This window comes from Mucilaginibacter sp. 21P, assembly GCF_019331605.1.
Taxonomy (GTDB): Bacteria; Bacteroidota; Bacteroidia; order Sphingobacteriales; family Sphingobacteriaceae; genus Mucilaginibacter; species Mucilaginibacter achroorhodeus.
Genome location: NZ_CP063061.1, coordinates 4,150,518 through 4,208,188 on the forward strand (window position 1 = coordinate 4,150,518; position 57,671 = coordinate 4,208,188).

At 43.8% G+C, this 57,671-nt stretch carries 54 protein-coding genes (2 of these 54 cut by a window edge); 17 read left to right on the forward strand and 37 right to left on the reverse strand.

Annotated elements, in window-relative coordinates; all coding sequences use genetic code 11:
- Window positions 1–383, forward strand: the end of a protein-coding gene (locus INP83_RS18515; protein ID WP_219125430.1) for a polyphosphate kinase 2 family protein. Its footprint begins 502 nt before the window's first position; only the last 383 of its 885 coding nucleotides appear in the window; its start codon lies off the left edge, out of view; its stop codon occupies window positions 381–383.
- 147 nt (window positions 384–530) lie between these two features.
- Here INP83_RS18515 and INP83_RS18520 read toward each other — a convergent pair whose 3' ends face one another.
- From INP83_RS18520 to INP83_RS18540, 5 genes are all read right to left on the reverse strand, one after another.
- On the reverse strand, window positions 531–1,253 hold the full coding sequence (locus INP83_RS18520; protein WP_219125431.1) for an SDR family oxidoreductase: 723 nt from the start codon (window positions 1,251–1,253) through the stop codon (window positions 531–533).
- Between the two features lie 51 nt (window positions 1,254–1,304).
- Window positions 1,305–2,201, reverse strand: coding sequence for a helix-turn-helix domain-containing protein (locus INP83_RS18525; RefSeq protein ID WP_219125432.1), 897 nt, complete (start codon window positions 2,199–2,201; stop codon window positions 1,305–1,307).
- A 49-nt stretch (window positions 2,202–2,250) separates the two neighbouring features.
- Window positions 2,251–2,451 (reverse strand): hypothetical protein, encoded by a 201-nt coding sequence (locus tag INP83_RS18530; RefSeq protein ID WP_146270576.1) that lies wholly within the window; start codon window positions 2,449–2,451, stop codon window positions 2,251–2,253.
- Entirely contained in the window at window positions 2,448–4,631 is a 2,184-nt protein-coding gene (glgB, locus tag INP83_RS18535) for a 1,4-alpha-glucan branching protein GlgB (RefSeq protein ID WP_219125433.1), read from the reverse strand. The genes INP83_RS18530 and glgB overlap by 4 nt, the downstream gene beginning before the upstream one ends.
- A gap of 455 nt (window positions 4,632–5,086) precedes the next feature.
- Window positions 5,087–7,567, reverse strand: a complete 2,481-nt coding sequence (locus INP83_RS18540; protein WP_146270580.1) for a glycoside hydrolase family 31 protein — start codon at window positions 7,565–7,567, stop codon at window positions 5,087–5,089.
- Window positions 7,568–7,774: 207 nt separating this feature from the next.
- Here INP83_RS18540 and INP83_RS18545 point away from each other — a divergent pair, with 207 nt between their 5' ends.
- Entirely contained in the window at window positions 7,775–8,494 is a 720-nt protein-coding gene (locus INP83_RS18545; RefSeq protein WP_219125434.1) for a TylF/MycF family methyltransferase, read from the forward strand.
- Here INP83_RS18545 and INP83_RS18550 read toward each other — a convergent pair.
- Together INP83_RS18550 and INP83_RS18555 are read right to left on the reverse strand one after the other, a co-directional pair.
- Entirely contained in the window at window positions 8,491–10,206 is a 1,716-nt protein-coding gene (locus tag INP83_RS18550; RefSeq protein WP_219125435.1) for an alpha-amylase family glycosyl hydrolase, read from the reverse strand. The genes INP83_RS18545 and INP83_RS18550 overlap by 4 nt on opposite strands.
- A 206-nt stretch (window positions 10,207–10,412) precedes the next feature.
- Window positions 10,413–12,722 (reverse strand): glycoside hydrolase family 65 protein, encoded by a 2,310-nt coding sequence (locus INP83_RS18555; RefSeq protein WP_219125436.1) that lies wholly within the window; start codon window positions 12,720–12,722, stop codon window positions 10,413–10,415.
- A 227-nt stretch (window positions 12,723–12,949) separates the two neighbouring features.
- Here INP83_RS18555 and INP83_RS18560 point away from each other — a divergent pair, with 227 nt between their 5' ends.
- Together INP83_RS18560 and INP83_RS18565 are read left to right on the forward strand one after the other, a co-directional pair.
- Window positions 12,950–14,260, forward strand: a complete 1,311-nt coding sequence (locus INP83_RS18560) for an NAD(P)/FAD-dependent oxidoreductase (RefSeq protein WP_219125437.1) — start codon at window positions 12,950–12,952, stop codon at window positions 14,258–14,260.
- A gap of 167 nt (window positions 14,261–14,427) precedes the next feature.
- Window positions 14,428–14,808, forward strand: coding sequence for a hypothetical protein (locus INP83_RS18565; protein WP_219125438.1), 381 nt, complete (start codon window positions 14,428–14,430; stop codon window positions 14,806–14,808).
- Between the two features lie 4 nt (window positions 14,809–14,812).
- Here the strand turns inward: INP83_RS18565 and INP83_RS18570 are convergent, their stop codons facing one another.
- The 4 genes from INP83_RS18570 to INP83_RS18585 all read right to left on the reverse strand — a co-directional run bounded on the left by INP83_RS18570 (window position 14,813) and on the right by INP83_RS18585 (window position 19,441).
- The gene (locus INP83_RS18570; RefSeq protein ID WP_219125439.1) at window positions 14,813–15,739 is read right to left on the reverse strand and encodes an aspartate carbamoyltransferase catalytic subunit; all 927 of its coding nucleotides are present in this window, start codon (window positions 15,737–15,739) and stop codon (window positions 14,813–14,815) included.
- 143 nt (window positions 15,740–15,882) lie between these two features.
- Window positions 15,883–16,434: a bifunctional pyr operon transcriptional regulator/uracil phosphoribosyltransferase PyrR gene (gene pyrR / locus INP83_RS18575; RefSeq protein ID WP_219127740.1), complete on the reverse strand. Its 552-nt coding sequence runs from the start codon at window positions 16,432–16,434 to the stop codon at window positions 15,883–15,885.
- 146 nt (window positions 16,435–16,580) lie between these two features.
- A complete protein-coding gene (gene rpsA / locus INP83_RS18580) occupies window positions 16,581–18,584 on the reverse strand; it encodes a 30S ribosomal protein S1 (protein ID WP_219125440.1) in 2,004 nt (667 codons plus the stop codon).
- Window positions 18,585–18,760: 176 nt separating this feature from the next.
- Window positions 18,761–19,441 carry a hypothetical protein gene (locus tag INP83_RS18585; RefSeq protein WP_219125441.1) on the reverse strand — a complete coding sequence of 227 codons (681 nt, stop codon included), beginning with the start codon at window positions 19,439–19,441 and terminating at the stop codon, window positions 18,761–18,763.
- A gap of 230 nt (window positions 19,442–19,671) precedes the next feature.
- Between INP83_RS18585 and tyrS the strand changes: the two genes are divergently transcribed.
- From tyrS to INP83_RS18600, 3 genes are read left to right on the forward strand one after another with little or no spacing between them, the layout of a single operon-like run.
- Complete coding sequence (gene tyrS, locus INP83_RS18590; protein WP_219125442.1) at window positions 19,672–20,955, forward strand: tyrosine--tRNA ligase; 1,284 nt, start codon at window positions 19,672–19,674, stop codon at window positions 20,953–20,955.
- 37 nt (window positions 20,956–20,992) lie between these two features.
- A complete protein-coding gene (locus INP83_RS18595) occupies window positions 20,993–21,484 on the forward strand; it encodes an antitoxin Xre-like helix-turn-helix domain-containing protein (RefSeq protein WP_219125443.1) in 492 nt (163 codons plus the stop codon).
- The gene (locus tag INP83_RS18600) at window positions 21,484–21,936 is read left to right on the forward strand and encodes an RES family NAD+ phosphorylase (protein ID WP_219125444.1); all 453 of its coding nucleotides are present in this window, start codon (window positions 21,484–21,486) and stop codon (window positions 21,934–21,936) included. The genes INP83_RS18595 and INP83_RS18600 overlap by 1 nt, the downstream gene beginning before the upstream one ends.
- A gap of 74 nt (window positions 21,937–22,010) precedes the next feature.
- Here INP83_RS18600 and INP83_RS21310 read toward each other — a convergent pair whose 3' ends face one another.
- Window positions 22,011–22,682, reverse strand: coding sequence for a PH domain-containing protein (locus tag INP83_RS21310; RefSeq protein ID WP_219125445.1), 672 nt, complete (start codon window positions 22,680–22,682; stop codon window positions 22,011–22,013).
- 121 nt (window positions 22,683–22,803) lie between these two features.
- Window positions 22,804–23,790: an acyl transferase gene (locus INP83_RS18610; protein WP_219125446.1), complete on the reverse strand. Its 987-nt coding sequence runs from the start codon at window positions 23,788–23,790 to the stop codon at window positions 22,804–22,806.
- 183 nt (window positions 23,791–23,973) lie between these two features.
- On the opposite strand from INP83_RS18610, the gene INP83_RS18615 reads away from it, so the two are divergent.
- Window positions 23,974–24,651 carry a lipid-binding SYLF domain-containing protein gene (locus INP83_RS18615; RefSeq protein WP_219125447.1) on the forward strand — a complete coding sequence of 226 codons (678 nt, stop codon included), beginning with the start codon at window positions 23,974–23,976 and terminating at the stop codon, window positions 24,649–24,651.
- Window positions 24,652–24,790: 139 nt separating this feature from the next.
- Here INP83_RS18615 and INP83_RS18620 read toward each other — a convergent pair whose 3' ends face one another.
- From INP83_RS18620 to glmM, 7 genes are all read right to left on the reverse strand, one after another.
- Entirely contained in the window at window positions 24,791–25,099 is a 309-nt protein-coding gene (locus INP83_RS18620) for a toxin-antitoxin system YwqK family antitoxin (protein ID WP_219125448.1), read from the reverse strand.
- A gap of 44 nt (window positions 25,100–25,143) precedes the next feature.
- Window positions 25,144–25,479 (reverse strand): hypothetical protein, encoded by a 336-nt coding sequence (locus INP83_RS18625; protein WP_219125449.1) that lies wholly within the window; start codon window positions 25,477–25,479, stop codon window positions 25,144–25,146.
- Window positions 25,480–25,484: 5 nt separating this feature from the next.
- Complete coding sequence (locus INP83_RS18630) at window positions 25,485–27,917, reverse strand: penicillin acylase family protein (protein ID WP_219125450.1); 2,433 nt, start codon at window positions 27,915–27,917, stop codon at window positions 25,485–25,487.
- Between the two features lie 47 nt (window positions 27,918–27,964).
- Window positions 27,965–28,423, reverse strand: a complete 459-nt coding sequence (locus tag INP83_RS18635) for a thermonuclease family protein (RefSeq protein WP_219125451.1) — start codon at window positions 28,421–28,423, stop codon at window positions 27,965–27,967.
- 274 nt (window positions 28,424–28,697) lie between these two features.
- Complete coding sequence (locus INP83_RS18640; RefSeq protein WP_219125452.1) at window positions 28,698–29,192, reverse strand: hypothetical protein; 495 nt, start codon at window positions 29,190–29,192, stop codon at window positions 28,698–28,700.
- Between the two features lie 312 nt (window positions 29,193–29,504).
- A complete protein-coding gene (locus INP83_RS18645) occupies window positions 29,505–30,641 on the reverse strand; it encodes a cysteine desulfurase family protein (protein ID WP_219125453.1) in 1,137 nt (378 codons plus the stop codon).
- A gap of 77 nt (window positions 30,642–30,718) precedes the next feature.
- A complete protein-coding gene (gene glmM, locus INP83_RS18650) occupies window positions 30,719–32,110 on the reverse strand; it encodes a phosphoglucosamine mutase (RefSeq protein ID WP_219125454.1) in 1,392 nt (463 codons plus the stop codon).
- A 113-nt stretch (window positions 32,111–32,223) separates the two neighbouring features.
- Here glmM and INP83_RS18655 point away from each other — a divergent pair, with 113 nt between their 5' ends.
- Window positions 32,224–32,790 carry a phosphatase PAP2 family protein gene (locus INP83_RS18655; RefSeq protein ID WP_219125455.1) on the forward strand — a complete coding sequence of 189 codons (567 nt, stop codon included), beginning with the start codon at window positions 32,224–32,226 and terminating at the stop codon, window positions 32,788–32,790.
- A 292-nt stretch (window positions 32,791–33,082) separates the two neighbouring features.
- Here INP83_RS18655 and INP83_RS18660 read toward each other — a convergent pair whose 3' ends face one another.
- The 9 genes from INP83_RS18660 to INP83_RS18700 form a co-directional block, all read right to left on the reverse strand.
- Window positions 33,083–33,532 carry a MarR family winged helix-turn-helix transcriptional regulator gene (locus tag INP83_RS18660; RefSeq protein ID WP_146270624.1) on the reverse strand — a complete coding sequence of 150 codons (450 nt, stop codon included), beginning with the start codon at window positions 33,530–33,532 and terminating at the stop codon, window positions 33,083–33,085.
- Window positions 33,533–33,562: 30 nt separating this feature from the next.
- Complete coding sequence (locus INP83_RS18665) at window positions 33,563–33,724, reverse strand: DUF5522 domain-containing protein (RefSeq protein ID WP_219125456.1); 162 nt, start codon at window positions 33,722–33,724, stop codon at window positions 33,563–33,565.
- Window positions 33,724–34,662, reverse strand: a complete 939-nt coding sequence (locus tag INP83_RS18670; RefSeq protein ID WP_219125457.1) for an MBL fold metallo-hydrolase — start codon at window positions 34,660–34,662, stop codon at window positions 33,724–33,726. Before INP83_RS18670 ends, INP83_RS18665 begins: the two co-directional genes overlap by 1 nt.
- A complete protein-coding gene (gene coaE / locus INP83_RS18675) occupies window positions 34,659–35,258 on the reverse strand; it encodes a dephospho-CoA kinase (protein ID WP_219125458.1) in 600 nt (199 codons plus the stop codon). Before coaE ends, INP83_RS18670 begins: the two co-directional genes overlap by 4 nt.
- On the reverse strand, window positions 35,258–36,205 hold the full coding sequence (locus INP83_RS18680; RefSeq protein WP_219125459.1) for a YbbR-like domain-containing protein: 948 nt from the start codon (window positions 36,203–36,205) through the stop codon (window positions 35,258–35,260). The genes coaE and INP83_RS18680 overlap by 1 nt, the downstream gene beginning before the upstream one ends.
- A gap of 167 nt (window positions 36,206–36,372) precedes the next feature.
- The gene (gene yajC, locus INP83_RS18685; RefSeq protein ID WP_219125460.1) at window positions 36,373–36,693 is read right to left on the reverse strand and encodes a preprotein translocase subunit YajC; all 321 of its coding nucleotides are present in this window, start codon (window positions 36,691–36,693) and stop codon (window positions 36,373–36,375) included.
- Between the two features lie 96 nt (window positions 36,694–36,789).
- Window positions 36,790–37,239, reverse strand: coding sequence for a DUF1573 domain-containing protein (locus INP83_RS18690; RefSeq protein ID WP_219125461.1), 450 nt, complete (start codon window positions 37,237–37,239; stop codon window positions 36,790–36,792).
- A gap of 18 nt (window positions 37,240–37,257) precedes the next feature.
- Window positions 37,258–38,205 carry a transcription antitermination factor NusB gene (gene nusB / locus INP83_RS18695; protein WP_146270636.1) on the reverse strand — a complete coding sequence of 316 codons (948 nt, stop codon included), beginning with the start codon at window positions 38,203–38,205 and terminating at the stop codon, window positions 37,258–37,260.
- 56 nt (window positions 38,206–38,261) lie between these two features.
- The gene (locus INP83_RS18700; RefSeq protein ID WP_146270637.1) at window positions 38,262–39,347 is read right to left on the reverse strand and encodes a Glu/Leu/Phe/Val dehydrogenase; all 1,086 of its coding nucleotides are present in this window, start codon (window positions 39,345–39,347) and stop codon (window positions 38,262–38,264) included.
- 349 nt (window positions 39,348–39,696) lie between these two features.
- Here INP83_RS18700 and INP83_RS18705 point away from each other — a divergent pair, with 349 nt between their 5' ends.
- The 3 genes from INP83_RS18705 to INP83_RS18715 all read left to right on the forward strand — a co-directional run bounded on the left by INP83_RS18705 (window position 39,697) and on the right by INP83_RS18715 (window position 42,566).
- Window positions 39,697–40,152 (forward strand): OmpA family protein, encoded by a 456-nt coding sequence (locus INP83_RS18705; RefSeq protein ID WP_219125462.1) that lies wholly within the window; start codon window positions 39,697–39,699, stop codon window positions 40,150–40,152.
- A 184-nt stretch (window positions 40,153–40,336) separates the two neighbouring features.
- Complete coding sequence (locus INP83_RS18710; RefSeq protein ID WP_219125463.1) at window positions 40,337–42,124, forward strand: ABC transporter ATP-binding protein; 1,788 nt, start codon at window positions 40,337–40,339, stop codon at window positions 42,122–42,124.
- A gap of 121 nt (window positions 42,125–42,245) precedes the next feature.
- On the forward strand, window positions 42,246–42,566 hold the full coding sequence (locus INP83_RS18715) for a DUF3276 family protein (protein WP_146270643.1): 321 nt from the start codon (window positions 42,246–42,248) through the stop codon (window positions 42,564–42,566).
- 82 nt (window positions 42,567–42,648) lie between these two features.
- On the opposite strand, the gene INP83_RS18720 is transcribed toward INP83_RS18715, so the two are convergent.
- A complete protein-coding gene (locus INP83_RS18720) occupies window positions 42,649–43,137 on the reverse strand; it encodes a DUF5362 family protein (RefSeq protein WP_219125464.1) in 489 nt (162 codons plus the stop codon).
- A 149-nt stretch (window positions 43,138–43,286) separates the two neighbouring features.
- Window positions 43,287–44,657: a magnesium transporter gene (gene mgtE, locus INP83_RS18725; protein ID WP_219125465.1), complete on the reverse strand. Its 1,371-nt coding sequence runs from the start codon at window positions 44,655–44,657 to the stop codon at window positions 43,287–43,289.
- A gap of 194 nt (window positions 44,658–44,851) precedes the next feature.
- Between mgtE and ychF the strand changes: the two genes are divergently transcribed.
- Window positions 44,852–45,955: a redox-regulated ATPase YchF gene (ychF, locus tag INP83_RS18730; protein WP_219125466.1), complete on the forward strand. Its 1,104-nt coding sequence runs from the start codon at window positions 44,852–44,854 to the stop codon at window positions 45,953–45,955.
- A gap of 76 nt (window positions 45,956–46,031) precedes the next feature.
- On the opposite strand, the gene INP83_RS18735 is transcribed toward ychF, so the two are convergent.
- Window positions 46,032–46,886 (reverse strand): oxidoreductase, encoded by an 855-nt coding sequence (locus INP83_RS18735; RefSeq protein WP_219125467.1) that lies wholly within the window; start codon window positions 46,884–46,886, stop codon window positions 46,032–46,034.
- Between the two features lie 165 nt (window positions 46,887–47,051).
- Between INP83_RS18735 and msrA the strand changes: the two genes are divergently transcribed.
- Both msrA and msrB read left to right on the forward strand, forming a co-directional pair.
- Window positions 47,052–47,678 carry a peptide-methionine (S)-S-oxide reductase MsrA gene (gene msrA / locus INP83_RS18740; protein WP_146270653.1) on the forward strand — a complete coding sequence of 209 codons (627 nt, stop codon included), beginning with the start codon at window positions 47,052–47,054 and terminating at the stop codon, window positions 47,676–47,678.
- The gene (gene msrB, locus INP83_RS18745; RefSeq protein ID WP_219125468.1) at window positions 47,678–48,199 is read left to right on the forward strand and encodes a peptide-methionine (R)-S-oxide reductase MsrB; all 522 of its coding nucleotides are present in this window, start codon (window positions 47,678–47,680) and stop codon (window positions 48,197–48,199) included. The genes msrA and msrB overlap by 1 nt, the downstream gene beginning before the upstream one ends.
- A gap of 457 nt (window positions 48,200–48,656) precedes the next feature.
- On the opposite strand, the gene INP83_RS18750 is transcribed toward msrB, so the two are convergent.
- The 3 genes from INP83_RS18750 to INP83_RS18760 all read right to left on the reverse strand — a co-directional run bounded on the left by INP83_RS18750 (window position 48,657) and on the right by INP83_RS18760 (window position 55,127).
- Window positions 48,657–51,908, reverse strand: a complete 3,252-nt coding sequence (locus INP83_RS18750) for a TonB-dependent receptor (RefSeq protein WP_219125469.1) — start codon at window positions 51,906–51,908, stop codon at window positions 48,657–48,659.
- A gap of 215 nt (window positions 51,909–52,123) precedes the next feature.
- Window positions 52,124–54,517 carry a M1 family metallopeptidase gene (locus INP83_RS18755; protein ID WP_219125470.1) on the reverse strand — a complete coding sequence of 798 codons (2,394 nt, stop codon included), beginning with the start codon at window positions 54,515–54,517 and terminating at the stop codon, window positions 52,124–52,126.
- 31 nt (window positions 54,518–54,548) lie between these two features.
- Complete coding sequence (locus INP83_RS18760) at window positions 54,549–55,127, reverse strand: HupE/UreJ family protein (protein ID WP_219125471.1); 579 nt, start codon at window positions 55,125–55,127, stop codon at window positions 54,549–54,551.
- A gap of 46 nt (window positions 55,128–55,173) precedes the next feature.
- Here INP83_RS18760 and INP83_RS18765 point away from each other — a divergent pair, with 46 nt between their 5' ends.
- Window positions 55,174–55,716: a DUF6702 family protein gene (locus tag INP83_RS18765; RefSeq protein WP_219125472.1), complete on the forward strand. Its 543-nt coding sequence runs from the start codon at window positions 55,174–55,176 to the stop codon at window positions 55,714–55,716.
- 88 nt (window positions 55,717–55,804) lie between these two features.
- Entirely contained in the window at window positions 55,805–56,074 is a 270-nt protein-coding gene (locus INP83_RS18770; protein WP_219125473.1) for a hypothetical protein, read from the forward strand.
- Window positions 56,075–56,318: 244 nt separating this feature from the next.
- Here INP83_RS18770 and INP83_RS18775 read toward each other — a convergent pair whose 3' ends face one another.
- Both INP83_RS18775 and INP83_RS18780 read right to left on the reverse strand, forming a co-directional pair.
- Window positions 56,319–56,801: an Lrp/AsnC family transcriptional regulator gene (locus INP83_RS18775; RefSeq protein WP_117392836.1), complete on the reverse strand. Its 483-nt coding sequence runs from the start codon at window positions 56,799–56,801 to the stop codon at window positions 56,319–56,321.
- Between the two features lie 367 nt (window positions 56,802–57,168).
- Window positions 57,169–57,671, reverse strand: partial view of an RNA polymerase sigma factor RpoD/SigA gene (locus INP83_RS18780; RefSeq protein ID WP_146270665.1) — the 3' portion only. The gene runs 355 nt beyond the window's last position; the window shows 503 of its 858 coding nt (coding positions 356–858); its start codon lies off the right edge, out of view; the stop codon is at window positions 57,169–57,171.

The following is a 57,671-nucleotide window of genomic DNA, read 5'->3' on the forward strand; positions in this document are numbered from 1 at the left end:
ACTTTGAAAGCCATTTAGCCGAAAACGGAACAGTAATCATCAAATTCTTTTTGTACCTGTCTAAAGACGAGCAGAAAGAGCGCTTTTTAAAACGCATAGAGGATTCGGAGAAGAACTGGAAATTTAGCGCTGCAGATATCAAAGAGCGCGAACGCTGGAAAGATTACATGCACGCTTATGAAACAGCAATTAAAGAAACCAGCACAAAAGAATGTCCATGGTACGTGTTGCCAGCAGATAAAAAATGGTTTACCAGGATAGCTATTTCTACCATTGTACTGCATACGCTAAAAGAGATGAAACCAGAGTACCCTGAACTACCTAAAGATGAAAAGAATGGATTAGAAGAAACGCGGAGATTGCTGGAGGAAGAGAAGAATTAGCAGCTAATATATTTCGCCATCCTGAGCGATAGCGAAGGATCTATAATTGAACCATGCATGCGGGTTAGCAAAATTAACAATAGATGCTTCACTACGTTCAGCATGACAAACTTTTGTGTGGGTATTGCTACCGCCACCACTATAGTTTTACCAAGGCGTAACTCCGTAATCGCTGAAGTAACCGCCGGTTGGGCCGTCCTTATCGATCATGGCATATTTAACAATTGGAGCGGCGCCATCCTCAACGGTTTTGTAGCCCTGGTTGTTGTTAAAGTCGGTTTTAGTATAGCCGGGGTTGACTGCATTTATCCTGAAATTTTTAAGCTCATAAGCCAAAGCAATAGTGTACCCGTTAAGTGCGCTTTTTGAAGGACCATAGGCAGCAGTTTTTACCTCATAATGTCTCCATGATGGGTCGGAATGCAAGCCAAGCGATCCCAGGTCTGACGTAACATTAACTATCCGCGGGTTTGGCGAATTCTGCATCAGCGGCACAAAGGTTTTTGTTACGCGTGCCACCCCGAAAACGTTCACTTCATATACCTTGCGGTAAGTTTCGATAGGTGTATCCAACACCGGCTGCGGAATGCTGCCCGGGATACCTGCATTATTGATCAGTACGTCCAGGTGATCTATTTTTGCAGATAAAGTTTCGTAAGCACGCTGTACGGACTCATCGTCGATAACATCTATCAACAATAGCTCAACATTAGTTAAACCCTCGCTATGCAATTGCTCAACGGCTTCGTTACCGCGTGCTTCGTCGCGGCAGCCCAGGTAGATGTAGTAGCCGGCAACAGCCAGCTGGCGGGCGGTTTCCAGGCCAATGCCTTTATTGGCACCGGTTATTAAAACAGTTTGTTTTTCCATAACGCAAAGCTAATGCAGCATAGGCTTACGGCCGCTGCACATTGCAAGGCATTAATTGTACATTTCACGGATTTGCTGCCTAAAAGCCATTGGGGTAGTATTAGTAAGGCGTTTAAAGAAACGGTTAAAATAAGCAGCATCTTCAAAACCTAACTGGTCGGCAATCTCCTTAACAGACAACGCGGTGTGCAGCAGACTACGCTTTGCCTCAACCAATAAACGATGGTGTATATGGCTAATGGCCGTTTTGCCGCTGTGTTGTTTAACACTATCGTTTAAATGGCCCGGCGTAATATTCAATAAGTCGGCATAAGAAGCCACATCATGAGTAGTGGCGTAGTGCTCCCCTATCAGTTCCTGAAATTTCCTGAATAAACTTAAGCAATAATTCTGCGTGACCCTATGCTCGCCAAACTGTTCGTTGTAGAGCCTGCTTAGATAGATTAGTGCTACCCTTAGCCACGATGCAAGCATCTGGTTTTGCCAAACGCCACCTGCATTATATTCAGCGGTTAATTTGCTTAGCACATCCTTTAAATAAGCGTAATCATCGTCGCTTAAGACCAGCTCATGCATACTTAAAGGATTGGTGATAATTGGCAGGTTGCGCAAAGTCCGGTTTTCCTCCAGCATCAAAAACGCTTCGGTAAAGCTAACCACATAGCCTTTCATTGGTTTGCTCTCTTCTTTAAGATGCACTTGCTGAGGAACAGTAAAATAGAAATGCCGGGGTTTAATTGTGTAGGGCAAAAAATCTATCCAATGCCTGCTATCTCCCTGCTCAACCAGTGCCATAAAAAAGTAATCCTTACGGTGTGGTTTCAAAAAAGCAGCATCGATAACGATATCAACGCCATTGGCTGCGTAAACCGTTATATCTGTACGGTTGCCGGCCAAGTTAGCTAAAGGGTATGCAATTATCTTTTCAGGTGCTGTTAATACCGACATTGTACAAAGGTAACTTGATCATTTCCATCGCTCTGTCAAAAACGCATTATCACATTAATTCGCCGTCCTTTTTTACATGGTAGGTTTTATAAGCCATGTAATATAACAAAAGCGTTGGGATGATATAGAACAACGCACCGCCGTAACTCACTTCCGGAAACGTTGATATGATGCTGTACGCCAGCAATGCTAAGGCTACCGTACCACCTATCAGATACAGGTAAAAGAATTTGCCGCGCCCATCACTCATGCCTTATCTCCTTTCGCTTTAGCCGAAGATGCGTCGTTACGTTTAAATACAACAGCTGCTAAAGGCGGTATAGTGATAGTGATGGAATCAGGGCGACCGCTCCATTCTTCTTTTTCAGACGCGAGTGGTTCAAAATTGCCTACGCCACCACCCCAGTACTCTTTCTTATCAGAGTTAAACACCTCCTGCCAGTTACCTGCAGCAGGTACCCCTATCCTGTAATTATGATGAACCGCCGGTGTCATATTCAAAACCACTAACAGGTCATTTGCGCGATCAATACCTTTGCGGATGAACACCAGTATAGACTGCTCATAGTTACCTGCATCTATCCACTCGAAGCCTGTCCAGTCGAACGCTTTCTCATACAGCGCTGGCTCTGATCTGTAAAGCTGGTTAAGTGCCTTAACGGTTTCTTTTATTCCGAAGTGACTATCATACTCCAGCAAATGCCAGTCTAATGAATACTGGAAGTTCCATTCTTCGCTTTGTGCAAACTCGCCGCCCATAAACAGCAGTTTGGTACCGGGATGTGTAAACATAAAGCTGTATAGCACACGCAGGTTAGCAAAGCGCTGCCAGTCGTCGCCGGGCATTTTGCCTATCATGGATCCTTTGCCGTAAACTACCTCATCATGCGAGAACGGCAGCATAAAGTTTTCAGTGAAAGCATAGACCAAACTGAAGGTCAGCTGATCCTGGTGGTATTTACGGTAGATAGGGTCGCGGGCAAAATACTTAAGGGTATCGTGCATCCAGCCCATCATCCATTTCATACCAAAGCCCAGGCCACCGGTGAATACCGGCCTGCTTACCCCGCTGAAGGATGTAGATTCTTCGGCAATGGTTTGCACATCGGGGAAGTTGCTGTAAACGGTTGAGTTAAACTCTTTGAGGAAATCAATGGCTTCAAGATTTTCATTACCACCGAAAATATTTGGTTCCCACTCGCCGTGGTTGCGGGAGTAATCCAAATATAGCATGGATGCCACAGCATCAACACGCAGGCCATCGATATGGTACCTGTCTAACCAAAACAATGCGTTACTGATGAGGAAAGCCTTAACCTCGTTGCGACCATAATTGAATATATAGGATTTCCAATCCGGGTGGAAACCTTTACGCACATCTTCATGCTCGTATACATGTGTACCGTCAAACCGGTATAAACCATGTGCATCGCCGGGAAAATGCGAAGGTACCCAATCGAAAATTACCCCGATGCCCGCTTTGTGCAGTTCTTCAACCAGATACATCAGATCCTGCGGCGTTCCATAACGCGATGAAGCGGCAAAGAAACCCGTGATCTGGTAACCCCAGCTTGGATAATAAGGGTGCTCCATCAAAGGCATAAACTCTACATGTGTAAAGCCCATTTCGGTAATGTAGGGTACCAGTTTTTCTGCTACCTGGCGATAATTTAAAAATTCGTCAGGACTCTCCGAACTGCGCGCCCATGAACCCAAATGCATTTCGTAAACAGAATATGGTTTATCCAGCGCATTATGCTTGTAACGGTTTGCCATCCAGTCCTGGTCTTTCCACTCGTAAAAAGTATCAGCAACAATGGAAGCCGTATGCGGAGGAATCTCCCAACGCAAAGCGAAAGGATCACTTTTCTCCAGCGTTTCACCGCTTGATGATTTAATGAAGTATTTATAAGTTTCGCCGACGCCTACATGAGGGATAAAACCTTCCCAAATGCCTGATGCATCCCAACGAGGGTTAAGCGAATGCGAACCACTGTTCCAGCCGTTAAAATTACCTATAACCGATACATATTGCGCATTCGGTGCCCAAACGGCGAAATACGTACCTATCACACCATGATGCTCTACCACGTGCGAACCAAACTTTTCGTAAAGTTTGTAATGCTTACCGCCCTTAAACAGGTCTATATCAAAATCGGTAAAGCGGCTATATGGCTCAACAGGTTTTAATCCCGTTGTACTTTGCACCACCTCAAGCTTTTTAGCTTTTGCCTTTGAAGGCTTTTGATCTGCAGATACTGTTTCGGCTGTTTTAGCTATTGTTGCACGCTTAGCAGCCGGCTTTTTAACCGCCGCATCTTCGCTTGCAGAAGGCGTTGCTTCAATAGCTTTTGATGCTGCCTTTTTCGTAGTTTTAACTGATTTGCTTTCGGCTGGTTGGTCGGTTGGTTTGGAAGTTTGTTTTGCCATAGTGAGTGCGGGGGCTTAAGCCCAACGGTAAATCGGTTACAGTAAATGTAACTAAATATATCACTATAGAACAGACTTTAGAAGGAGATGTTTCTTTAAAAAGAAAAACGCCTGAGAAAGCCTCTCCCCAACCCCTCTCCAGGGAAGGTGGCTTATTAAAGCTTTTGTCATTCTGAGCGACAGCGAAGAATCTAAACGCTGGCAATGAACGCAGGCAGATGCTTCGTTCCTCAGCATGACAAAAACTTATAAGTTGTAATTGCGAGCGATAGCGCGGCGATCTCTTAACAGGTATTTCAAACGCGATGAGATTGCCACGTCGCTACGCTTCTCGCAATTGACATGATTTTATAAACAAACAGCCCCAACAATGTTAGGGCTGTTTGTTTTCTTACCCTCTTTCCGCAAGCGGAAAGAGGGTCGCGCATCCCGATAGCTATCGGGACAGGGTGAGTCTACCCAAATATCTCTATAAACTTAAAGTTCTTAGTAAATTTAAACTCGTAGGTTTTATCGGCATTTACGCTGATGCTGCCTATCTCTTTACCATCAGCTATAATTTTTGATGGCACGAAAGGCAAGCCGTTTATTTTAAAGTGATATCCTTCGTAACGCGGGGTGTACAAACCTTCCATGCTTTGTTTGATGGTTAGCTTGTTGGCATCGCCGTTCACAACAAATTTTTTCTCCAGGTAAATATCCTGCTCGTATGCGAAGGTTTCTCCGTAGTCCTCGAAAAGGAAGGAATTGACCTCGTAGTTAGTGTAGAAGATGTTAAGTTTCACCTCCTCAATTTCTTTTTCGCCCGTATATTGCATCACCGGATATTCAGGAATAACAGAGCCTGCCTTTACGAAAACCGGCATCACGTCTAAAGGTGTTGGTACAGTTATTTCGCTACCTCCCTCAACTGCATCCAGGCTCCAGAAATCGTACCAGGTACCTTTTGGCAAATACACGTTACGGCTCTTTTGTCCCGGCTCCAGAACAGGGCATATCAATATTTTATCCCCGTAAGTAAATTCATCCTGGCGGAAATGGTTAGACAGTACTTCCTGCTCGTGCATCAGCACCGGTCTCAGAATAGGAAAACCATAGCGATGGTGCTCCCAAAATGTTGAGTACAGGTAAGGGATAAGCCTGTAACGTAACTCTATAAATTTACGGTTAATAGATGTGAACGGCTCACCGAAACTCCAGGGCTCACGCTCTTTAGTATCACCGGCAGAGTGCGCGCGCATAAACGGAGAGAAAGTTCCCATCTGGATCCAGCGGGTAAACAGTTCGCCATCAGGTTCACCGCTAAAGCCACCTATGTCGGTACCGCAGAAAGAGATACCTGATACTGATAAGCGCTGTAACTGAATATTCCCTAACTTCAGGTGCTCCCATGATGCCACGTTATCACCCGTCCAAACAGACGAGTAGCGTTGCACGCCCGAATAACCGGCACGCGTGATGGTGAATGGACGTTTATTTTTCATTTGCTTGCGCAAACCTTCATAAGTTGCGCGCACCATCTGCATACCATAAACGTTGTGTGCCTTACGGTGCGATCCGCGGTAACCATCGTACTGGTGGCGCACATCATCCGGGAAGGTACCCGAACCAAATACAGCCGGCTCGTTCATATCATTCCAAACACCTGCAACACCTGTTTCCACCAAACCTTCGAACAGGTCACCCCACCAGGCGCGTACCTCGGGGTGGGTAAAATCAGGGAACTGGCAACGGCCCGGCCAAACGTGGCCTTCCATAAAGTAGTCATCGCAACGGCGACAAAAATATTTTTTCTCCTTACCTTCCTTAAATACCCAGTAATTATCATCCACGCGGATACCCGGGTCAATGATCACCACCGTTTTAAAGCCGCTTTCGGCCAGATCAGCGATCATCTTTTTAGGATTGGGGAAATATTTAGGGCTCCAGGTAAAGCAACGGTAGCCATCCATATAATCGATATCCAGGTAGATACCATCGCACGGGATGCGGTTCTTGCGGAAACCATTTGCTATTACACGTACCTTATTTTCGGGATAGTAGCTCCACCGGCATTGGTGATAACCCAACGCCCATAGCGGCGGCATAGGGTGAGTACCGGTAAGCAGGTGGTAATTTTTCACTACATCCATCATGTGCGGGCCGTGGATATAGTAATACTGCATCTCGCCACCATCGGCCCAGAAACTGGTTTTGGTGCGGTCTTCAGATCCAAAATCAAAGTGTGCTTTGAAAGTATTATCAAAGAAAATACCGTGGGCGATGCCTTCATTTAAACTAATGTAGAACGGGATGGCACGGTAAAGCGGATCCTGGTTAAACCCGAATGAGTAGGCATCGGTATTCCAGTTCTTCAAACGCTTGCCACGCAGGTTAAACTCAGTGGCCTTATCACCTAATCCAAAAAAGCTTTCCTGCTCCTGCGTGGTTTTGGTACAATACACGTAGTAACCACCAAACTGGGTATTCTCTTCCCAGTGCATAGGTACGGCATCAGCATCGGTAATATGATCATCCTTATCAGAGAACGAGATAAAGAAATCTGCCTTACGGATATGACAGTTTACCTCGGAAGTTGAAACACGGTATTCCAGTTCATTTTCAAGCAAAGTAAAATCTACATGCTTTTGCGGCAGTTTTTCAACCGCATAAGAAAACTCTTCTAAGAAAACGCTGTGAGGCGCTAAACGCACACGGATGATCTCGTTGGTGACCACCACGATCTCCACTTTGGCATCGCCATCACTAAAGAATATTCTGTTACCCACTTTCTCGGCATGGTTGGGTGTGCCAAGATATTTTTTCACAATGGGTTTTATGCTTTCTGCCGGGTTGTTAAGATGGTGAAACTCTTCCTCATCAACCGCAATTTCTTCCACCTGCAGCAACTTCGCTGTTATCAATTCGGGATTTGGGTCAGGTACATTTTCTGCCATATTCTTTCAAAAAAATCAATATGCCCTGTTTTTAATTATCATTACAGCGCATGATATTACTATCAATTTAATTATTGGTAACAGCTAATATCTGTTTAATTATTGACTTTATATGCCATTATTACGCCAAAAATATGCTTTTAAAACAGGGCTGCATTTTTAAGAATATAATAATACCTTAGGGAGGTAACGTTTAAATATTTTGAAGTGAATAATTATTTTATCACCAAGCCACCTTATGCCTCGGCACCGGGTAAGTTAGCGCCTTTAATTAAGTTTATTAATAAAGGCTTAAGGTATTTAGATACGGGCTACCAGATACAAGAGCTGGACAACCAAGTTGACATGAACACCGTTGAGCAGCGCATCAATTATTACCACCTGTTAACAAATGTAATAAACACCGGGGTTGAGGGTGATGTTGTGGAGCTGGGCACGTTTACAGGCCAATGTGCTGCGTTATTTGGTAAAGTTATAGCAGATAGCGGTTCTAAGGTGCAATTGCATGTTTACGATAGTTTTGCCGTATCTTTTAAATTTAAAGGTGATATAGAAAATAAGCTGAAAGAAAATTTCACCAGCGCGGGGCTTCCTTTGCCGTTAATACATAAGGGGAATTTTTTCGACACCTTGCCCATTGAATTACCCGAAAAGCTTTGTTTTGTTCACATTGATTGTGGTTTTGGCGGCAATGCCGAAGAACATAAAAAAGTAATGCTGCACTGCCTTAATAGCGTTTATCCGCGCATGTCGCCGGGCGCTTTGTGTGTACTGATGGATTACAACGACCCCGCCGAAAACGGGATCATGCCCAACATTGCACCTGGCGTAAAAATGGCCTGCGACGAGTTTTTAAAAAACAAGCCGGAGACCATCACCGCCTTGTACGGCAATAGCTACCTGCATGCATACTTCCGTAAAGTTTAATCGGCTTTTACTGCAAGTAACAGACCGTCCATCGCATTTATTTCAATTTGCAAACCGTTGCTGATATTATCGGTGTTAGACGTTTTTCCTGTTAACAGATCTGTAAATGTTTGGGCACCTTGCAAAGCAAGCTTTGATAAAAGATCATCAGATATCTGCACATTTAAGCTGCGTTCTTCGCGATTGAAGTTGACGATCACCAGTACTTTTTCATCAGCCGTGTAACGTGCATATATGTAAAGCTTTGTATCAAACCCCGGCTGCTGCTCATTGGCCATCATCAGCTCGTAAAATTCGCCGTTGCTTAAGGCATCACTCTTAGCGGTCACATTAAGTAGCTTGCCGTAAAACTCGCGCAGTTGTTTCTGCTGCGGAGATAACAAACCACCGTTAAACGCGCCGTTGTTTGTCCACTTTTGTAGTTCCGGCATACACCAATAATCAAATATGGTGGTGCGGCCGTCATCGCCGCTGAAGCCTTGCGCACCAACGGCCGGTTCGCCAACTTCCTGCCCGGCGTATATCATAACCGGACCAGTGTTCAATGTAGCGCTTACGATCATCCCGGGAACGGCCAGCATAGCATCGCCTGCGAAAAACCCGCTGGCAATGCGCTGTTCATCATGGTTCTCCATAAAGCGCAGCATGTGCTCATCAATGCCGGCGGTATGGTGGTTCCACACAGCGTTTATTTCCCAGGTACTGGCACCATCATCATTACAGGTAAGCCTGCGGATAGCATCGTATAAGCCAACCTTATCGTACAAGTAATCAAAGCCGCCGTTATGAATATAATTACCGTATTGGTTTTTATCGTAAGCTTCGCCGATTAAGATGAGGCTGGGATAAGCCTGTTTCATTTGCGGAGTTAGCCATGCCCAAAACTCAACGGGTACCATCTCTATCATATCGCAGCGAAAGCCATCAACACCCATATCGGCCCAGTAACTGAGGATATGGCGCATTTTGTTCCATAACGGCGGTATCTCCTGCAACTCATTTCTTTGTCCGTCCGGGCGGTAAACGCCGTAGTTAAGTTTGATGGTCTCAAACCAATCGTTGATAGATGGCGCTGCGTTGAAAACATCGTTACCGGTTGCTTTGGCAGGGAACTCGTCAAACTTGCCGTCTTTTAGCGGTGAGCTAAACTCATCCCCCCCCGGACTGTAACCTTGCGGTACCTGGAAATGCTGGCCAGCGATATAGTAAAAATCATTATGCTGGCTGTAACCGGATTTATCATCGTCTGCACCAAGATCGCGCACATCATCGGGCTTTAAATCAGATCCGTAGGTGCGGGCCACGTGGTTAGGCACAAAATCAATGATCACCTTCATGCCGGCCTTATGGGTGCGGCCAACCAATTCTTTAAATTCAGATATGCGAAACTCCGGATCAACCGCAAGATCGGTGGCTATATCGTAGTAATCTTTGATGGCATACGGCGAACCGGCACGACCCTTCACCACATCGGGATCATCAGGAGTGATACCCAAGGCAGAATGATCTGTCATCGTGGCGTGTTCTAATACCCCGGTATACCAAACATGGGTAAAGCCCATGGCTTTTATTTCAGACAGGGCTTTCGTGGTGATGTCTTTAAGCTTGCCAACGCCGTTCTCTTCTACCGAGCCATAGAATTTGTTGGTGGTATTTTGATTACCAAACAGGCGCGGTAATAGTTGGTAGATGATGAGTTTGTTGGTTGGCATACTTAATTTTATTTGTCATTCTGAGCGCAACGAAAAACTAAACGCGTCCTTTTCCGCACTGTCATTTCGAACGAGCGACTGCGAGGAGAAATCTTCTGCTTCACGCACTTACGCGTGCTTTTCGCTCGCAGAAGATTTCTCGTCGCCCTAAAGCACGATCCCTCCCTTTTGCTCGCTCGAAATGACAGGATGTTATATATATTGTGTTATCTTTCTAAATCCAAAGAAGCCTCACTGCTCACGCTGACCTGTGCCCCATTCACTTTAAGCCTGATGGGTTCTTCTGAATCGGTTTTGATAACAACGCTTTGCTTGCTTATCTCAACGTTTAATAACGCCCCTCTGAAGCCTACTTTAAATGAAAGCGCTTTCCATTCCGCGGGCAGCATCGGATCAAAGGACAACATTCCGTCTTTAACACGCATACCGCCAAAACCTTCTACAACACTCATCCAGGTGCCTGCCATTGATGTAATGTGGCAACCGTCTTCTGTATCGTTGTTATAATCGTCAATATCCAGCCTTGACGTGCGTAGATAGAATTGGTAAGCCCTTTCGATATCGCCCAGCTTGGCCGCTATAATAGAATGCACGCAAGGTGATAGTGAAGATTCGTGCACCGTGCGCGGCTCATAAAAATCGTAATTGCGGCGAATGGTATCGATGTCGTATTCATCCTCAAAGAAGTATAGGCCCTGCAGCACATCAGCCTGTTTAATGAACGGCGAACGCAGTATCCTGTCCCAGCTCCATTTTTGCACTAACGGACGGTCTGAAGCAGGAAGGTCTTTAACCAGGGTCTGCTCTTTATCCAAGTAATTATCCTGCTGTAAATATATCTGTAGGTTATCATCGTAAGGATAATACATCTTCTCGATGATATCGCGGAAATGCGCCGTCTCCGTTTCTTCCTTAAAACCTATCCGGTATTTAAGTTCGATGTATTTGGCAAGATCTGCAGACTTTACTTTGGCTATTACATCGAGCGTATAGCGCATACACCAAACGGCTATGGTGTTGGTGTACCAGTTGTTATTAACGTTGTTCTCGTACTCGTTAGGGCCGGTTACGCCCAGCATCACATATTTTTGGCGCTGTGCCGACCAATTAACCCGTTGTGCCCAGAAACGCGATATAGCGATCAATACTTCTAAGCCATAATCTGCCAGGTATTGCTCGTCGCCGGTGTAGCGAACGTAATTGAAAATTGCGAAGGCAATGGCGCCGTTGCGGTGTATCTCCTCAAATGTTATCTCCCACTCGTTGTGGCATTCGGTGCCATCCATAGTTACCATCGGGTAAAGGGCAGCACCATCTTTAAAACCTAAAAGCTTGGCATTTTCAATAGCCTTGCCTAACTGCTTGTAGCGATAAAGCAGCAAGTTACGCGATACCTTTTGGGGCGCAGTAGCGAGGTAAAACGGAACGCAGTAAGCTTCGGTATCCCAATAGGTTGAGCCTCCGTATTTCTCTCCGGTAAACCCTTTAGGACCAATGTTAAGTCGGTCATCCTCGCCGGTGTAAGTTTGGTTCAGTTGGAAGATATTGAAGCGAATACCCTGCTGCGCTGCTGCATCGCCCTCTATGATGATATCATTCTGTTTCCATTTTTCGGCCCAGGCAGCTGCCTGTTCTGCAAGCATGGCATCAAAACCTTTGTGGCATATACGCTCTAAAAACTCCTGTGTAAGGCCCATCATCTCATCAGCCGGATGATTTTGTGATGAAAGGTTAGCGGCATATTTACACAAGGTAACACGTTGCCCTTGCTTTATCTCCATCCTTATCTCGGTACCGATATACTTTTCACGTGTTACCGGTTCGGCTTCAATGTGTTCAGGTTCGCCATCGACTGATACATGGTACTTCATCCCGGTAGCAACTTCAAAACCTGTTTTCTTGGTTCGCATTTGCAACACGCCCCCATCGTTCCAGGTATGTTTAGATACCTCTTCCCAAAACTTTTCGTCGTAGTTGGCATCTTTGTTAACCACATCGCCATCTATAGATGGGGTAAGTTTGATGTAACCACCAAAATTTACCGGTTTAATAGAATAGCTGATGGCGCCGGCCTCATCATCGGCAAGGCTGTTTATGCGGATGCTTTCCACTTCAACCTCTTTACCTGTAGCTGTCACCGCCCTGAAATTTCGCTTCAGGTAACCATCCTTCATGTTCAGTTCGCGCCTAAAGTTTAGCACCTTGCATTTGGCAAGATCAAGCTGTTCTCCGTTCAAAGAAACATCGATACCTATCCAGTTAGCGGCATTAAGCACTTTTGCAAAATACTCGGGATAACCGTTCTTCCACCAGCCTACACGGGTTTTATCGGGATAATAAACACCCGCAACGTAATTCCCCTGCAACGTTTCGCCGCTGTAAGCTTCCTCAAAATTGGCACGGCCACCCATGCGGCCATTCCCTAAACTAAAAACACTCTCAGCAACTTTATTGAAATGAGGATTAAAGCCCTCTTCTATAATTCTCCACTCATCAACCTTAAAATACTGTTTCATTTAGCGATAACATTTTGGCGCTAAATTAACATAAAACCCGAAGAGAGGATTAAGTATCTTTTCGGATTAATTAGCGAGTTTGTTTAGATAGTTGACTCATCCCCTGCCCCTCTCTGCTTCGCAAAGAGGGAGTGATCCTTTCTTTACCCTTTTTGCGCATAGCATCGTGCTGAAGCGCTTCGCTTTTGCATGTTACAACTATTAGTTTTACCTTGCAAAACCTATCTATGAAAAATACAGTCCTGATTGTTGGCGCAGGTGCTGCCGGGCTAATGGCTGCGCATTTGCTGGCCAAGGCCGGTAAAAAAGTGACCGTTTTAGAAGCCCGTAACCGTACAGGTGGCCGTGTTTACACCGTTAACAACGAATCATTTTTTAAGGAGACCGAGCTCGGTGCCGAATTTATACACGGTAACCTACCTGCAACCCTTAACTTGCTTAAAGAAGCCGGTATAAAACACCGGAGCGCAGATGCTGAAATGTGGCGTCATCGAAACGGTAAGTTCGAGGAAAATGAGATGGTAATTGCCGACAGGGGCCTGCTCACTAAGCACCTAAACGAGGTTGAGCAGGATATACCCGTTTGGGATTTTATGCAACAGCATTTTAGCGGCGATAATTACGCAGAACTGCGCAGCTCGGTATGGTCTTTTGTTTCGGGCTACGACACTGCAGACCCGCGCGATGCCAGCACATTTGCTTTGCGTAATGAGTGGGAGCATGAAGATTATGAAACGCAAAGTCGGGTAGATGGCGGTTACTGCAGCCTGATAAATTATCTGGCTAAAAGCTGCCGTAGTAATGGCGGGCAGATCTTTCTCAACGCCGTTGTACGTCAAATCAACTGGCAACAAGGGCATGTTTCAGCCATGCTTAATGATGGTAATCTTTACGAGGCAGAGCAACTGCTCATAGCCGTTCCGTTAGGTGTACTCAAAGCCAACGCCGGAGAAACAGGAGCTATTAAATTTGAGCCACCCTTAACTGAACACGAAGTTGCCATAAGGCAGATGGGATTTGGCACAGTTATCAAGCTGCTATTTGCTTTTGACGATGCTTTTTGGCTGGATGATACCACACGTAGCCTAACGGGAGACAGGATTGAGCAAATGGGTTACCTGTTCAGCGAGGAGGCGATACCTACCTGGTGGACACAGGCGCCAGACAGATCTAAAGTACTGACCGGCTGGATAGGTGGCCCGGGGGCAATGGAAAAAGCCAACATGAGCGATAACGAGCTGCGCGATGAAGGCTTGCAATCTTTAGCCTTGATATTTAAAAGGGATGTGAACGAACTTAAAGGCAAACTAACTGCCTGCAGGATCATGAACTGGATAGCCGATCCCTTCACGAGGGGTTCTTACGCTTATGATAAGGTTGATACAGCTGCTGGGCGCGTTACCTTAAGTAAAGCTGTTGAGGATACCATTTTCTTTGCCGGAGAATATTTGTACGATGGTACTGCTATGGGAACAGTTGAAGCAGCGTTGAGCAGCGGACAAACATCAGCTAAAAATATCCTGAATAAAAGCTACTAATGTACAGCTGATCTTAAATTAAATCTTGAGTAATCTGTCAAGATTCGGGCAATTAAAAAAGCTAAAATCACCCTTTTTAAGGTTATATTTAACCAAAAATTAAAGATAGCTGTTGGATAACTTAGTTTATTATTAGTAAATTAGCTTAATAACCTAATCCAAATCTAATGGCTCCATTTATAGAAACCGTCCCTGTAACAAATCTCCCCAACAGTATGCCCGAGGGCTTTACCGGCATATCCCTTAAAGGTAATGATGATTTTGGTAACCGACCGGAAACCCAGGTAATACGATGGGCCGACCATAGTTACTGGATGTTTGAGTTTGCTGATAACCGTGCTACAGCTGTTGTTGCCTACAACTGGAGCGGCAAACTTGTAAAAAAATGGAACATGCGTAACATCCGCTATATATGGGATGTAAAGCTGAACCTTGCTGAGCAAACAGTTACCTTTTGGGGCCAGGGCAATGAACAAGAAACCTTACCACTGAAAGAACTTTGCCTGTCTGTTCACCAAGATGAAGGCTTAACCAAGGGAATCTGTTAAGACGTTATACCTGCTGACCTGCAAGTAAGTAAAGCACGGCCATACGAATTGCCACGCCATTCTCTACCTGGTCTAAGATAATAGATTGTCTGCTATCGGCCACGTCGCTGGTTATTTCCACACCGCGGTTTATGGGGCCGGGATGCATCACTGTTATCTCTTTATCGAGGCTGTCCAGTATCTGTTTGTTAAGGCCAAACATCATGGTGTACTCGCGTAACGATGGGAAATATTTAATGTCCTGGCGCTCTAACTGTATACGCAGCATGTTGGCTACGTCGCACCAATTAAGGGCCTTTCTCAGATCATGCTCAACTTTGACACCCAAAGAGCCAATATATTTAGGAATAAGCGTTGTAGGACCACAAACCATTACTTCTGCACCCAATTGTTTTAAACATAAGATGTTTGACAAGGCCACACGCGAGTGCAGAATGTCTCCTACTATCACCACCTTTTTGCCTTCAACATCGCCATAACGTTCGCGGATAGAGAAAGCATCAAGCAAGGCTTGTGTTGGGTGTTCGTGTGCACCATCGCCGGCGTTTACTATCTGTGCATTTACGTGTTTAGACAGGAAAATGCCAGCACCTGCGTATGGATGGCGCATTACCACCATATCCACTTTCATGGCCAGGATATTATTAACGGTATCTATCAGAGTCTCGCCTTTGCTTACCGATGATGAAGATGCAGCAAAGTTTACCACATCGGCAGATAACCTTTTCTCGGCCAGTTCAAATGATAAACGGGTACGGGTTGAGTTTTCAAAGAAAATATTGGCAATGGTAACATCGCGAAGCGATGGTACTTTTTTGATAGGTCGGTTAAGCACCGTTTTAAAATTATCGGCCGTTTCAAATATCTTCTCGATATCATTACGGTTCAGATCTTTAATTCCTAAAAGGTGACGTGTACTTAGTCCTGCCATTTTTTGCCTTATCAACTAATTTAACCATGTCATTGCGAGCGATAGCGTGGCAATCTCTTCGCGTTTATGGCGTATATAAATTCCTATGAGATTGCCGCGTCTCCCGATATTCATCGGGATCCTCGCAATGACATATCCTATATTTAATCTTCTTTAACCTCAGATACCAAAACAATCCTGTCTTCGCCGTCGGTTTCTTTCCAGCTTACTACAACCTTTTGAGATGCTATTGAATCAACCTCTATACCAACGTAATCTGCAGAAACCGGTATATGGCGTGAGTATCGTCGATCTACCAAGGCAAGCAACTCAACCTTTTCGGGCCTGCCAAAAGCCTGTAAGGCATCCATAGCTGCGCGGATAGTGCGGCCTGTCCATAATACATCATCCATCATAATTACCCTTTTACCTTCAATAATAAAATTAATGCGTGTTTGGTTGGGCACCAATGGTGCTCCCTGCCTGCGGAAATCATCGCGGTAAAAAGTAATATCCAGGTCGCCCTGTTCAATGGTACTGTGTGGTAATATCTTGCGTAGTTCTTCAGCTACGCGTTTGGCAAGGTAAATGCCGCGCGGTTGCACGCCAATTAAAACTGAGTTTGAGAAATCGTTATGATTTTCAATTAACTGACGACATAAACGCTGAATAGTGATCTGAAATTTTTGTCCGTCGAGCAGCGTCAGGTTTTGCATCGTTTGGTTGGATTTGGGCAAAGGTAAAATTTTTTGGTGATTATAGGAATTATGATTTGGCTTAGAATGCTCTAAAATCTATTTCCAGCGCAATAAAAAAGCCCTCCCGATTACTCGGAAGGGCTTTGTGTATAAACTTTAAAAGATTAAACTTCTTCAGTCTCTTCTTCAGCAGCTGCGTCAGCTTCTGGTTCTGCTTTCTTAGCAGCAGGAGCAACCGGTTTTTTAGCCGCTTTGCTTTCTGCGCCTTCCATTTGCTCTTTTAATTGAGCAAGAACGCTAAGATCACCTAAAGTTGATTTCTCTACTGATTCTTTCACTTTCTTAACAGCATTGCTGGCAGTTTTTGCCTCTTTTTTGCGGTTTTCGAAATCCTGTACACGAGCATCAGCGCGAGCTTCTTCCCATATACGTGAGTGTGAAATTACAATACGCTTGTTCTCTTTGTTGAACTCGATGATTTTGAACTCAGCAGTTTCTTCAGCTTTAATTGATTTACCATCTTCTTTAACCAGGTGTTTGGTTGGGCAGAAGCCTTCAACACCGTAAGGTAAAGCTACGATAGCACCTTTATCAGTTACTTTGATAACAGTACCTTCGTGGATAGAGTCGATTGTAAATACAGTCTCAAAAGTATCCCAAGGGTTTTCTTCAAGCTGTTTGTGGCCCAAGCTCAATTTACGGTTCTCGATATCAAGCTCTAATACTACTACGTCTAATTTTTCGCCAACCTTAGTAAATTCGTTAGGGTGGTTAATTTTCTTAGACCATGACAGGTCAGAGATGTGAATTAAGCCGTCGATACCATCTTCAAGCTCAACAAACACACCAAAGTTGGTCATGTTTTTAACAGTAGCAATATGCTGCGTACCGATAGCGTATTTCTCGCCTGCATTTTGCCATGGATCAGGAGTCAATTGTTTGATACCTAAGCTCATTTTGCGCTCGTCGCGATCTAAAGTTAAAACTTGAGCTTCAACTTCGTCACCAACTTTCAAGAACTCTTGCGGGTTACGCAGGTTTTGCGACCATGACATTTCTGATACGTGGATCAAACCTTCAACACCAGGGATGATCTCTAAGAATGCACCGTAATCTGCAACGGTAACAATTTTACCTTTTACCTTAGATCCAATTTGGATGTTCTCATCCAATGACTGCCAAGGGTGTGGAGTAAGTTGTTTTAAACCAAGTGCGATACGTTTTTTCTCGTCATCAAAGTCAAGAACAACAACGTTAATCTTTTGATCCAATGCAAGAACTTCGCGTGGATGCTCGATACGGCCCCAAGATATATCTGTAATGTGAAGTAAACCGTCAACACCACCAAGGTCAATGAATACACCAAAGTCAGTAATGTTTTTAACGGTACCTTCCAATACCTGGCCTTTTTCAAGTTTGGCCACAATTTCAGTTTTTTGGTTTTCAAGATCGTCTTCGATAAGCACTTTGTGCGATACCACAACGTTTTTAAACTCGTGGTTTATCTTAACAACTTTGAATTCCATTGTTTTACCAACGTACACATCGTAATCACGTATAGGTTTGATATCGATCTGTGAACCTGGTAAAAAGGCTTCAACGCCCATGATATCAACAATTAAACCACCTTTTGTACGGCTTTTTACAAAACCTGTGATGATCTCATCGTTATCTAAAGCTGAATTAATGCGCTCCCATGATTTTTGTGTTTTAGCACGTTTACGAGAAAGTACCAACTGACCGTTAGCATCTTCCTGCGACTCAACAAATACTTCAACAACATCGCCTACTTTAAGCTCAGGCATGTCACGGAATTCAGAAACTGATACTAAACCATCAGATTTAAAGCCAATGTTTAATACCACATCTTTGTTATTGATGCTTACAACTGTGCCAGAGATGATCTCGCCTTTGTTGATAGAGCTGAAAGTGCCATCATACAAAGCTTCAAGTTTCTCACGGTCGCTATCGCTGTAGTTACCAAATTTTTTGTCATCAGCATCCCAGTCAAAATCCTGGTCTGGTGTAACATTGATCTGAGACTTGATGTCTTCGATCGAAATTGAATCTGCTTCCGATTCAACAGTTTCTTTTTGAGCACCAGATACTGTCTCCAGTTCTGCCTGCTTCGCTTTTAATTCTTTTTCTGCTTCTTGTTTTTTTGCCATTAAAAATTTATTCTCCTTTTTCCCAATACAATTGGGATTGCAAAGGTACAGATATATTTTTGGTATATAAAAGAAAAATAAATGTTAAATATTGGTTTTTAAGCACTTTTGATGAGTAAGTTATTCACATAAGTGAGTACCACCGCCGTAAACATCATGCCGATGCAGGCAAATTTTCAATTTTGAGCAGGTGAAATCAGCTTAGCGGATATATTATTGAATACATCCATAAAGCTACTCATTAAACCAAGCCGGTACCCCAATAGTATAGCTGTCATATCTGCCTCTTGCTGGGCGGTAAAAGGATTGCGCCAAACACGCATGCAAATGCGTTTTAAGGCATAAGTTATCTGGTCTACATTAATATAGGTGTGCAGGTAGCGGCTTTGCCTAAACTCGCGGTAAAACCGCAGAAATTTATTTGGGTCTTTCATTTCCGCAAAACTTAAAAACTCCGCTATGGTATCTTCCTGGCAGCTATCTAAATGATCATAAAATTCGTTGATACCTATTTCACCGGTGGTAATAAGCAGGTTGTCCAATATCAGTTCGATAGCGATATGCCCTAAAAAGAATGGCTTTACCGGCGAACCAATAATAGCCGGCGCAAGTTCCTTTTTTAAATTATGCGAATGGGTAACGAAAAAGTCATCACTGTGAAAATACTTATCAACCTCCAGGTGTTTGTTCCAGCCGGCAATAATAGCGTTCACATTTTTATCAGGATGTTTTAACTTCTCGGGATGCAGTACAATGGTTTTATCAGCATTCTTTAAAAGATCGGGCAATACGGTACCTAATACAAAGTAGCAGTTGGCGGTATCACGGTCAAAATAATAATGCGAAAGAAAATTCATATAGGTATATAACGAAAAGTAAGCAAAATTGTGAGGAAAACCAAATGTGCAGATATGAGGATGTGCAGATGCGGGGATGATGTGCAGATTCCAAATGTGAAGATGTGCAGATTAGAATATGCGTTTGAAAGTTTTACCTTTTTAATCTGCACATCTGAAAATTGCACATTTAGAATCCGACATCTATTTTTAGCTTTGCACCTCGCATATTTGCTCATTTTATTATAGTTATGAATTTTGTTGAAGAACTACGCTGGAGAGGCATGCTGCATGATATTATGCCCGGAACCGAGGAACTACTTAATAAAGGTATGGCATCCGGCTATATCGGTTTCGACCCTACGGCTGATTCGCTGCATGTTGGCCACCTTACGCAGATTATGACGCTGATACATTTTCAGCGCGCGGGCCACAAGCCATATGCTTTGGTGGGCGGCGCTACCGGCATGGTAGGCGATCCATCCGGTAAATCTGATGAGCGTAACCTGCTGTCTGAGGATGTATTGCAACATAATCTCAATTGCGTTAGAGAGCAACTTAAAAGCTTTTTAGATTTTAACAGCGGCGCCAATAGCGCCGAGATGGTTAACAACTACGATTGGTTTAAAAACTTTACTTTTCTTGATTTTATCCGCGACGTAGGTAAACACATTACGGTAAACTACATGATGGCGAAGGATTCTGTTAAGAAACGCCTTGAAGGTGATACCGGCATGTCTTTTACAGAGTTTACTTACCAGTTAGTACAGGGATACGATTTTTACTACCTGTGGAAACATAAAAACTGTGTGCTGCAAATGGGCGGCAGCGACCAGTGGGGTAACATTGTTACCGGTACTGAGTTTATCCGCCGTAAAGATGCGGGCGAGGCTTATGCATTAACTACCCAACTGATCAAAAAAGCCGATGGTACCAAATTCGGTAAAACAGAGAGCGGTGCCATTTGGTTGGATCCGGCACGTACATCGCCATACCAGTTCTATCAGTTTTGGTTAAATACTACGGATACTGATGCAAAATCATACATCAGGATATTTACCCTGCACACCCGTGAAACCATTGAGGCGATGGAGGCAGAACATGATGCAGCCCCTCACCTGCGCGTTTTACAAAAAGCGTTGGCGAAAGATATAACCATACGCGTACATGGTGAGGCTGAGTTTTTAAAAGCGATAAAATCATCTGAGTTTTTATTTGGCAATGCGGGTATTGAGTTTTTAAACGAATTGAACGATGGCGAGGTATTAGACCTGTTCAATGGCGTACCAAACTTTACGGTTGCTAAAAGCGAATTTGAAACAGGCATAAACGCAACCGAACTATTGGCGGCCCAATCAACTGTGTTCCCATCAAAAGGCGAAGCTAAGAAGATGATACAAGGCGGCGGCGTATCCGTTAACCGTGTGAAAATAAATACGCCTGAGGATGTTTATACAAACGGGCAGTTGATAAACGGCAAATTCCTGGTAGTACAAAAAGGTAAAAAGAATTACTTTTTAATTGTGGCCGAATAATTTGCAACTACGACATTTTGTATTTATTTTTGGATAAATGTCGTACAAAACAAAACATACAGCAAAACACGAGGTTAATGAACCAATGGCGATGTATATTACCCAAAGTTCAGTAACCCCGTTTTATGATCTGCTAAGCACCAAGCCTGCAAGGTCATCTTCAGAGTTTGATATCATCAAACTTGCAAGGCAGGGTTTTCCTAAAAAAACGCTGCTGGCACTTGCCAAAAAAATATCATTAAGCATACAAGAGTTAGCCAACATACTGCACATATCAGAACGCACTTTACAACGTTACGAAGATGATGCCATCATCAAAACTGAGTATGCTGAAAAAGCCGTTGAGCTGGCACGCCTTTATGCCCGCGGCGAGGAAGTGTTTGGCTCTATGGATAAGTTTAAGATTTGGATTAAAACCCCAAGCCTGGTATTTAATGGCGAAGCACCTGTTACCATATTAGATACCTCTGCAGGTTTTGATATGGTTTTTAAAGAGCTTGGCCGTATTGAGTACGGTATTTTTGCTTAATGATACTCTATCGCATCAGCAACTGCCGCTATATTAATGACCTTACCGGTACGGGTGCCCGTTTGTACGGTGGGCGCTGGAACAGCGAAGGCAGATCAATGGTTTACCTTGCATCGAGCAGGGCGCTTGCCATGCTGGAGGTGCTGGTACACATGCAGCCGTTAGTTACGCCCTCAAACTTTTGCATAGCGGAGATTAAGGTTCCTGAGCATAGCATGTTAACGTTAGAAGCTTCTACCCTGCCCACCAACTGGCAGGATGCATCATCACCGGCGGAGCTAAAACAGATAGGCAACCAGTTTATCCAGGAAACCAAATACCTGATGATGAAAGTGCCATCGGCCATTGTACCGCAGGAATACAATTATCTTATCAATCCCTGGCATCCCGACATAAAAAAGGTGAGTATTTTAAATACTCACCCATATAGCTTTGATGATCGCTTAATTTAGTGATTAGAGATTGGTTAATTAGAGATTAGGAAAAACTCAACTAATCTCTAATCCTCTACCACTAATCTCCAACATCAAAAATCACTCAGCAACTCTAATTTTTTCTGGTTATATTCTTCCTGAGAGATCAATCCGCTTTCAAACAATGTTTTTAGGCGTTTTAACTTTTCGGTTAGTTCGTCTTTTTTAGGTTCTTCAAAAACAGGTGCCGGAGCAGGTGGCTCTGCCGGAGCAGGTGCAGGGGCAGGTGGTTGTTGCACAACAGGTGCAGACGGCTGGAAAACTGCCTGTGCCGGATGATCTACCTGGATAGAACCAGATTCGGCACGTTTTTCTTCCAACTCACGCTGGCGGCGCAGCTCGCGTTCGGCTTCTTTACGCTCTTGCGCATATTGGTATAGTTTACGGGCTTGTACTTTCGGCAGGTAATCAACACCCATTTCGCCGCCGCCAACAGTTTTTATGCTGAACACTGCACCTATAATTTCCTCTTTGGTGTAAACATCAACCACATCCTTCCAAACAAAATCAACAAACTTGATAGAAAGGCCAAGGTTAGCCGGCGTAAAGAATAAGATACGCTTATTGGTTATGGCAATACAATCAGGAAACAGGTTTACCAATGGCTTTTTTTGCACCGCAATATAAATGATCTCCTCACCGGTATTAAGCAGGTCTACCAGACGGGTATAAACCTTTTCAACCGCTTTTGGGTCCTGCTCTTCGTTTAAGAATTTATCTATCATGATTTTGATATAATGATGCGGGCAAAAATAGCAATATTTTTGCCTCACCCAAACTCGCTCCAAAGGAGAGACTTTTATTAAATTTTATTTCTACTCTTTCTTATATGTTACCGGGGAGACCTTAGCTCACCAGCAAATTACACCCGCGAATATCCGAATTATCAAAACGGCCCAATATTTCAAATGAGCCATCCGGATAGATCTTACCAAGATCCTGCGTGGCAATGAACGAACACGAGTTGATATTTGCGAGGTCGATGATATTAACGCCACCGGTTTTGCCCGTGCCTATAAGCGTTAGCGGGTCATTGGTATCACGCGTTAAGATGCGCATCCAGGGCGGACAGTTAAATATCCCATCGCCTTTTGAGTAAGCTTGTGAAAGTAACTCCGTCATACCGTATTCAGAATGGATGTGCTTTACGCCAAAGCCGGCACAAAGTGTTTGGTGCAATTCCTCGCGTATCATTTCCTTACGACGGCCCTTCATACCTCCGGTTTCCATTACGATCAGTTCAGGAAAGTCGAGTTTGTAGTTTTCAACAAAATCCAACAACGCAAAGGTTACTCCTATCAACAAGGTTGGTTTAGCATTGGCTTGCTGCCTTAGCAGAGTTTGGTAAAGGTCTTGATGATTATACAGGTAAAAGCCACTATCCGCGTTGCCGGATTGGTTGATCATATCCTGCGCCATATAGATCAGTGATGAGCCTTCGCGTTCCAGGTAAGCGGGCAGTAATGCCAGCACAGTGTATTGTTTAATAGCTCCGTAGAATATTTCAAACGCTTTGCGAAAACTTTCTTCGTACCAACTTACATCGCTTACATGATGACTGCTGGTGATCATACCCGTAGTGCCCGAACTTGTAAAGGTGATCTGCGGCTTCCCGGTAGTAGCCACAACATTGTGTGCCTTAAAAAATTCGACCGGTAAAAAAGGGATTCTATCGATAGAACTTACATCTTCGAGACGAACGCTCAAACCATCCACAAACTGTTTGTACAATCCATTATGCTCAGCCTGATAGCGGAAAACCTGCAATGCAGTTTCGCTGAACGCTGTTTGGCTACCTATAGAAAATACCTGTTGTTTATCCGGCTTTACCATCAAGTGGCAAAGATATATAAATGTGCGGTCCCGATCGCTATCGTGATCAAATGGGCAGATGTGCAGATTTAAAATATGTATGTAAACTTTATTTTTTTTAACTTTTTAATTTTGAATTTCGACTTAATCCCCGCAACAAATACTCCCGTTCGGAGTTATAATTTCACAATAAAATACATCGATATGAAAAATTTTAAATTTTTAGGCCTACCCCTACTGTTAAGTGCGTTTATCGTTCTTACATCGGCCACTGCAATACAAGAAAAGGGGATCAAAAAAATAAATGAAGCAACTGCTGTACTTAAGGATTTTAGCAAGATGAAGGAAACCATCCCTCATCAGTTAATTGAGGAGTACGAAGGTATCGTGATCATCCCGAAACTGATCAATGCCGGTTTTGGCATAGGTGGTAAACGCGGACAAGGCCTTGCCATGGTTAAACTTGCCGATGGTAAATGGAGCGACCCGGTATTTGTTACGCTTACAGGCGGCAGCATCGGTTTCCAGATAGGCGTACAATCTGTTGATATGGTTTTGGTGTTCCACCATAAAGGTGTACTCACCGAGGTTAAGGACGGAGATTTCACCATTGGCGGCGATATCTCAGCAGCGGCAGGCCCTGTTGGCCGCAGCTCAACTGCCAGCACCGATTACAAGTTGGAAGCCGAAGTTTACAGCTACTCGCGCAGTAAAGGTTTATTTGCCGGTATCAGCGTAAATGGTTCAAACCTGGCCATCAATAAATCTGCAAATGCTGAATTTTATGGTGATAGCGTAACTTCCGGTGAGATATTTAACCGCGCTACCAGCGCCAACGCCGCAGTAGTTAAGTTGAAAGCTACTTTGAATAGATTTAAATAATAAAATCTTTTTAACCAAAAAATGCCCGGATCTGATGGTTCGGGCATTTTTTGGTTAAGCTGAAAGCTTAAGTATTTTTAGGTCGAAGTTTCAAACTTCGACCAGTGGTGGGAAGTTGGAAACTTCAACCAGTGGTAGACTATACTTTCATTCCATTTTTCCAATTAGTCACACTTGTCAAGTTACCATTCTCATCATATTGTTTAAAAGACCCATCAAGGTCATTATCGATGAGAGTATACTCCTCTTGTAGATTACCGCTTGGGTAATAATATCTTTGGAGCCCATGCAAATAACCATCTCTAAATTCTCTTTCTTCTCTGATAATCCCATTAGCTATATCGACCGAGAAACCGTTAAACGGCTTTCCGTTATAATGTAATATTTCGGATCCGCCGCTATCAAATCCGAATATCTCTAATTCATTATAATTAACTCTTAACTCCATTTTAAATTCTTATATAGATCATCTGCCGTAAATAATCTGGCGCTTTACTTCTCAAAAACCTTTTTCACCAAAAGCCCCGAGAGCGCCGAGAAACCACCCACTATACCGCCTATTAAAACGGTAACTGCCAACATGGCCCACCAGTATTTAAGATGGAACACTTGTGCTACTCGGGTGGCTAATAGATGATTGTTGGGGATGCTCTTTAATAAAGCCAGCGCTGCCCAGGCAATAGCCAAACCACCAAAGCCCGACCAAAATGCCTGCCTCGACGTTCTACCGAAGATGATGGCAGCGATAAACGCCAATGCACATGCTGCCCACCATGGAATAAGGTAGCCGCAAACAAATGCCAGTAGAAGTATAATGCCGAATAACATATTTCTTATTTGCTGATGGTTAAGGTTGTTTTAATGCGTGTCGACTTCTCTGTTGCCGAATGCAGATATAGTAATTGATTAAGCCGGCCTTGCTGCCAGGTTTTAAGCATATCATCGTAATAGAAACTGCCGGGGTTTCCGGACTGCCCGCCGGGTAGTATACCGTAGCCTTGCGGCTGCGGCCCCAACTGTACCACCATTCGCCATGATGGACCATGTCCTTCAATAAGAGCATTTACGGTAGAGCCTGAGCCGCCGGATTCAAATTTACCGGAGCCAAGGCCCGGCACATTACCAAGGTGTGCAACCTCAAAGCTTTTCACCTTTCCCCAAGCCCAATCCGGGCCAATTTTACCGTAGTTGCGCATCAGCTCATCAACCGTAGCAATGAAGGATGCCATTACCACATCGTTAGCGGTTTCCACAGCCGGCGTGCGTTTATTATCAAACCAAACGGACTTTGGCTCTTTCATCAGCAAGGCTTCGGTGCGGTCCATGGTGGGGTAATAGTACACTGTATCTTTGCTGCCAAAATTATCCCGCCAGGTAAACTCATAAAGCTTATGCCACCAATTTTGAAAGATACTTGCGCCTACCGAGCTGGCTTTAAAAAACTTGTTCCAACGCTTTACAGAATCTAAAGCAGCCAGTTGGTAATCATCCAGTTTGGTAGCATCCAGGTACCTGAGCATGGTTGGCAAAATATCCTGCGCGCGGATACTGTAATCATCCATCTGCAACAGACGCAGGCTATCGACGGTAGCTTTTTTCATGGTACCCAGCCTATCGTTTATCCGCTTACCGCGTTCATAACCCTCAAACTTCCAGTTGATGTAGTACGGATATGTTTGGTCTGTTGATGATTGATTGGCGGAGCTTACAAAACCACGCGGCGGGTTTTTAACGGTTGGATTTTGGTCTGCCGGGATCCAACCTTGCCAGTCGTTAGCGGTGTTGCTTCCATCTAAAATAAACTTGCCCTGGTCTTTATACTTGAGCGGTAATTTACCGTTGGGCGTAATAGCGATATCATTATCAACAGATGCAAATACAAAATTTTGCGCGGGGGCGGTGTAGTAATTCAGGGCCTTGCGGTAATCTGCATAATTGCCTGCGCGGTTTAGCAGATAAAACGTTTTAAATTCATCACTTTCATCATGGGCTATCCAGCGCAGGGCATTACCTACAGGCACGTTTGAGCGGCCTTTCTTCTGCATTGCAGCGTTATCATAAACAACAGGACCATGGTGCGTGTACAAAACCGTATCAACAACATCTGCCTGGCCGCGAACCTTTATCCTCTCTATCTTTCGCTCAACATTATTCCATTTGTTGTTATACCAGTACTTGTTGCGGGTGCTGTCCTCAAATTTTACCTGGTACCAGTCCAGCACATCAGCGTCAACATTGGTTACACCCCAGCTTACTTTTTGATTGTAGCCTATAACTACGCAAGGTGCACCGGGCAGCGTAACGCCGTAAACGTTTACGTCCGGCCCAACCATTTGCATCTGGTACCATATGGATGGAAAAGTAAGGTTCAAATGCGGGTCGTTAGCCAGCATGGGATAACCTGTTGCGGTTTTTGAACCACTTACCGCCCAGTTGTTGCTTCCTATACCCTCAATCTTTTCCTTATTCTGCATAGCGGCCATCAACTGCGCTTTAAAAGCTGCAGGAGGCTGCGGGATGGGCAGCGGTTTAAAATCCCATTTCGTACCCGCCGGGATCACAGGATCCTCGTGCATCGGGTAATCAGGGAAAAGATCATTGGTGATCTTAGCGCCATATTTATTCAGCACGTTGGTTAGGCCCAACTCGTTTGAGCCGCCTGCTAAAGTTTCAGACATCAGCTTAAGCAGGTATGCCGAATTGATAGGTTTCCATTCTTCGGGTTTATAGCCCAGTAATTTAAATTCCAGGGGATAACCACCGGGTTTAAGGTGCTTAATGTAGGCGTTTACGCCATCACTATAAGCTTGTATCACCTTGCTCATCACAGGGTCTTTCATTATACCTGCAAGTGTATGCTCTGCGCCGTAGGTCATGCCCATACGGCGATGGTACCGATCGAGTTCTATCGCCTTGGGGCCAACGATCTCTGACAGGCGACCGGCCGCACTACGGGTTTGGATATCCATTTGCCAAAGGCGGGCTTGGGCCGTTAAATAACCCTGTACATAATAAAGATCATGATTGTTTTTGGCAAAGATGTGCGGGATACGGTTATCATCGAATTGTACGGTCACCTCACCCTGCAGATCACTTAGTTTCAGTTTTTCGGCAGCATGAATATTCTTGCTTTCGGCATTTTGCCAGAAACCGGTTGAAGGATTTAAGAAATCTCCAAGCGGCGGTATGTCACCAAATTTAGTTTGCAATGCCCATATAAGCACGCCAGTAAACACGAGGCAGATGATAGCTTTAAATGCTTTCATTTTTGAGTGTGAGGTATTTGCAAGCAAGATAAGTAATGTGCCGCGTTTTAAAAAGCCAGCGTATCAACATGCTTGCGGCGCCGTTTTCTATAAGTACGTTTCTTTTTAAGTTTGGTCTCTTTCTTAGCCACGCGATTTTCGCGTTCGCCTTTCCTGAAATTCCAGGGCGGCGTGGGATTGGCATCCTGCCACAAGCCAAGACGGTTTTGGCGGGCTTGCTGCTCCAGCATGGCCAGTTCCATACTTTTTGAATAAGCGCGGTATTGCCAGGCATAACCGTTTTTTACCAGTTGTTTGTTTATGCTGGTACCATCTTCCAGTTCAACCCACCCTACGGTGCGGCCATAACGGTCGGTGTTGTTAACGATAAGTTTCACCATTTTGCCAAAGCAAAGATCTGATGTAAACTGTTTTGCAGCCTGCCCAAATGCCTGACTTTTCTCCGGGCAATCCACCTCTGCCAGCCTCACAGTAACCTGCTGGTATTGCGGCGATAATAATACCATAGTATCACCGTCTTTTACCCCAACAACTTTGTAAAGGTCGGTTTTGCGATTACAGGCTACTGTTAGACAAAGGAGGAACAGACAAAGGAGAAAGGACTTTTTAGGCATATTTATCATCTAAACACAAAGCGACTAAGATAACGAACAGTGAAGTTAAGTTTTGACTTATAATAAAAAAGCAGCACCAATCGGTACTGCTTTTTGCTTTTGAATGCTAAGGAAGATACTTAAACTTCTGATTCTTTAGTAACACTCAATTATATACATTCGGCTATTAAATGCCTTCAGTACCCGGCTCGTGACCTACCATACGGCCGGTTGTGCGGCCAAGGTCGCGACTGGCGAAATCTGTTTTTGTTGCCACGCCTTCTGATGGAAACTCATGTTTCTCTGGCGGGGTTACATCTATTTGTTCGCTGTATGATGTATCTGCACCTTCACGTGGCTGATTTTGCTCATTCGTTTGTGAGTAGCCTGTACCTTCATTGTCTGATTCGCCTTCCTCAGGTATCTCATTCGGATTATCGACAGACGAATTGATGCTACCTGCGTAACCTGCATTTGTACCTTCTAAGTCGGTATCTTCTGTTAGATCAGCATCATCATAATCTTCATCCAACTGTTGGTCGTCCAAATCGTCTTCGTCAACGGTATTGCCACCACCCTCGGTATCATCAAGGCGGTTATCGTCTATATCATCGTTAGAATTTGTGTAGCCCTGGTTTCGATTCTCATCGTCATTCCAGTTGTTTTCGTTGTTAGTTATCATAGGTTTTGTTTTTTAATTGATACACTAACATAAGCAATAGCCCTGCCAATTTTCTAACTAAGAAAATTATTTAATCGAATAACTGATTTATCATTGAGGTAAAAGGGGTAGCTCCTTCGGAGCAAGAAGAAGCTTTCAAACCTTGCCTACAAAGCGGTGGCCCCTAACGGGGCGTTGTGGAATTCGAACAGTGTATATAGCCCCTCCCAGCCATCGCTCAAGGGCGTCGCAGCCCGCTCCAAGTAGGAATAGATCAAGTTATAAACAAAAAAGACGCACCGAAGGCGCGTCTTTTTTTTAATTAATAAGCGATTATGCGCTTACCAGGCAGAGTTCTTTTAATTTAGCGACAGTGTAGTCTACCTCATCCTTAGTGTTGTATTTTGAGAACGAAAAACGTACAGACGGCCTATCCGAATTGGCGCCTATAGCGGTTAACACGTGTGAACCAATGTCGGTACCAGAGCTGCAGGCACTACCGCCCGATGCAGAAATACCGGCAATGTCCAGATTAAACAGCAGCATGTCTGCCATTTCCATTTCAGGGAAGGATACGTTTAATACGGTATAAAGGCTATTAGCCGGATCGGTTTCACCGTTAAATTTAACACCGCTGATACCCTGCTCCAGTTTTGCCTTCATGTATGACTTCAGATCCTGGATATAGGCCTGGTGACTGTCCATTTCGGCATACGCAATTTCAAGTGCTTTGGCCAAGCCTGCAATACCGTAAACATTTTCGGTACCGCCACGCATATTGCGCTCCTGCGAACCACCGTAGATCATCGGGTTTATCTTAACCTTATGGTTGATGTGCAAAAAGCCTACACCTTTTGGTCCGTGAAGTTTATGTGCAGCGCAAACCATAAACTGCAACTTCAATTTGCTCAGATCGTGTTTGTAATGACCTACCGTTTGTACGGTGTCACTATGAAAAAGGGCATTATACGCTTCGCAGATATTGCCAACGCGTTCAAGGTCGGTAAGTGTACCTAACTCATTGTTAGCGTGCATCAGTGATACAAAGCTGCGTTCGTTATTTTGCAACAGTTTCTCAAGCTGATCATAATCAACGCTTCCTTTATCATCAACATCAAGATAGCTTAACTTAATTGCACCGGCTTTTTCCATGGCTTGCAGCGTGTGCAAAACGGCATGGTGTTCAAGCTTAGTGGTAATAGCATGCGTAAGCTTATGATCAATAATACCGCAACGGATGGCAGTGTTATCAGCTTCGGTACCGCCACTGGTGAAGAATATCTCCGCGGGCGAAGTATGCAGCAGGTTGGCTATGGTTTTGCGCGATCTCTCTATCAACGTTCGCACCTCGCGCCCGTGGGCATGGATAGATGATGGATTGCCAAATTGGCCCTCCATCACTTTGTACATCTCCTTTAACACTTCAGGGTCAAGCGCGGTAGTAGCGGCGTTGTCGAAATAAACTCGCATCGTTTTTTTAATAAATATAAGTCAGTAAAAAATAGAAACATTATCCGCAGGGTTCTCCAATCCGGCGAACAGTATTTCTATTCGTTCAAGTTCAAAATCTCTTTTATATCAGCAATTATCTTGTTGGCCAAGCCATCAGCACCGGTTTCAGAATCTCCCTCTGAATAAATGCGGATGATAGGCTCTGTATTTGATTTGCGCAGGTGTACCCATTGCTTATCAAATTCTATCTTTAAGCCATCAATAGTACTGTGCGGCTGTTTATGGTATTTTTCTTCAACCTTTAAAAGCAGGCTGTCTATATCCATCTCAGGCGTTAAAGTGATCTTATTTTTAGAGATGAAATACCCCGGATAAGATTTTCTAAGTACCGATACAGGCTTGCCGTAATTAGCCAGGTGCGTTAAAAATAAAGCTATACCCACCAATGCATCGCGGCCGTAATGCGACTCGGGGTAGATCACCCCACCGTTGCCTTCGCCGCCGATAATGGCGTTCACTTCTTTCATCTTGTTTACCACATTCACCTCACCTACCGCGGCACCAAAGTATTCGTTGCCATGGTTCTCGGTAACATCGCGCAGCGCACGGGTTGATGAAAGATTTGATACCGTATTGCCTTTAGTATGTTTCAGCACAAAATCAGCAACGGCCACCAAAGTATATTCCTCGCCAAACATGCTGCCGTCTTCACAAACAAAGCAAAGGCGGTCAACATCAGGGTCAACGGCAATACCCAGGTCAGCGTTTTTGCTTGTTACCTCTTTTGAAAGCGCCACCAAATTCTCGGGCAACGGTTCCGGGTTGTGCGGGAAGTGACCATCAGGCTCACAATACAGTTCATAAATAGTTTGGACACCTAAAGCCTTTAACAAAGCCGGAATGAAGATTCCACCGGTAGAATTAACGCAATCAATGGCAACTTTAAAGTTGGCTTTTTTTATTACTTCAACATCAACTAAAGGCAATGCTAAAACCTTATCAATATGTTTTTGCAGGTAGCTATCATCATGAATATGCTTACCCAGATCATTAACATCAGCATAAACGAAATCGCTGCGTTCTGCAATATCCAAGACTTCTTTGCCATCGGTATCGCTGATGAACTCACCTTTCTCGTTAAGCAATTTAAGGGCGTTCCATTGTTTTGGGTTATGGCTGGCAGTAAGAATAATGCCACCTGCAGCTTTCTCATCGGGCACGGCAACCTCAACGGTTGGGGTTGTTGAAAGGCCCAGATCAATCACATCAATACCTAAGCCCTGCAGCGTACCAATTACCAGGTTGTTAACCATGCTGCCTGATATACGTGCATCACGGCCAACCACTATCTTTTTTACACCTGAGCGTTTTACAGCCCAGCTGCCGTAAGCAGAAGTAAATTTAACAATGTCTAACGGGGTTAGGCCTTCACCTGCAGCGCCACCTATGGTACCCCTAATGCCTGAAATTGATTTTATGAGTGTCAAAACGTATATAGATGTTAAGCCGCAAAAATAGCAATAATTAAACTATGGCAGCGTAAAATTCACATATATTTGGGCCGGTATCATTAACGTATAAAGCATTCAAACAAACCACAATGCCCGATTTTTTGCTCGACCTGGACAGGCATTTATTTTACATCATAAACCACGAGTGGGCTAACCCATTTTTTGATACTGTGCTGCCGGTTATGCGTAATGCAAAATTTTGGATACCGCTGTATGTTTTCATTATCGGTTTCAGCATTTGGCGGTATAAGAAGCAAGGTGCTGTGATGGTGCTTTTCCTGGCCTTATCTGCAGGCTTTGCCGATTTTACCAGCGCCAGCATTATCAAACCTGCGGTGCACCGACTGAGACCTTGCCGCGACCCTTATACCAGTGCCGCCGTGATCAGCCGCGTGCCATGTGGTACGGGCTACAGTTTCCCATCCACGCATGCTACGGACCACTTTGCAATAGCCATTTTCCTGGGAATCATCTTCTATAAACGCCATAAATGGATAATGCCATTAGCTATTTTGTGGGCCGCTACAATAAGCTTTGCGCAGGTTTACGTAGGCGTGCACTTTCCGGTAGATGTTGTGCTTGGCGCTTTGTATGGTAGTTTGGTTGGGTGGTTATTTGCGTTTGGTTTTACGTGGTATCAGAGAAATACTTTTTGAAGGAGAGCACTCGAAGAATATGAGTGTCTACTCACCCCGACGACGCCTTCGGCTGGTCGACCCTCTCTGCTGCGCAAAGAGGGCGATAACTTAGAAATTATTTTATTTCGAGCGAGAAATGAAGCGTAGAAGATTTCTCCTCGCTGTCGCTCGTTCGAAATGACAGGGTGGTTTGAGCGCGATGAGATTGCCACGTCGCTGTCGCTCCCCGCGATGACATATTTAATCATCTTCGCTCCCGCTCTGGTAGATTTTGATTTTTGACTTTTAAATTTTGACTTTTGACTTTCTCCTATCCCCTCATCTTATCCAACAGATCGCTTAGCTGGCCTGCTTCTTCTTCGGTGAGGTTTTGTTTGAAGAGATCTTTTGTTTTGAAGTCGACATCCATTTTCTTGAGGATGGCTAAACCTTCATCGCTGATGCGGATATCTACAGCGCGGCGGTCGCTGGAGTTGGTGCAGCGCGATACCAGTCCTTTTTGCACCAGGCGGTCAACAATGCGTGAGGCATCAGACATTTTATCTATCATTCGCTCTTTAAGCATATTCACAGTGGCCGGTTTTGGGTGCTGACCACGTAAAATACGCAGGATATTAAACTGCTGCTGAGTTAAGTTGTGTTTCTCAAAAGCCGGGCGCATGTAATTATTTATCCAGCCCGACGTGTAGCCGAGGTTGATAACCATTTTATGGTAATTGTCCTCAAAATTGGTGCTTTTGATATCTTCTTCTATTCCCATAATAACCGAAAATTGAACCGCAAATATAACCTATTTATTTTTAGGTTGTTCGCCCGGCCTGGGCCTGCCGTAGTGCCAGGGGCAATGCAAACACTTGTTTTTGCAGCAATATCCGCGTTTTAAATGGTATTCTTTTGTAAAAACGAAGTTACCATCCGGATTGATATAATAGTCGATATTCTCCTGTAGCATTACCCGATGATTTTGACAAAAATATCATTTTTAAAATATTCCTTTAGTTGTCGCCCATCACCATGCAAGGTCCATATTTGCTGAGGTTGCACCTGCTTTACAGCTTCAAGGATATCGTTCCAATCCACATGGTCTGATATAAAAAGGGTATCCTGCGCGTTGGCCTGCAGGTTCTTCCAGCCTGATGCGAATAGCCGCTTAACACCCGTAGCCCTTATGTAGCTATCGAATGTAAAGGGTGGCACAATGTAAACGTACTCCTTCTGCTCTTTCATCAGCTTGCGGTTATACACTTGGTGTGCGCCAATATCATAGCCCAGCTTTTTATAAACCGAGTTTATCGGCATTATGCGATGGTGCACCAGCACTGTTTTCTGCGGCGCATATTTATTTATCATGCTGATGAGGCGCTGGCTTTTGCCTAAACTATATGCGCCCAACAGGATGTTTATCTTGATGTCATTTAGCTTTTGGATCTCTTTTACTGGGTCGGGGTGTTGAGTTGATGGATCGGCAAAAGTTGTTTCGGTGATCAGCACATCGGCTTTTACCCATTCAATGGGTTCACAGGTATCGTCGGGCTGTAATTTGTAATCCCCGGTATACAGGTAACGAACGCCCTTGTATTCCATTAATATCTGTGCAGAGCCGGGCATGTGGCCCGCCGAGATAAAGGTGAGTTGAACCTCTCCTATTTTAAAGGGTGTATGATAAGGTACCGTGTAACTTACTTTGGCCTTCTTGTTACCATAACGCAATTCCATAAAAGCCAGGGTAGCTTCCGTAGCGTAAACGTTATGGTTCCCGGCAATGGCGTGATCTGCATGAGCATGTGAGATTACCGCGTTACCTACCGGCTGCTGCGGATCGAGGTAAAAATCAGCATAACGGCAATAAAGGCCATTGATGTTGTAAGCAATAAAATCGTCTAAGATCATTTGTTATTAGCGAGCGACAAGTACAATTCGTGCAGCTTTAGCACCTGCGGGATTACCAGTTCGCTATCATCATTGATGATAATGTCATCCGCCAGTTCCATTTTTTTTTCCTGCGGATATTGGCGTGCTTCCCGGCTTTTTACTTCATTAGCGGTAACCCCATCACGCTTCATTACCCGGTCAATGCGAATGTCCAGCGGTGCGGCAACTAAAATACTGCGGTCGCATTTTTTGTATGAGCCGCTCTCAAACAAAATTGCGGCTTCTTTTAAAACGTAAGGAACATTGGTCTGCTTTTCCACCCAAGCATCAAAAGCCCTGAACACGGCGGGATGCACCAGGGCATTAAGTTCCTCCAACCGCTGTTTATTGTTAAAAACAATGCTGCCGATGTGTTTGCGATTAAGTGAGCCATCTTCAAAATAAGCCTCGTTACCAAAAGCAGCTTTGATAGCATCGATAAGCACGTCATCTTCTATCATTACCTTTTTGGCAGCTTCGTCAGCATAAAATACCGGGATACCCAGCACTTCAAATACCTTGCAAACGGTAGTTTTTCCACTACCGATGTTACCTGTTATCCCTACTTTAAGCATTATTTTTTTATGATAAAATCAATTACCTGCGGCTCTATCTTGGTGACTTTGCTGTACGATGGCATTCGTGTAACTTTCACAGGCAAAGTGTTGTAACCGTTATGGCGCCAAAGGTCAAGATCGGCAACTGCTTCAAAATCGTCCTCGTTCATTTCGGGGTAATCCGTAAGCGATGTTGTAAACGTAACCTTTACCTTTTGCGGAAAAACCTTAATATCATAATACCGCTGGTTGTTGATCACCTTTACCGGTATCTCCAATGTTTTTTCGGTGTACTCATCAACCGGGATGGTCAAAGTCACCGCTCTCGGGATGACTGCCAGGTTTCCCTCTTTAGGTTTTTGCAATGCTATCCTGCCAATAAAATCTTCATTCGCATTTTGAAGTTTAACCGTATCCGTCTTCCAGCTTGTTATTTTTGCCAGCACTTCTGCCGGGCCGCTGATGGTTACATACCGCGGCTTTATCATGAGGTCGTTTGATTGCGAAAACTGCTTTTGGTATTGTATGTCACTAACCACCTCAACAGGCACCCGCTTGATGATCCGGTTACTAAAATCAAAGAAAAGCGTATCGGGGTTTAGCGCTATGATCTCGTGATTAAGATCTTTCTTAGCGTTTATCTGCTTCAATTGCTGACTGATAACAATAAAGTTTTTGGTCTCTAACGTGTGCAGATCAACATTGATGGGTTTATTGTTGTAATCAACCTTCGAGAAAAGCATTTGCCAGCCTGTGCCCTGCACAATGGCGCTGACAGTATCTGCCTGAAGCGGATAAAAGGCCCTTTTTTGAGGCAGATTTTTATAATTAATAATTTGCCGTATGGTAAATTTATAAGTATTAGAAAGCGCAGTAAACAACCAGGCAAACACAGCAAAAACAAGGCAGGTTACAAAAACCGATAACCGCCGCCGTTCTATTGCTGATAGTTTGATAATGGCCATTTCTTCTTTGAGTAAAAGGTTAAAGGCGAAAGGTTAAACGCTAAAGGTTAAAGGTTAAAGGTACACTTTGTGGATAAAAGGCGAAAGGTAATTTTACAGCACATAAACAAAAAGGCGAAAGAGAAACCTTTCGCCCTTTACCTTTAGCCTTTTACCTCAGCAAAGCCTTACTTAACAGTAGCCGGTGTATTCAGCGCTTTCGATGCATCAAGCGATATAGCTGATTTATCAAAACGAATGCGTGCGCCATTCTCAACCTCAACAACAAAGGTAGTGTCTGCAACCTCGTAAATGCGGCCGTGTATGCCTGCTGTAGTAATAACCCTGTCGCCTTTTTTAAGTTCTTCGGTATATTTTTTTTGATCTTTTTGCTTTTTAACCTGCGGGCGGATCATAAAGAAATAGAACACTACTGCAATTAAACCAAACATGATCAACTGCTGAACTCCCATGCCGCCGCCGGCTTGTAATAAAATTGTACTTATCATCTAAATTAATTATTGAATTATTGTAATGAGTGATAGATTGAATGAGCGAATGAGTGATTCATTCATTTGCTTCTCCTCTTCATCAATCGTTTTAATTTATTTTGCAGTTACTTCGCCAATTAAATGCATCATTGTTTGTGCAGGGTTAGTATTGGCAGTAACCGTAATCTGTTTATCCTGTAACCCAACTTTACCTGCACTATTAAAGGTTACTTTGATTTCGCCTGCTGCGCCGGGTTGTACGGGTGCCTTAGGCCACTCCGGCGTGGTACAACCACATGTTGCAACAGCATCTTTTATGATCAATGGCGACTTTCCGCTGTTTACAAATTTAAAGGCATAAGTTACTTTTTCGCCTTCTTTTATTTTACCAAAGTCATGCGTGTCTTTATCCAGTTTAATAACAGGTGCATTTGCCACATCTGCGGCAGCTGGCGCTGCGCTTGCAGTGGTATCTGTAGCGGTAGATGCGTCATGTTTTGCGCCCTGGTTACAGGCGGTTAACATTAAACCGGCGGCTGCTATGCATAAAAAAAACTTTTTCATATTTAACTGTAATAATGGTTATTCAATTAATCCCCTGCCAGATTTGCGCACCTTGTTACCGGCTTTTAATTCTGCTAAAATTTTATCTAAAATACCGTTTATAAACGAATTACTCTTCGGCGTACTAAACTCCTTTGAGATCTCCAAGTACTCATTAATGGTTACTTTAACCGGGATAGATGTAAAGTTAATAAACTCTACAATAGCCATCTTCATCAGCAAAGTATCCATCATAGCAATACGGTCGGGCTCCCAGTTCTGGGTCTTTTCGGCTATTAAAGCCTGGTATTCTACATCGTGCCTGATAGTTTGCTCAAACAGGTTTACCACAAATTCGCGGTCTTCTGTCCAGTTACCACTAATTTCTGCAAGTTTATTCTCTGCAAAGTTTTCTGAAGCAAAGTTCTTAAAGGTTTTGGCGATCAGTGCCTGCAAAACCTCTTTATCGGTAGGCCAGTAAATAAATTTATCTTCAAAAACCTGCTCCGCTAACGACGATTTTAAGATCACCTTTTTAAAGATGAACTTGATAATGTCTTTATCGCTTTGAATGGTATCGTCAGTTTTTGCCAGGTATTCGGCGTATTCCGGTGAATTTTTAAGGCTTGTGAAAAGTGATTTGGCCAGCTCCGGGTCAAAGCTCCAATCTATTTTGTATTTGCGGATACCATTTAGGTAATCCTTGTTATCCAATACCGAAAGGTAAAAGCGGTTAGTTAAGATCTTTTGGTTAACGTTAAGGTCTTCGGCAGTTGGGCGGTGTTTGTTTGCCCTCTCTTCCGCGTCGCGGGATACGTACTCGATAGTCTCGTTAATAAGCGATAACATCCAGATGTACATTTCAAAAACCTGGTCGATACCGTTTAGCAGGTTTTTTTCAGAAAGTTTAATGTCTTTGGTATCCGACTGATGATACGCGTAAAGCGATTGTAACACTTTTACCCTAAGGTGTCTTCTGTTTAGCATTTTTGTAAGAACGATTATGGCCTGTTTATCCTCTTAAATTGGCCGTATGATAATTTCTAATAGGTTGATTTTACTTTTCTAATGTCTGCAATACGTTTTTCAGCAATTTTGTTTGCCGCTTCAATGGTAGAAATGTTTTCTGCCTTAGAAAGTTTTAAAACGTTGCGGGTAGCTTCATAAATATTTTCGGTAAGCTGCATGGTGCGTCGTTTGCTAAATCCCTGCAATTCCGAATAGCAATTTATAATACCACCTGCGTTAATAACGTAATCCGGCGCAAATAGTATACCTTTATCTAAAAGCATTTTGCCGTGTTCGTCCTCATCCTGTAACTGATTATTGGCAGAGCCTGCAATAATGCCCACTTTAAGCTTGCTGATGGTTTGCGTATTGATAGTTGCACCCAACGCACATGGCGAATAGATGTCAGCATCAATATCAAATATCGAGTTATTTGATACTGCCTCGGCACCGTATTTTTTTGATACCTGCCTAACCCTGTCCTCGTTAATATCGCTTACATAGACCTTGGCATTTTCTTCGCGAAGCAGCTTCACCAATGTTTCGCCAACGTGGCCTATACCTTGCACAATTACGGAGCGGCCGGTTATAGTATCGTTACCATACATTTCACGTACAGCCGCCTTAATGCCCATTAACACGCCTTTTGCTGCCACCGGTGCAGGGTCGCCGCTACCGCCTAAACTCTCAGGGATACCGGTAACATGCTCTGTCTCCATGCGGATATATTCCATATCACGCGGACTGGTGCCTACATCTTCAGACGTTATAAATTCACCATTAAGGTTCTTGATATAACGGCCAAATTTGCGCATCATCGCTTCAGACTTGTCACGTCGCGAGTCGCCTATGATCACTGAATAGCCGCCACCCATGTTTAAACCGGCAATGGCGCACTTGTAGGTCATGCTTTTTGAAAGGCGCAAAACATCATACAATGCTTCGGCCTCGGTACGATAAGTCCACATGCGGGTGCTGCCAAAAGCGGGGCCCAAAGTGGTATCATGTATGGCAATGATAGCTTTTAAGCCAGTGTGAGGGTCGCTGCAAAACACAACCTTTTGGTGGCCATAAGCCTCAAGTTGGCTAAATATGCTATCGGTTGTTTGTTGTGCAGACATGTATCAGCAATTATTAATCAGCACTGCAAAAGTAGCGGTTTTTTTTGTTGTGACAAGTTTAGTTAGCTATACGAGGCATTAAAGGTTGATTAAAATTTGAGATTGAGGGGCGTTACCTGCGGCACACGCCATGCGCCAATAATTCGTCAGGCATTAAACTGAAGGCCGGTATTACCCATATCGTTAGCTCATTATTAATTCCCCTAAAACAGATAGTGCTGTTCACGATAACAACAAGGGTTCACACATATTCACACAGAGGTATACAATTGCAAAAACCTGTAAAACAAATAGTTGTACGAACCCATTATTCTGTTGAATCTTGTTTTACACTCCAAATTAGTTAGTTATGAAAAATATGATCGCAGCCTTTACCGCTATTTTATTACTGGTAAGTGTTAATGCCATTGCAGTAAATAAACATGCAAAAATGTCGCCCGATGCCATGCGCCGTTACAAGGCAGGGCTTTCTGTGGCAGCTATGACCAAAAACCTGCAATTTGATTTCGCAAAAGCTAATCTGCGACCTATTTATAATGAGAGGCTTACGCAATTAGCTAAACTGCTTGTAGAAGGTAACTACCCTATTATACTGCGTGGCCACGCCGATGCCGTAGGCAGCCGTGTACCCAACTGGCAGCTTTCGCAAAAACGCGCTGACGCAATAAAGGACTTCTTGGTTAGCAAGGGGGTTTCTGCTGCAAAAATTGTCACCACACCTTTTGGCAGCACCATACCGGTTGCCAGCAACCGCACTGCAGAAGGCCGCCAACGAAACAGAAGAGTGGAAATTAGGCTAAGTTAATAGTGAAGCCCGACGGTGTAAATGTCTTTTGATGACCTCTGCAACTACAGAATAGCTGGGAGCGAGAGGATAATTATTGAGCGTTACATTTATTGATCTGACAATGCTTTTAATACAAGCATCAAAAGGATGACGTAGGCATGGTTGCTTTATAAAATAGCATACCGTACTTTTGGTTATTCTAATGAAAGACCTCGCTTACCTAAATAAATTCTTTTACAAATATCGCTGGCGCCTTATCCCGGGTGTATTATTTGTGGTGATATCAAACATTTTTGGGGTGCTGCCTGCACAGGTTATCCGCGTAGCGTTTGACTTGGTTACTGATAATATCGGCGTCTATCAATTATTCTCGGGCTTTAACCGCCAGGAAATGATCTATGATATTTTTGGATCGAGCCTGTTACTCTTCGGGATGCTGGTATTGATTCTGGCGTTGTTGCGGGGCTTGTTCCTGTTCTTTATGCGGCAGACTATCATCCTGATGTCGCGACACATTGAATATGACCTTAAAAATGAGATCTACGCGCACTACCAGGTGCTATCGCTGGCATTTTACCGTCGCCACAACACCGGCGACCTGATGAATCGTGTTACTGAAGACGTAAGCCGCGTGCGCATGTACCTTGGGCCGGGCATTATGTACAGCATCAACACGGTGGTATTGTTTGCGCTGGTTATATATGCCATGCTTATTGTAAATGTTAGGCTGGCTATATTTTCTATTCTGCCCCTGCCTATCCTCGCAGTGGTTATCTTCTACGTAAACACCATTATTGAAACGCGTAGCGAAAAAATACAGCAAAGGTTATCAGGCTTATCAAGTTTTGTGCAGGAGAATTTTTCGGGCATCAGGGTGATACGTTCTTATGTGCGCGAGAATTTTGTGAGGCAGCGCTTTGCTGCCGAAAGTGAGGACTATAAAACCCAGAGCATGGCTTTGGCCAGGGTACAGGCCATTTTCTTCCCTTCTATGTTATTACTGATAGGGTTAAGCAATGTGATAACCATGTACATTGGCGGGGTTGAAGTAATGAAGGGTAACATCACATCAGGCAACATTGCCGAGTTTATTGTTTACCTCAATATGCTGGCCTTCCCGGTAATTTCTCTGGGATGGGTAACCTCTTTGATACAACGGGCTGCTGCTTCACAAAAACGTATCAACGAATTTTTGCACCAAAAACCGGAGATCATTTCGCCCATTGCGGCATTGCATAAGGTTGCAGGTAAGATAGAATTTGATAACGTAACCTTTAATTACCCCGATACAGGTATCACCGCCCTAAAAAATGTGTCTTTTACCGTAAATCCAGGTGAAATGGTGGCCATCATCGGGCGCACAGGGTCGGGGAAATCAACCATTGCCAACCTCATCATGCGGATGTATGATGTTAGCAGCGGACAGATCGTTATCGACGGCAAAACTATCGACAGCCTTAACCTGAACAACTATCGTTCGCAAATAGGTTTTGTGCCACAAGAAGTTTTTCTGTTCTCTGATAAAATATCACATAATATTGCCTTTAGCGCTGATGTGTTAGATATGCCCGCAGTTGAACAGGCCGCAAAAGATGCTGCTGTTTACGGCAATATCATAGAACTGGAACATGGATTTGATACCCTGATAGGCGAACGCGGTGTAACGCTTTCAGGCGGCCAAAAGCAACGCGTGAGTATTGCGCGCGCTATTGTAAAGCAGCCGCAGGTTTTAATATTTGATGATTGCTTATCTGCCGTTGATACCCGTACCGAAGAGGAGATCTTGAGCAACCTCGGCCGTATTATGCAAGGTAAAACAAGTATTATAATAGCCCACCGCATATCTACCATAAAAAACGCTGATAACATCCTGGTACTTGATGATGGAAGGATCATAGAGCAAGGCACACACGATGATCTAATGGAGCTTAAAGGCGCTTACTTTGAGCTTTATGAAAAACAATTGCTCGAAGAGCAGGAAGAAGCGTAACCCTATACAGCAAAACAGCGTAAAAGTTTTTATAAAAATTTAATATTTGTGAATAAATACTTGCAATTGCAACACTTTTATATATTTTTATAGCACCAAAACTATTACACTAAGCACAAATATGGGAGATTTTGACAACAGAGAGCGCGAAGAGGTTTATTCAAAAAAAGTAAGAGCCGGTAAAAGGACATATTTTTTTGATGTTAAGGCAACAAGGTCTAACGATTATTACGTAACCATTACCGAGAGCAAAAAACGCCTTGAGGATGGTGTTTTTATCAAACATAAAATCTTCCTCTACAAAGAGGACTTTGAAAAATTTGCTGAAGGCCTTAAAGACACGGTAGAATACATCAAAGCTCACCAGGATGTAACCGAAAAACGTTACGAGTTTAGCGAAAGCCCTGAAGCCGCTCCTGCCGATGAAGATTTCTCGTTCTAACAAGTAAGATTTTCAACCCCTTAATTAATAAAAAGACCCCGCCCTTATTAAAGATGCGGGGTTTTCTTTTATGATTAATTCTTTAACCCCTCATGGCAGAGGCTGCACCGATACCTGCTATAATGCTGCCGGCAAATATTAATATCATGAGAGAAATATATACGATGGTAATTATGCCCCATAGCTTAAAAAACGACTTTAGTGTTCCTAAGGCATTGGTTAATTCATCGGTATTATAAGTTGCTGCTGCACTTTTAATACGGTTACCAAACTGGTACAGGTACAGCGCGAAAAAGAAACTTACCGCCGCTATTAAAAGGTAAATACCGGTTATTAATCCACCCATGCCTGCTACAGCCCCCATCATTGGGTTTATTGTAGCCATTGTTGTCATAATTGTCCCAACAAAAAGCGCAGCTAATGCGATAAAGGCGGTTGCGATAAAACCAACTATGCCCAGGAAATAGGCCCAATCGCCGGCTTTTTTAAGGTAGTAGATTGCATTTTCTGTTAAAATTAATTGCGGTTGAGCAGATGGCTGTACCGGCGTAATGTTTTCGTTAAATTCCATTGTGTTTAAGGTCTGATTATTTCTCTTAAAGATATGAAAATGATAAGCGTCTTACAACATGCTAATTCTCAACATTCTATTAATAACGGCTGCTTAAAACAACAAACCCCGCCTTTTGGGCAGGGTTTGTTCTTATAATTTCAACTCCTTTACAACAACACACCCTTCATAAACATTAGGGCCACGCTGAAGTAAATGATTAGGCCGGTAACATCAACTAAAGTAGCCACAAAAGGCGCCGATGAGGTTGCTGGATCTGCGCCGAGCTTTTTAAGCAATAAAGGGAGCATTGAACCCGCAAGTGATCCCCACAAAACAACACCAATTAATGAGAAACAAATAGTTAACCCAACAAGTACCCAATGCGGGCCATACATGGTACTGAACAAGGTAAATGCCCCTATTCTTAAAAATCCAATTATACCGAGTGTTGCACCAAGCATTAAACCCGAAATGATTTCCCGGCGCATTACCCGCCACCAATCTGCAATGGTAACCTCACCCAAAGCCATGGCTTGTATAATAAGCGTTGAGGCCTGCGAGCCACTGTTACCACCGCTTGATATGATGAGTGGAATAAATAACGCCAGCACTACAGCCTTTTCTATCGAATGTTCAAAAAAGCCCATGGCGGTTGCGGTAAGCATTTCACCAAGGAATAGTATCACTAACCATCCCACACGTTTCTTCACCAGCCTGAACAGATTGATATCCAGGTAAGGCTCATCCAAAGCTTCGGTACCACCGATTTTCTGGATGTCTTCGGTATATTCTTCGTTAGCGATCCAGAGGATGTCATCCACGGTAACAATACCCAAAAGAATATTCTCAGCATCTACAACCGGCAACGCAGTGCGGTTATTCATCCTGAACACATTGATGGCTTCTTCCTGCGGGTCGTTGGCACTAAGGGAAATAGATCGCCCATCCATCAGCTCGCTTACTTTTGTTTCAGGATCAACCAATAAAATATCGCGGATGCGGATATCATCAAGCAGTACGCCACCGCTATCTATCACATAGATCACGTCGATAGTTTCGGAGTTTTTTCCATACCGGCGTATGTGCGATAAAACTCGGTTCACATCCCAGCTTTTTCTCACGGCCACATAATCGGGCGTCATTAAACGGCCAACACTGTCTTCCTCATAACCAAGCAAACTCAAAGCCTCTTTACGGTCGGCGGGTGAAAGGTGCAGGATAAGCGTTTTAACCGCATCGCCATGCAGCTCTGCAAAAAGCGAAGTACGGTCGTCCGGAGGCAACTCGTTTATCAGCTCTGCTATCTTATTACCCGGAAGTTTCTTAATGATACGCTCCTGCGTAGGGAAATCTAAAATGCGGAATACATTTACCGCACGGTTAATATTGAGGGTCTCAATAAATTTGGCACCGTGCTCAGGCAATTCATCAATCAGGCTTTCAACGTCAGAGATATTTAAGTTGTTCAAATATTCCTGCAACTGATTTTTATCATCTTGTTCCAGCAGTAATTCTATCTGTTCAACCATCTCTTCCATAAACCTAAAATTTTACATGTTAATACCTTATTACCTGTGGATTTTCCGCCCGCAAAAGTCGTTTATTTTTTCAAATTTCAAGGCATTTTTTCTGTTATCTTTGCGCTTTTAAAAGAGGCAGGAAAACAAGAATCAGGAAACAAGATTCTTTTCTTGATTCCTGGCTCTTGAAATCTTGATTCAAAAAATAAATAATGGGTTTACAATGTGGTATAGTGGGTTTGCCAAACGTGGGCAAGTCTACACTTTTTAACTGTTTATCAAATGCAAAGGCGCAGGCGGCTAACTTTCCGTTCTGTACCATTGAACCAAACGTAGGTGTTATCACCGTTCCGGATGAGCGCCTTACAAAGCTTGTTGAGATCGTAAATCCGAAGAGCATTGTACCTAACGTTATTGAAATTGTAGATATAGCCGGCCTTGTTAAAGGTGCCAGCAAAGGCGAAGGTTTAGGTAACCAGTTCCTGGGCAACATCCGCGCTACCAACGCTATTATACACGTTTTACGCTGCTTCGATAACGATAACGTGATACATGTTGATGGTTCTGTTGATCCTATCCGCGATAAAGAGATCATTGATACCGAGCTACAACTTAAGGATCTTGAATCTATTGAGAAAAAGATCCAGAAGGTTGAAAAAATGGCAAAAACCGGCGGCGATAAAGAAGCCAAAAAGGCTTATGAAGTTGCGCTGGTTTACCGCGAGCACCTGTTGGCTGGTAAATCAGCCCGTACTGCTCCCGTTGCTGATGAAGATAAAGAATACATTGAAGACCTGCACCTGCTTACCGCCAAACCGGTTTTATACGTTTGCAATGTTGATGAAACCGCAGTAAATACCGGCAATGCCTATGTTGACAAAGTACGCGAAGCGGTTAAAGACGAAAACGCCGAGGTATTAATTATATCTGCCCAAATAGAGTCTGAAATTTCTCAGCTGGATACTTTTGAAGAGCGCCAGATGTTTTTGGATGACCTTGGTTTAACTGAATCGGGCGTGAATAAGCTGATCAAAGCGGCATATAAACTGCTTAACCTTGCTACCTACTTTACTGCCGGTGTACAGGAGGTACGTGCATGGACCATCACACAAGGCTTTACGGCTCCGCAAGCGGCCGGTGTTATCCATACCGACTTTGAGAAAGGCTTTATCCGCGCTGAGGTGATCAAATACGAAGATTTTGTAAAACACAACGGCTCTGAAGCGGCTATTAAAGAAGCCGGCAAAATGGGCATTGAAGGCAAAACCTATATTGTGCAGGATGGTGACGTTATGCACTTTAGGTTTAACGTGTAAACAAAGCCCCCAGCCCCCTAAAGGGGGAGCAGAATAATCATAAAAAACAAAAGCCCCTATTCGGGGCTTTTGCTTTTTATCGCTCGTTTTCAGGAAAGTCACTGCCCAGCGTTAGCTCTTTGTACGCTTCAAAGTTTTGCTTCAGCAAATCCAGCTTTTCGTTGGCCATATCAAAGGCCATCTTGCCCAATAGCAGGCGCAATTTGGTATCGCCATCTTCAACGGCATCAATAATTGCCTGCGAACCGCGCACAGGGTCGCCTACTTGCTTGCCGCTGCCTTCCAAACTGGCTGCCATACGTTTGCCCACGGTATCTTTGTAATCGTCGAGCTTAGTTTCAGTGCGTTCTGTTGATCTGCCTGCCCAATCAGTACGGAATGGCCCCGGCTCCACTAATAACACTTTAATGCCAAGTGGCTCTACTTCCTGCGACAATGATTCAGACAAGCCCTCTACCGCAAATTTTGTAGCGTGATAAAATCCTGTAGAAGTGAATGCCCTCAGACCACCTATCGATGAAAAGTTAACAATATGGCCTTTGCGCTGCTCGCGCATATGTGGCAATACCGCTTGCGTCATGTTCACTAAACCAAAGAAATTGGTCTCAAACTGATTGCGGATCTTATCTTCCTCTCCTTCTTCAATACTGGTGAAATATCCGTAACCTGCATTATTAACCAAAACGTCTATCTTTCCAAACTTGTCAATAGTTTGTTTAACTGCTTCGGTTATTTGTGCCTTATCGGTAACATCAAGTTTCAATACAAGACTGTTCTCATTGTGCCCATCGGCGATATCCTTGATTTTGTCAGGATTTCGTGCAGTAATAACCGTATTGTAGCCTTTATCTAAAAGCAGTTTTGCCAGTTCGCGACCGAAGCCGGTAGAACAACCCGTTATAAACCACACAGATGCATTATTATTTTCCATAGTTTCGTTTTTATGTACTATTTACAACTTACGGGTGCGTTAAGAGTTTGCATAGTTGTAAGCTTGTTTTGTCAGCGTGGTATCATAAACAAGTTAATGGCTTAACTTGTAAATTCGTACGGGTCAAAATCTCGTTTATAATAATAAACCAAGAATACAGCCACCATGTTAAAAAAATCAGCATTATTTATCTGTACTATATTGTTCGCTGCAACGGCTTTTGCAGGCAGCAAGCCTGCTGCTAAGTATACAGCTGCAAAGCTGGATACGGCGACCTTCGCAACCGGATGTTTCTGGTGTACCGAAGCAAAGTTTCAGCAACTTAAAGGTGTAAAAAGTGTTACATCCGGCTTTACCGGCGGCAAGGTGCCCAATCCATCTTACAAATTAGTTTGTACCGGTACAACCGGCCATGCCGAAGCTTGTAATATTGTATACGACCCATCAGTGATCAGCTATGACGAATTATTAGAGGCTTTCTTTGTAGCCCATGATCCAACACAGCTTAACCGCCAGGGTAATGATGTGGGTACGCAATACCGCTCGGCCATTTTTTACCACAATGCCGCCCAAAAGCAAAAGGCAGACTATTACATTAAAAAACTAAACGCCGAAAAAGTATACAAGAGCAATATCGTTACCCAGGTAGCGCCTTTTAAAGTGTTTTACAAAGCCGAGGATTATCACCAGAACTATTTTAATCAAAATGGCAGCCAGCCTTATTGTAAGTATGTGATACAGCCCGAACTGGAAAAATTTAAAAAAGTATTTAAAAACAAGCTTAAAAGCTAATGAAGCAATTAATGATAGGCCTGGCTATATGCATGGGCGTAACTGCCACAGCATCGGCACAAAACTTAAAGAGTAGCAAAGGGCACGCAAATAACCCTTATTATTCTAACACAGACACCAGGCATTTAAACGTGAGTAATGCCGAGTGGAAGAAAATATTACCCCCGGCCCTCTATGCCACAGCTCGCGAAGCTGCAACGGAACGTGCCTTTACCGGTAAATTCTGGAATGCCAATGCAAAAGGCACTTACTATTGTGCAGTTTGCGGCAACAAGCTTTTTCGCTCTGATGCTAAATTTGCCAGTGATTGCGGTTGGCCGAGTTTCTTTGAGCCATCGCGCAAGGATGCCGTTATATACAAAGAAGACCACACTTACGGAATGGATCGCACTGAAGTGCTGTGTGCCCGTTGTGACTCGCACCTGGGCCACATCTTTGACGACGGACCAAAACCAACCGGTAAACGATTTTGTATGAACTCGGTTTCGCTTGATTTCCAACCTGATGGATTTGGAAAATAAAATTTCTTAAACAGAACTTTTTGATTAAAGTCCTCTCCTGTTGGAGGGGACTTTTTTGTTAAATAGTTAACTCACCCCGACATCGCCTTCGGCTCGTCGACCCTCTCTGCTCCGCAAAGAGGGTGAAGAATTTCATTTCCTTGCTCCTAACCCTCTTTGCGCGCAGCGAAGAGAGGGTGGTCGAGCGCAGCGATGATCGGGTGAGTCCTATTCGCTATTTTACTTACCCCGCGACACTTCGTGCGCGACCCTCTCTGCTTCGCAAAGAGGGTGAGAAATTTTTTTCTTGCTGATACCCTCTTTTCGCAAAGCGAAGAGAGGGTGGTCGAGCGGAGCGATGACCGGATGAGTCAACTCATGAACTTTACTCACCATATAACGCAAAAGCGCCCGCAACTTTTGGTTGCGGGCGTTTTGATTAAATTAATATAAAGAACGCGTGAAAAAAGAATTTCCGTTAGAAGGCGTACCGCAAGCCAAACTGCATCTGCCAGCGTGAAGCGAACAGGTCAACAGAGTAAGGCAATCCCGGGTCGGCAAACGTATATTTTGGATACGTTGTCGGCACGTTAGCAAATGTTGGTGTAGCAGCCTTAATAGGCGTTAAACCAACGCTCGCGGTAGAGTTAAAGGTGTTAGCAGAGAAATAGTATTGTCCCCATTTCTTGTTTAACAGATTGGTAAGGTTCACGATGTCATAGGTAAAAGTGATCACTTGTTTACGTTTACCGTTACCTATTTTGAAATCCTGCGCAAAGCGGAAATCAAGTTGGTTGTTCCATGGTGTAAAGGCAGCATTACGTTGTGTAAAGTTACCACGGCGCGATGACAGGTATTTGCTGTTGTCGATGAACGCATCGAATGCGGCTGCCTGTTGTGCTGCGGTAGCACCACCTGTTATATTATTAAAGAAGTTAACTGTTTCTCCTTTTTTAGGGATGTAGGCCAAGCTAACTTGCTGACCTGTGCCATCGATAGCGCTTGGGTAGAAACCGTAAGTATAAGGGTTACCAGATTGTGCGCTAAAGAAGAAGCTGAAGTTAGCGGTCAATCTTTGAGCGGCATCCCAATCATGTTTAAAGTTAACTGTAGATACGATACGGTTACGGATATCAAAGTTTGAATTAGCTAAACCCGGATTATTAGGGTTTAATGCCTGGTTCAACTGCCAGTTTGATTCCATTGAGTTACGGATACCGTTGGTTACATCTTTTGAATGACCGTAGGTGTAAGCAACCATAAAGTTCAATGAAGACATTGGGTTAAACTGGGTATTCTTAGACACCTGTGCTGTTGCACTATAACGGTAGCCCTGACTGGTGTTTGATAACAGGTAAGCGTTTGTGTATAGTGTATTTATCTTTTGGTTAACAAAGATAGGCTGCTGTTGCTGAGTGTCATAAGGATAGTAAGCGACTTTATCAGTTACGTTAACCTGTTGAAACTTTAGGTCATGAATAACTTTGGTGTAAATACCTTCTATGGTAAATCTCCACTGGTCAGTTGTGGTATAGTCAAGCGCTAAGCTGCTTCTCCAAACCTGCGGCATCTTAAAGTTATTGTCAATAAGGTCAACCTGGGTTGCACCAGCCGCGTTGGTGATATTAACACCTCTATCTTGTGCTGCTTGTGCACCACCATTAGCAGGGGCTTTAACAATAGTTGGGCCTGCTGCTGGCGGGTTGCCATCGTAAGCACCGTAGGTTTTACCGTTGTTGTAAAACGCGTAACCAAACCAGGCAAACGGTACACGACCGGTGAACAAGCCGCTACCACCACGTAAAATAACGCTTTGGTCGCCGTTGATATCATAGTTGAATGATACACGCGGGTTAAACTCAAAGTTATTTAAGTAGTTCTGTTTAATATCCTTTGGCTTGGTGTAGGTGAAGGTGTTGCCATAGTTAGGGTCAACTGGGGCATTTGTAGTTTTATCGCTTAACGGTTGTTTGTTAGGCACATCTGCATAATCAACACGTAAAGCTGCAGTCAGCTTAAAATTATCAGTCAATTGTATCTCGTCCTGGCCGTATAAGCTCAGTAAGTTTACTTTAAACTGTGCAGATGGGTTATTTAAAATATAATCGCGTGTGTTGTTTGTGTAATTGTAATTGGCACGTACACGTGATGGGTTATCAGCTAAGAAATCAGCAACGCTTTTGAATGCATCACGGCCGTTCCATGAGTTTACAAAGTTGTAGGTGATGTTGTAAAACTCATTGTGAGTACCAAAGGTAAAGTTATGTTTGCCTTTAGTCCAGGTAAGGTTATCGGTAAACTCAGCGGTCTTCTGGTGCATATCAAATATAGCAGCCTCGCGGTCGGTACCCAGGAAGATGGTAGTACCAGGCGTTTTGCCGGTTATCTCTATCTGCGGTAAAGCAGGATTTGAGTTAGGGTCGCGATAATCATGTACGTTTGAATAACCTAATACCAAACTGTTGTTAACAGTATTAGATAACCTTGACTTTAACTCCGCAACTGTTGATGTTGAGTTATTGTGTGAGGTATAATCGATACCACCAAAGCGGAAGTTTTGCTGATCGCGCTCAAGGTTGGTAGCGGTTGATGTAATGGTATTATTACGGATAGTTAACTGGTTATTATCATTGATATTCCAGTCTAAGCGGTTAAAGAATTTGTTTGAGTTTGAATAGATACTGGTATTACCATAAGTGCCTGCATCAAAACCTGCAGCAGCAAATTTAGCTGAGATAGCTTGTGCATCTGCCAGCGATAAGATCTGCGTAGAACCGGTACCATCTGCACCGCGGATAACAGGATCCTGACGGCGGGCGATCTCCTCGTTGGTAAAGAAGAACAATTTATTTTTGATGATAGGGAAACCTAAGCGGATACCTGTTTGATAATCATGGAATGAGCTTGGCAGTTTAGAACCGTCGCCACCGGCAGCAGCCGAAGCATTGTTTGGGCCTACCAGGAAGGCGCCACGGCCAAAACCATAAATTGAACCTGTAAAATCATTTGTACCGCTGCGGGTTACAGCGTTTATACTACCACCTAACACGTTACCAATCTTGATATCGTAAGGGGCCACCAAAACCTGAATGTCCTGTATTGCATCTAATGACACCGGGCTGGTGCGGGTACTGCTACCTACCTGGCCAGATGCATTGCTTTGGCCACCTAATGATGGGCTGAAGCCGATAGCATCGTTATTAATAGCACCATCAAGCGTTACGTTGTTATAGCGGAAGTTGGTACCCTGGAAAGAGTTATTGTTGCTTTGGGGAGTAGTACGTGTAAGATCCTGTAAGCTACGGTTGATGGTAGGCATATTACGGATCTGGCTTTGATTGATGCGTGTACTGGCCCCGGTTTTAGATGGGCCCGCAACAACCCTAACTTCTTTAAGTGCTGTTGTTTCATCAACAAGCTGGAAGTTAAAAGTAGCGTTACCTAAAGAAAGGTTAACATCAGTACGTTCGTCTTTTTTAGAACCAACAAAAGTGGCAGATATTGTATAAGGGCCACCTGGGTTAATGTTAGGAATAGTGTAACGGCCATCGCTGTTGGTTTGTGAGCCGTAGCGTGTGCCGGTACTATTGTTTAAAACGGATACGGTAACACCGGGCATAGATTGGCCGCGCTGGTCAACCACTTTACCACTGATGGTAGATGTGGTGATCTGAGCGTTAGCCGCTGCTGCCAAGAACAGGGTAACAATGATCAGGTAAAATTTCTTCATTTTGGGGTACATTATTTACCCACAAAAGTCTCCCGCCCAGATTACCCATTTGTTAAGCGTTCATTAGAACGGCATTAGAATTGAATTGGAATTATATATTAACTAATTAATAATCAGCAATTTGAAATACAACATTACATTAAGATAATGTTAACAAGTGCCATAAAACGCAAAAGCGGCGCTTAATCAGCGCCGCCTTTGATAAAAAAGTTCAATTATTTGGAGGCTGAAACCTGCATAGGATTAAGCCCGCTTGACTGGCCACGCACCGGACCATTCATTTTTTGTTTGAATAATTGGAATTTAGACTTCTCCGGTGCCTTACCCCAATAGTTGTTGGTCTCATCAATATCGGCAGTTTCGCGCATCGGGTCGAGTTTTATCGATGCCACTTCTTTATCCAGAATGTAGAACTTAGAAGCGTGCTTCTCATTCAGGCGCCAGATCTGCACAGGTATACGATCAACCCATTTGCTGCCATCTTTGTAGGTAAACTCAACAATCACCGGCATTACTAAACCACCTTTATTGCTAACGTTGATCTCGTAGAAATATTTATCATCGTATTTGGCTTTGTCCGCATCGTTCAATGGTTCCACAAAAGGCTCCGGAGCCGGCATCGCCTTAACCATCTTTTCAAACTTAGCGGTATCAACTTTTACCAAACCACGATCATATTTCCAGTAGAAATCCTGCGTGGCGGTATCACGGTCGGTTTGGAATTTGATGTTTTTATCTGTACGGTTGCGCACTTTTGATATATCCTCAAAAGCATTTACCTGCGGCGGCGTAACTTTAGGCGCGTTACGCGGCCTCATATCAGGCAGTTTGGCATTAACATCTGCCTTAGCGTATTTAACCGAGTCTAAAGAGATATCTACCGGATCCGTTCCATAGAACCAGCCTCTCCAGAACCAGTCAAGATCTTCACCACTGGCATCTTCCATGGTACGGAACAGATCAGCAGGTGTTGGATGCTTAAATGCCCAGCGGCGTGCATATTCTTTAAAGGCATAATCAAACAGCTTGCGGCCCATGATAGTTTCACGCAGGATGTTCAGCGCGGTAGCAGGTTTTGAATAAGCATTTGGGCCAAACCTTACAATGTTCTCTGAGTTGGTCATGGTTGGCTCAAGTTCATCCTTAGGCAGCTTCATGTAGTCAACAATGGTATAAGCAGCGCCTTTTTTGCTTGGGAATTTATTATCCCAAAGTTCTTCAGTTAAATACTCAACAAAAGAGTTAAGGCCTTCGTCCATCCAGGTCCACTGGCGCTCGTCGCTGTTTACGATCATCGGGAAAAAGTTGTGACCAACTTCGTGGATGATCACCCCTATCATACCATTCTTAGTGCTTTCGCTGTAAGTGCCGTCTTTTTCGGTACGGCCATAGTTAAAGCATATCATCGGGTACTCCATACCGTTTGATGCCTCTACAGACTGGGCAACCGGGTAAGGGTAAGGTATAGAGAAATCAGAATAGGTTTTAATGGTGTGCGCTACCAAACGGGTTGAGTATTTGCTGTACAGGTTGTAAGCCTCTTTGCCGTAATAGCTCATAGCCATTACGTTGCGGCCACCAACTTTAGTACCCATAGCGTCCCAAACAAACTTGCGTGATGATCCCCATGCAAAGTCGCGAACGTTATTAGCCTGGAAAACCCATGTTTTTTTTGCCGTTGATGGTGCTTTTTCTGCCGCTTTTGCCTCAGCCAGGGTAACAACTTCAACCGGGGTGGCCGATGTTTTTGCCTTGTTGTAACGAGCCAATTTTGCAGGACTTAATACAGCTGCATAGTTGATACACTCACCGGTACCGCCAATTACGTGATCTGCCGGAACAGTCATCTGCACACGGAAGTTACCGAAGGTTAGCGCAAACTCGCCACGGCCGGTAAACTGGTGGTTTTGCCATCCCTGGAAATCGCTGTAAACGCAAAGGCGTGGGTACCACTGCGTCATGGTGAACAGGTAGTTGCCATCCTCAGGGAAATACTCGTAACCGCCACGGCCACCAACGGTCATGCGGTCTGATATCTTATAATTCCAATCAACAGTGAATACGAATTGGGCACCCGGCTTTAATGGCGCAGGAAGGTCAACACGCATCATGGTTTTATTGATGGTGTAGTTCAGTTTTTTTCCGGTAGCATCAACCAGGCGGGTAATCACATCACCAAGGCCGTTATCATAATCGCCGGCACGCACTTCTGCTTTATCAACGTTTTGTGTAGTAGTTGCACGCGGCATGGTAGAGCTGGTTTGGTAACCGCTATTACGCAGGCTGCTGTGCTCGTTCTCATCCAATTGTAACCAGATGTAGGTTAGCGGATCAGGCGAGTTGTTGAAATAGGTAATGGTTTCAGTACCGGTAAGTTTCAGGTTCTTCTCATCAAGTTCGCACTTAATGTTGTAGTCTGCCCGTTGCTGCCAGTACTTGGCACCGGGGGCACCACTGGCAGTTCTTTGCTCATTAGGCGTACTTAAGATGGTACCTAACTGCTCAAACTTGTTACCGTGATTGCTGCCCGGGTTGTTTTGTATATCCTGTGCAATTGCTGCACCGGCTATACTTACCGTAAGTAGAAAGCTGGTAAATATTCGCTTCATGTGTTATGTGGGTTAAAGAATCAAATTTAAATTAAATAGGCAATCTTTCAAATGCCATCTGCACCGATAATGCGAAAACGCCTGCCGAGATAAAAAACACCCAGTCGCGCCTTGCAACGCGTAAAACGCTGATGAAAAAAGCTGCCAATAAAAGGATAACGGCAACCACCACTATCTGCCCTGCCTCTAAACCAAGATTAAAGCCGAACAGGCCCCATCCAATACTTTCATCTTTAGCCAGCATAATGCGGATGGTATTTGCAAACCCCATACCGTGTATCAGCCCAAAAAATAGCGCTAACCAGTAATTGGTGTTAACACCGCCATTTTTTTGGTTTACCCGCCAAAGGTTATTGATAGCCGTAAGGAAAATGGTGCATGGGATCAAAAATTCTACCCATTTGCCGGGGAAACGTATCACATCCAAAACGCTTAATGCTAATGTTAGCGAATGGCCTATTGTAAATGCGGTAACCAGTATCAATACCTGTTTGATGTTACCAAAAGTGTAAACGGCAGCCAAAGCCAATATAAACAGTTGGTGGTCTAAGGCATCGGTGCTGATAATGTGTTTCCATCCCAGTCCAAAATAAAAACCAATATCAGACATACTAAATTTTGAATGAAACCGTAAATTTAGCAGCTTTTGGTTACAAATGAACTCCGGCACCGCTATGATCTCATTTTTGGGTAAATCTCTTCTATATTGTTACATTTCGTTTCTTCCGCTATTTGGTAAGGCACCTGCAAAGGCAAGCTTTCATCCGCTCCATGTTAGCACCAGCGACATTAGCTTTAATGGGAACGATAAGCAAATGGAGGTGATATGCACCATTTTTACAGATGACTTCGAGCTGGCGCTGGAAAAACAGTTTCATACCAAGGCCGACCTTAGCAGACAAGATATGCACAAAGCCATGGATGCTTTGGTAAAAAATTACATCAACAGCCATCTGCTGCTAAAAGCTAATGATACTGCACTACCTTTGAACTACCTGGGCTTCGAGATCAATCGCGAAGCAGTAAACGTTTATCTTGAATCGGGCAAGATTGCGCAGCCAAAAAATATTGATGCGCAGGTTACCTTACTGCAAAGCCTGTACAGCGATCAATTGAATATTGTTCACATAACCGTGAATGGCACCCGTAAGAGTACAAGGTTGGATGCACCTGCGAAGATAGTAAGCCAGGTTTTTTAACAACTTGTCATTGCGAGGAGCGATAGCGACGTAGCAATCTCATAGGTAGTTCTTCGTTAGGAATGGCAGTGAATAATATGAATCGTCAGTGGATGTTACTTTCTTTTTTTCCGCTAAAAAGAAAGTAACCAAAGAAAAAACTCGCGACTTGGTAACGCGCTGCAACGTTAGTGCTTTAGCAATGCCTGTGGTTGCCGCACGTTACGCCATGTCGCATTTTACGGTGGCGTCGGGTTCGTCACTGGGTTATTCGATCCTTTATGTTTTTTTTCTACCTGTCAGCAAAAAAGCTTCGGGCGAAAGAGGGCAGAACAATCTTGGCCTGTGTAGTAGGAAGGGCATAGCAATACTTGCCTGAAGCGATAGCATTGCGCGAACAAAGTGGGGGCAAGATGTTGCAGCCCGTGGTTCTGACCGGTTTGCAGGGTAAAGGCCCCGTGCGGCAAAGAAGCCTCTTTGCTGACTTGATTTTTTGCTTCTTTTGTATCAAGACAAAAGAAGTAGCCCTTGCGGCAATGAGCGGACTAACTTTAATTGAAGCACAAGCTTGTCCTAAAGAGATTACTTCGTTCCTCGCAAAGACGTGTTGTGATAAAAGCCCCCTACTTCCCTTTCGGCATCGTAATAGGGAAACTGGTTTCCCTCTTCGCCTCCTTCAATACGAAAGTACTTTGCACTGAGCCTAAGGGCACTACGTTAAAAAGCTTCTTCATTAAAAAATCGTGGTAGGTATCAAGGTCTTTAACGGCAACACGAAGAAAAAAATCAAACCCGCCCGACATTTGGTAACACTCCAACACCTCTTCAAAGGTTATCACCTCCTCTACAAAGTGGTTCAGGTTTTCGGCGGAGTGGTCACGGAGTTGTACCTGGGTAAAGGCCATTAAGCCGCGGTCAATCTTTTTATGATCGAGGATAGCAACGTAACCTTTTATGTAGCCCTGCTCCTGCAGTTTTTTGATCCGTTCGTATATAGGTGTAGGGGTTTTATTAAGCCGCTCACCAATTTCTTTATTGGTTAAACGGGCGTTTTCCTGCAAAAGCTGCAATATTCTGATATCGGTACTATCAAGCGAATTGAGCATCGTTAAAATATTATTCTAAAATTTGATCAAAGACCGCCAATGGCGCGGAATAATTTTCCATTAAGATATCCAATTAAAGATTAAACATCCAAATAAATAAAATATTATAGAACACATCACCTTTTGCTGCACCTTTGTATCACTCAAACGGATGGGAGTAGTTAACCCAATGGCCCGTAAGAGTTGATTAAGCATCACGCTTAAAATATCAGTTAGTTTTAGTTTAGTAAATAGTTTAGTTAGTTAGACAAAGGGCTGCCACGACAAACGTGACAGCCTTTTTCTTTTACACCCTTTAGTAAAAAAACAAAAGGCTGCCGCAACCACGCAGCAACCTTTCTCAGTGTATAGTTAGATCAGTTGGTTTTTAAAAGAATAGCGCCATTTTGCGCGATGCAAGTTCGGCGAGTTTGCTCATGCCGGAGTTTTTCAATTGCCTCACCCGTTCTGATGAGATACCGAAATTTAAAGCTATATCTATTGGTGTTAAGCTGTAGTCGCCTTTAAGGCCGAAGCTAAGCTCAATAACGGCACGCTCTTTTTGGCTCAGTTGCGACATCAGTTTTTCTACGTAGTAACTTCTTGATTTAGTATCTATCTCACAAAAATCAGCCTCTTCCCAGTCGGTTAAACGGTCTGACAGGGTGAAATCGCTATCCTCACCGCCAACTGGCATATCCATACTAACTGTACGCCCGCTGTGCATAACAGAATCCTTTACTTTGTAAGCAGGTACCTGCATACTTTCCGCCAGTTCTTCGGCACGCGGGTCGCGCTGTAACTTCTGCTCAAGTGTGCTTTCGTATTTACGCATTTTGGTAAGCATATTAATATGATTATCAGGCAAACGCACAGTACGGGTTTGTTGCG

Excerpts from the sequence above, each read along its gene's own strand:
- INP83_RS18610 (WP_219125446.1), bottom strand. The coding sequence starts at position 23,790 with ATGGTAAAGCCGGATAAACAACAGGTATTTTCTATAGGTAGCCAAACA.
- INP83_RS18525 (WP_219125432.1), bottom strand. The coding sequence starts at position 2,201 with ATGTCGGTATTAACAGCACCTGAAAAGATAATTGCATACCCTTTAGCT.
- INP83_RS18665 (WP_219125456.1), bottom strand. The coding sequence starts at position 33,724 with ATGCTACAGGAGAATATCGACTATTATATCAATCCGGATGGTAACTTC.
- coaE (WP_219125458.1), bottom strand. The coding sequence starts at position 35,258 with ATGCTTAAAGTAGGGATAACAGGTAACATCGGTAGTGGAAAAACTACC.
- INP83_RS18595 (WP_219125443.1), top strand. The coding sequence starts at position 20,993 with ATGTCGTACAAAACAAAACATACAGCAAAACACGAGGTTAATGAACCA.
- INP83_RS18550 (WP_219125435.1), bottom strand. The coding sequence starts at position 10,206 with ATGCCAACCAACAAACTCATCATCTACCAACTATTACCGCGCCTGTTT.
- mgtE (WP_219125465.1), bottom strand. The coding sequence starts at position 44,657 with ATGGAAGAGATGGTTGAACAGATAGAATTACTGCTGGAACAAGATGAT.
- INP83_RS18600 (WP_219125444.1), top strand. The coding sequence starts at position 21,484 with ATGATACTCTATCGCATCAGCAACTGCCGCTATATTAATGACCTTACC.
- INP83_RS18540 (WP_146270580.1), bottom strand. The coding sequence starts at position 7,567 with ATGGCAGAAAATGTACCTGACCCAAATCCCGAATTGATAACAGCGAAG.
- msrA (WP_146270653.1), top strand. The coding sequence starts at position 47,052 with ATGTTAAAAAAATCAGCATTATTTATCTGTACTATATTGTTCGCTGCA.
- INP83_RS18530 (WP_146270576.1), bottom strand. The coding sequence starts at position 2,451 with ATGAGTGATGGGCGCGGCAAATTCTTTTACCTGTATCTGATAGGTGGT.
- nusB (WP_146270636.1), bottom strand. The coding sequence starts at position 38,205 with ATGCTAAACAGAAGACACCTTAGGGTAAAAGTGTTACAATCGCTTTAC.
- INP83_RS18710 (WP_219125463.1), top strand. The coding sequence starts at position 40,337 with ATGAAAGACCTCGCTTACCTAAATAAATTCTTTTACAAATATCGCTGG.
- glgB (WP_219125433.1), bottom strand. The coding sequence starts at position 4,631 with ATGGCAAAACAAACTTCCAAACCAACCGACCAACCAGCCGAAAGCAAA.
- msrB (WP_219125468.1), top strand. The coding sequence starts at position 47,678 with ATGAAGCAATTAATGATAGGCCTGGCTATATGCATGGGCGTAACTGCC.
- INP83_RS18635 (WP_219125451.1), bottom strand. The coding sequence starts at position 28,423 with ATGGTATTATTATCGCCGCAATACCAGCAGGTTACTGTGAGGCTGGCA.
- INP83_RS18645 (WP_219125453.1), bottom strand. The coding sequence starts at position 30,641 with ATGCGAGTTTATTTCGACAACGCCGCTACTACCGCGCTTGACCCTGAA.
- INP83_RS18670 (WP_219125457.1), bottom strand. The coding sequence starts at position 34,662 with ATGATCTTAGACGATTTTATTGCTTACAACATCAATGGCCTTTATTGC.
- INP83_RS18555 (WP_219125436.1), bottom strand. The coding sequence starts at position 12,722 with ATGAAACAGTATTTTAAGGTTGATGAGTGGAGAATTATAGAAGAGGGC.
- INP83_RS18660 (WP_146270624.1), bottom strand. The coding sequence starts at position 33,532 with ATGGGAATAGAAGAAGATATCAAAAGCACCAATTTTGAGGACAATTAC.
- INP83_RS18680 (WP_219125459.1), bottom strand. The coding sequence starts at position 36,205 with ATGGCCATTATCAAACTATCAGCAATAGAACGGCGGCGGTTATCGGTT.
- INP83_RS18700 (WP_146270637.1), bottom strand. The coding sequence starts at position 39,347 with ATGTCTGCACAACAAACAACCGATAGCATATTTAGCCAACTTGAGGCT.
- INP83_RS18625 (WP_219125449.1), bottom strand. The coding sequence starts at position 25,479 with ATGTTATTCGGCATTATACTTCTACTGGCATTTGTTTGCGGCTACCTT.
- rpsA (WP_219125440.1), bottom strand. The coding sequence starts at position 18,584 with ATGGCAAAAAAACAAGAAGCAGAAAAAGAATTAAAAGCGAAGCAGGCA.
- INP83_RS18775 (WP_117392836.1), bottom strand. The coding sequence starts at position 56,801 with ATGCTCAATTCGCTTGATAGTACCGATATCAGAATATTGCAGCTTTTG.
- INP83_RS18565 (WP_219125438.1), top strand. The coding sequence starts at position 14,428 with ATGGCTCCATTTATAGAAACCGTCCCTGTAACAAATCTCCCCAACAGT.
- INP83_RS21310 (WP_219125445.1), bottom strand. The coding sequence starts at position 22,682 with ATGATAGATAAATTCTTAAACGAAGAGCAGGACCCAAAAGCGGTTGAA.
- INP83_RS18520 (WP_219125431.1), bottom strand. The coding sequence starts at position 1,253 with ATGGAAAAACAAACTGTTTTAATAACCGGTGCCAATAAAGGCATTGGC.
- INP83_RS18620 (WP_219125448.1), bottom strand. The coding sequence starts at position 25,099 with ATGGAGTTAAGAGTTAATTATAATGAATTAGAGATATTCGGATTTGAT.
- INP83_RS18760 (WP_219125471.1), bottom strand. The coding sequence starts at position 55,127 with ATGTCTGATATTGGTTTTTATTTTGGACTGGGATGGAAACACATTATC.
- INP83_RS18640 (WP_219125452.1), bottom strand. The coding sequence starts at position 29,192 with ATGATAACTAACAACGAAAACAACTGGAATGACGATGAGAATCGAAAC.
- INP83_RS18560 (WP_219125437.1), top strand. The coding sequence starts at position 12,950 with ATGAAAAATACAGTCCTGATTGTTGGCGCAGGTGCTGCCGGGCTAATG.
- INP83_RS18720 (WP_219125464.1), bottom strand. The coding sequence starts at position 43,137 with ATGGAATTTAACGAAAACATTACGCCGGTACAGCCATCTGCTCAACCG.
- INP83_RS18690 (WP_219125461.1), bottom strand. The coding sequence starts at position 37,239 with ATGAAAAAGTTTTTTTTATGCATAGCAGCCGCCGGTTTAATGTTAACC.
- INP83_RS18715 (WP_146270643.1), top strand. The coding sequence starts at position 42,246 with ATGGGAGATTTTGACAACAGAGAGCGCGAAGAGGTTTATTCAAAAAAA.
- INP83_RS18615 (WP_219125447.1), top strand. The coding sequence starts at position 23,974 with ATGAAAAATTTTAAATTTTTAGGCCTACCCCTACTGTTAAGTGCGTTT.
- INP83_RS18585 (WP_219125441.1), bottom strand. The coding sequence starts at position 19,441 with ATGAATTTTCTTTCGCATTATTATTTTGACCGTGATACCGCCAACTGC.
- tyrS (WP_219125442.1), top strand. The coding sequence starts at position 19,672 with ATGAATTTTGTTGAAGAACTACGCTGGAGAGGCATGCTGCATGATATT.
- INP83_RS18750 (WP_219125469.1), bottom strand. The coding sequence starts at position 51,908 with ATGAAGAAATTTTACCTGATCATTGTTACCCTGTTCTTGGCAGCAGCG.
- INP83_RS18655 (WP_219125455.1), top strand. The coding sequence starts at position 32,224 with ATGCCCGATTTTTTGCTCGACCTGGACAGGCATTTATTTTACATCATA.
- INP83_RS18735 (WP_219125467.1), bottom strand. The coding sequence starts at position 46,886 with ATGGAAAATAATAATGCATCTGTGTGGTTTATAACGGGTTGTTCTACC.
- INP83_RS18755 (WP_219125470.1), bottom strand. The coding sequence starts at position 54,517 with ATGAAGCGAATATTTACCAGCTTTCTACTTACGGTAAGTATAGCCGGT.
- INP83_RS18630 (WP_219125450.1), bottom strand. The coding sequence starts at position 27,917 with ATGAAAGCATTTAAAGCTATCATCTGCCTCGTGTTTACTGGCGTGCTT.
- yajC (WP_219125460.1), bottom strand. The coding sequence starts at position 36,693 with ATGATAAGTACAATTTTATTACAAGCCGGCGGCGGCATGGGAGTTCAG.
- pyrR (WP_219127740.1), bottom strand. The coding sequence starts at position 16,434 with ATGCAAAACCTGACGCTGCTCGACGGACAAAAATTTCAGATCACTATT.
- INP83_RS18705 (WP_219125462.1), top strand. The coding sequence starts at position 39,697 with ATGAAAAATATGATCGCAGCCTTTACCGCTATTTTATTACTGGTAAGT.
- ychF (WP_219125466.1), top strand. The coding sequence starts at position 44,852 with ATGGGTTTACAATGTGGTATAGTGGGTTTGCCAAACGTGGGCAAGTCT.
- INP83_RS18765 (WP_219125472.1), top strand. The coding sequence starts at position 55,174 with ATGAACTCCGGCACCGCTATGATCTCATTTTTGGGTAAATCTCTTCTA.
- INP83_RS18570 (WP_219125439.1), bottom strand. The coding sequence starts at position 15,739 with ATGGCAGGACTAAGTACACGTCACCTTTTAGGAATTAAAGATCTGAAC.